Source organism: Nocardia sp. NPDC050413, assembly GCF_040655475.1.
Classification (GTDB): domain Bacteria; phylum Actinomycetota; class Actinomycetes; order Mycobacteriales; family Mycobacteriaceae; genus Nocardia; species Nocardia coubleae.
In genome coordinates this window covers 113,059-169,342 of record NZ_JBFAJZ010000010.1, presented here as the reverse complement: position 1 = coordinate 169,342, position 56,284 = coordinate 113,059, and the positions used below count along the sequence as shown (strand labels likewise).

The 56,284-nt window shown below is 67.6% G+C and carries 55 protein-coding genes, 1 tRNA gene and 1 other RNA gene (2 of these 57 running past the window's edge); 25 read left to right on the top strand and 32 right to left on the bottom strand.

Going from position 1 to position 56,284, the window contains the following annotated elements; all coding sequences use genetic code 11:
• Positions 1–82 carry the 5' portion of a YbaB/EbfC family nucleoid-associated protein gene (locus tag AB0I19_RS22790; protein ID WP_067640418.1) on the bottom strand. 260 nt of this gene lie to the left of the window's left edge, so 82 of the gene's 342 nt are visible here — the first part of the coding sequence; its start codon is at positions 80–82; its stop codon lies beyond the left edge, outside the window.
• A gap of 212 nt (positions 83–294) precedes the next feature.
• Between AB0I19_RS22790 and AB0I19_RS22785 the strand changes: the two genes are divergently transcribed.
• From AB0I19_RS22785 to AB0I19_RS22775, 3 genes are read left to right on the top strand one after another with little or no spacing between them, the layout of a single operon-like run.
• Positions 295–843 carry a hypothetical protein gene (locus AB0I19_RS22785; RefSeq protein WP_357150947.1) on the top strand — a complete coding sequence of 183 codons (549 nt, stop codon included), beginning with the start codon at positions 295–297 and terminating at the stop codon, positions 841–843.
• A gap of 41 nt (positions 844–884) precedes the next feature.
• Complete coding sequence (locus AB0I19_RS22780; RefSeq protein ID WP_357150945.1) at positions 885–1,715, top strand: MerR family transcriptional regulator; 831 nt, start codon at positions 885–887, stop codon at positions 1,713–1,715.
• On the top strand, positions 1,712–2,062 hold the full coding sequence (locus AB0I19_RS22775) for a VOC family protein (protein WP_357150943.1): 351 nt from the start codon (positions 1,712–1,714) through the stop codon (positions 2,060–2,062). Before AB0I19_RS22780 ends, AB0I19_RS22775 begins: the two co-directional genes overlap by 4 nt.
• Position 2,063: 1 nt before the next feature.
• Here AB0I19_RS22775 and AB0I19_RS22770 read toward each other — a convergent pair whose 3' ends face one another.
• Positions 2,064–2,498, bottom strand: coding sequence for an SRPBCC family protein (locus AB0I19_RS22770; RefSeq protein ID WP_357150941.1), 435 nt, complete (start codon positions 2,496–2,498; stop codon positions 2,064–2,066).
• A gap of 173 nt (positions 2,499–2,671) precedes the next feature.
• On the opposite strand from AB0I19_RS22770, the gene AB0I19_RS22765 reads away from it, so the two are divergent.
• Together AB0I19_RS22765 and AB0I19_RS22760 are read left to right on the top strand one after the other, a co-directional pair.
• Positions 2,672–4,105, top strand: coding sequence for an FAD-binding oxidoreductase (locus AB0I19_RS22765; protein WP_357151031.1), 1,434 nt, complete (start codon positions 2,672–2,674; stop codon positions 4,103–4,105).
• Positions 4,102–5,418, top strand: a complete 1,317-nt coding sequence (locus tag AB0I19_RS22760; RefSeq protein WP_357150939.1) for a class I SAM-dependent methyltransferase — start codon at positions 4,102–4,104, stop codon at positions 5,416–5,418. Before AB0I19_RS22765 ends, AB0I19_RS22760 begins: the two co-directional genes overlap by 4 nt.
• A 30-nt stretch (positions 5,419–5,448) precedes the next feature.
• Here the strand turns inward: AB0I19_RS22760 and AB0I19_RS22755 are convergent, their stop codons facing one another.
• Together AB0I19_RS22755 and AB0I19_RS22750 are read right to left on the bottom strand one after the other, a co-directional pair.
• Positions 5,449–8,997, bottom strand: a complete 3,549-nt coding sequence (locus AB0I19_RS22755; protein ID WP_357150937.1) for a protein kinase — start codon at positions 8,995–8,997, stop codon at positions 5,449–5,451.
• 114 nt (positions 8,998–9,111) lie between these two features.
• The gene (locus tag AB0I19_RS22750) at positions 9,112–10,191 is read right to left on the bottom strand and encodes an esterase-like activity of phytase family protein (RefSeq protein ID WP_357150935.1); all 1,080 of its coding nucleotides are present in this window, start codon (positions 10,189–10,191) and stop codon (positions 9,112–9,114) included.
• A gap of 139 nt (positions 10,192–10,330) precedes the next feature.
• On the opposite strand from AB0I19_RS22750, the gene AB0I19_RS22745 reads away from it, so the two are divergent.
• Positions 10,331–11,074 (top strand): hypothetical protein, encoded by a 744-nt coding sequence (locus tag AB0I19_RS22745; protein WP_357150933.1) that lies wholly within the window; start codon positions 10,331–10,333, stop codon positions 11,072–11,074.
• Between the two features lie 134 nt (positions 11,075–11,208).
• A complete protein-coding gene (locus tag AB0I19_RS22740; protein ID WP_357150931.1) occupies positions 11,209–11,574 on the top strand; it encodes a cupin domain-containing protein in 366 nt (121 codons plus the stop codon).
• Positions 11,575–11,651: 77 nt separating this feature from the next.
• Here the strand turns inward: AB0I19_RS22740 and AB0I19_RS22735 are convergent, their stop codons facing one another.
• From AB0I19_RS22735 to AB0I19_RS22725, 3 genes are all read right to left on the bottom strand, one after another.
• Positions 11,652–13,802 carry a 3-hydroxyacyl-CoA dehydrogenase NAD-binding domain-containing protein gene (locus tag AB0I19_RS22735; protein WP_067494616.1) on the bottom strand — a complete coding sequence of 717 codons (2,151 nt, stop codon included), beginning with the start codon at positions 13,800–13,802 and terminating at the stop codon, positions 11,652–11,654.
• A 40-nt stretch (positions 13,803–13,842) separates the two neighbouring features.
• Positions 13,843–15,057, bottom strand: coding sequence for an acetyl-CoA C-acetyltransferase (locus tag AB0I19_RS22730; RefSeq protein WP_067494619.1), 1,215 nt, complete (start codon positions 15,055–15,057; stop codon positions 13,843–13,845).
• Between the two features lie 189 nt (positions 15,058–15,246).
• Positions 15,247–17,904, bottom strand: coding sequence for a DNA polymerase III subunit gamma and tau (locus AB0I19_RS22725; protein WP_357150929.1), 2,658 nt, complete (start codon positions 17,902–17,904; stop codon positions 15,247–15,249).
• Positions 17,905–18,395: 491 nt separating this feature from the next.
• Between AB0I19_RS22725 and AB0I19_RS22720 the strand changes: the two genes are divergently transcribed.
• Positions 18,396–19,223: a hypothetical protein gene (locus AB0I19_RS22720; protein WP_357150927.1), complete on the top strand. Its 828-nt coding sequence runs from the start codon at positions 18,396–18,398 to the stop codon at positions 19,221–19,223.
• A gap of 1 nt (position 19,224) precedes the next feature.
• Here the strand turns inward: AB0I19_RS22720 and AB0I19_RS22715 are convergent, their stop codons facing one another.
• Entirely contained in the window at positions 19,225–20,325 is a 1,101-nt protein-coding gene (locus AB0I19_RS22715; protein WP_357150925.1) for a neutral zinc metallopeptidase, read from the bottom strand.
• A 77-nt stretch (positions 20,326–20,402) separates the two neighbouring features.
• Here AB0I19_RS22715 and AB0I19_RS22710 point away from each other — a divergent pair, with 77 nt between their 5' ends.
• On the top strand, positions 20,403–22,016 hold the full coding sequence (locus tag AB0I19_RS22710; RefSeq protein WP_357150923.1) for a DUF2207 domain-containing protein: 1,614 nt from the start codon (positions 20,403–20,405) through the stop codon (positions 22,014–22,016).
• On the opposite strand, the gene AB0I19_RS22705 is transcribed toward AB0I19_RS22710, so the two are convergent.
• From AB0I19_RS22705 to AB0I19_RS22695, 3 genes are all read right to left on the bottom strand, one after another.
• The gene (locus tag AB0I19_RS22705) at positions 22,017–23,285 is read right to left on the bottom strand and encodes an ROK family protein (protein WP_357150921.1); all 1,269 of its coding nucleotides are present in this window, start codon (positions 23,283–23,285) and stop codon (positions 22,017–22,019) included.
• A 358-nt stretch (positions 23,286–23,643) separates the two neighbouring features.
• A complete protein-coding gene (locus AB0I19_RS22700; protein ID WP_357150919.1) occupies positions 23,644–24,339 on the bottom strand; it encodes a hypothetical protein in 696 nt (231 codons plus the stop codon).
• Between the two features lie 69 nt (positions 24,340–24,408).
• Positions 24,409–24,987, bottom strand: a complete 579-nt coding sequence (locus AB0I19_RS22695; protein WP_357150917.1) for an HhH-GPD-type base excision DNA repair protein — start codon at positions 24,985–24,987, stop codon at positions 24,409–24,411.
• Between the two features lie 45 nt (positions 24,988–25,032).
• On the opposite strand from AB0I19_RS22695, the gene AB0I19_RS22690 reads away from it, so the two are divergent.
• Entirely contained in the window at positions 25,033–25,836 is an 804-nt protein-coding gene (locus tag AB0I19_RS22690; RefSeq protein ID WP_357150915.1) for a methyltransferase domain-containing protein, read from the top strand.
• Between the two features lie 50 nt (positions 25,837–25,886).
• On the opposite strand, the gene AB0I19_RS22685 is transcribed toward AB0I19_RS22690, so the two are convergent.
• The 3 genes from AB0I19_RS22685 to AB0I19_RS22675 all read right to left on the bottom strand — a co-directional run bounded on the left by AB0I19_RS22685 (position 25,887) and on the right by AB0I19_RS22675 (position 27,986).
• Positions 25,887–27,176, bottom strand: a complete 1,290-nt coding sequence (locus tag AB0I19_RS22685) for an aminotransferase class I/II-fold pyridoxal phosphate-dependent enzyme (RefSeq protein WP_181700432.1) — start codon at positions 27,174–27,176, stop codon at positions 25,887–25,889.
• A gap of 128 nt (positions 27,177–27,304) precedes the next feature.
• Positions 27,305–27,399, bottom strand: an RNA gene (gene ffs / locus AB0I19_RS22680) — signal recognition particle sRNA small type.
• A gap of 26 nt (positions 27,400–27,425) precedes the next feature.
• A complete protein-coding gene (locus tag AB0I19_RS22675) occupies positions 27,426–27,986 on the bottom strand; it encodes a TetR/AcrR family transcriptional regulator (RefSeq protein WP_067640344.1) in 561 nt (186 codons plus the stop codon).
• A 147-nt stretch (positions 27,987–28,133) separates the two neighbouring features.
• Here AB0I19_RS22675 and AB0I19_RS22670 point away from each other — a divergent pair, with 147 nt between their 5' ends.
• The 3 genes from AB0I19_RS22670 to AB0I19_RS22660 all read left to right on the top strand — a co-directional run bounded on the left by AB0I19_RS22670 (position 28,134) and on the right by AB0I19_RS22660 (position 29,957).
• The gene (locus AB0I19_RS22670; RefSeq protein ID WP_067494648.1) at positions 28,134–29,135 is read left to right on the top strand and encodes a hypothetical protein; all 1,002 of its coding nucleotides are present in this window, start codon (positions 28,134–28,136) and stop codon (positions 29,133–29,135) included.
• 67 nt (positions 29,136–29,202) lie between these two features.
• Positions 29,203–29,290, top strand: a tRNA-Ser gene (locus AB0I19_RS22665).
• Positions 29,291–29,543: 253 nt separating this feature from the next.
• Complete coding sequence (locus AB0I19_RS22660) at positions 29,544–29,957, top strand: DUF5994 family protein (protein WP_357150913.1); 414 nt, start codon at positions 29,544–29,546, stop codon at positions 29,955–29,957.
• A 1-nt stretch (position 29,958) separates the two neighbouring features.
• On the opposite strand, the gene AB0I19_RS22655 is transcribed toward AB0I19_RS22660, so the two are convergent.
• Both AB0I19_RS22655 and AB0I19_RS22650 read right to left on the bottom strand, forming a co-directional pair.
• Positions 29,959–31,404 (bottom strand): threonine/serine exporter family protein, encoded by a 1,446-nt coding sequence (locus tag AB0I19_RS22655; RefSeq protein ID WP_357150911.1) that lies wholly within the window; start codon positions 31,402–31,404, stop codon positions 29,959–29,961.
• Positions 31,405–31,489: 85 nt separating this feature from the next.
• The gene (locus AB0I19_RS22650) at positions 31,490–31,621 is read right to left on the bottom strand and encodes a hypothetical protein (protein ID WP_255284036.1); all 132 of its coding nucleotides are present in this window, start codon (positions 31,619–31,621) and stop codon (positions 31,490–31,492) included.
• A gap of 126 nt (positions 31,622–31,747) precedes the next feature.
• On the opposite strand from AB0I19_RS22650, the gene AB0I19_RS22645 reads away from it, so the two are divergent.
• Entirely contained in the window at positions 31,748–32,386 is a 639-nt protein-coding gene (locus AB0I19_RS22645) for a helix-turn-helix transcriptional regulator (RefSeq protein WP_357150909.1), read from the top strand.
• A 272-nt stretch (positions 32,387–32,658) separates the two neighbouring features.
• Entirely contained in the window at positions 32,659–33,105 is a 447-nt protein-coding gene (locus AB0I19_RS22640; protein ID WP_357150907.1) for a helix-turn-helix transcriptional regulator, read from the top strand.
• Here AB0I19_RS22640 and AB0I19_RS22635 read toward each other — a convergent pair.
• Together AB0I19_RS22635 and AB0I19_RS22630 are read right to left on the bottom strand one after the other, a co-directional pair.
• A complete protein-coding gene (locus tag AB0I19_RS22635; protein ID WP_357150905.1) occupies positions 33,102–34,493 on the bottom strand; it encodes a hypothetical protein in 1,392 nt (463 codons plus the stop codon). The two genes, AB0I19_RS22640 and AB0I19_RS22635, sit on opposite strands and share 4 nt — an antisense overlap.
• Before the next feature lie 85 nt (positions 34,494–34,578).
• Positions 34,579–34,788: a DUF397 domain-containing protein gene (locus AB0I19_RS22630; protein ID WP_067494664.1), complete on the bottom strand. Its 210-nt coding sequence runs from the start codon at positions 34,786–34,788 to the stop codon at positions 34,579–34,581.
• A gap of 420 nt (positions 34,789–35,208) precedes the next feature.
• Between AB0I19_RS22630 and AB0I19_RS22625 the strand changes: the two genes are divergently transcribed.
• From AB0I19_RS22625 to AB0I19_RS22615, 3 genes are read left to right on the top strand one after another with little or no spacing between them, the layout of a single operon-like run.
• Positions 35,209–35,694, top strand: a complete 486-nt coding sequence (locus AB0I19_RS22625; protein ID WP_357150903.1) for a DUF309 domain-containing protein — start codon at positions 35,209–35,211, stop codon at positions 35,692–35,694.
• A gap of 10 nt (positions 35,695–35,704) precedes the next feature.
• On the top strand, positions 35,705–36,625 hold the full coding sequence (gene gluQRS / locus AB0I19_RS22620) for a tRNA glutamyl-Q(34) synthetase GluQRS (protein WP_357150901.1): 921 nt from the start codon (positions 35,705–35,707) through the stop codon (positions 36,623–36,625).
• 43 nt (positions 36,626–36,668) lie between these two features.
• Entirely contained in the window at positions 36,669–37,361 is a 693-nt protein-coding gene (locus AB0I19_RS22615) for an RDD family protein (RefSeq protein ID WP_357150899.1), read from the top strand.
• A gap of 73 nt (positions 37,362–37,434) precedes the next feature.
• On the opposite strand, the gene AB0I19_RS22610 is transcribed toward AB0I19_RS22615, so the two are convergent.
• Positions 37,435–37,995, bottom strand: coding sequence for a DUF4190 domain-containing protein (locus tag AB0I19_RS22610; protein ID WP_067640330.1), 561 nt, complete (start codon positions 37,993–37,995; stop codon positions 37,435–37,437).
• Positions 37,996–38,079: 84 nt separating this feature from the next.
• On the opposite strand from AB0I19_RS22610, the gene AB0I19_RS22605 reads away from it, so the two are divergent.
• Positions 38,080–38,853 carry a queuosine precursor transporter gene (locus AB0I19_RS22605; protein WP_067640328.1) on the top strand — a complete coding sequence of 258 codons (774 nt, stop codon included), beginning with the start codon at positions 38,080–38,082 and terminating at the stop codon, positions 38,851–38,853.
• Between the two features lie 89 nt (positions 38,854–38,942).
• On the opposite strand, the gene tgt is transcribed toward AB0I19_RS22605, so the two are convergent.
• The 5 genes from tgt to AB0I19_RS22580 form a co-directional block, all read right to left on the bottom strand.
• Complete coding sequence (tgt, locus tag AB0I19_RS22600; RefSeq protein WP_357150897.1) at positions 38,943–40,196, bottom strand: tRNA guanosine(34) transglycosylase Tgt; 1,254 nt, start codon at positions 40,194–40,196, stop codon at positions 38,943–38,945.
• A 20-nt stretch (positions 40,197–40,216) separates the two neighbouring features.
• Positions 40,217–42,121, bottom strand: a complete 1,905-nt coding sequence (locus tag AB0I19_RS22595; protein WP_357150895.1) for an ABC transporter ATP-binding protein — start codon at positions 42,119–42,121, stop codon at positions 40,217–40,219.
• The gene (locus AB0I19_RS22590; RefSeq protein ID WP_357150893.1) at positions 42,118–43,851 is read right to left on the bottom strand and encodes an ABC transporter ATP-binding protein; all 1,734 of its coding nucleotides are present in this window, start codon (positions 43,849–43,851) and stop codon (positions 42,118–42,120) included. Before AB0I19_RS22590 ends, AB0I19_RS22595 begins: the two co-directional genes overlap by 4 nt.
• Before the next feature lie 94 nt (positions 43,852–43,945).
• The gene (locus AB0I19_RS22585) at positions 43,946–44,422 is read right to left on the bottom strand and encodes an Rrf2 family transcriptional regulator (protein WP_067494693.1); all 477 of its coding nucleotides are present in this window, start codon (positions 44,420–44,422) and stop codon (positions 43,946–43,948) included.
• A gap of 10 nt (positions 44,423–44,432) precedes the next feature.
• The gene (locus AB0I19_RS22580) at positions 44,433–45,026 is read right to left on the bottom strand and encodes a TetR/AcrR family transcriptional regulator (RefSeq protein ID WP_067494697.1); all 594 of its coding nucleotides are present in this window, start codon (positions 45,024–45,026) and stop codon (positions 44,433–44,435) included.
• A gap of 133 nt (positions 45,027–45,159) precedes the next feature.
• On the opposite strand from AB0I19_RS22580, the gene AB0I19_RS22575 reads away from it, so the two are divergent.
• A complete protein-coding gene (locus AB0I19_RS22575; RefSeq protein WP_357150891.1) occupies positions 45,160–47,454 on the top strand; it encodes an MMPL family transporter in 2,295 nt (764 codons plus the stop codon).
• 162 nt (positions 47,455–47,616) lie between these two features.
• Positions 47,617–49,905 carry an MMPL family transporter gene (locus AB0I19_RS22570; RefSeq protein WP_357150889.1) on the top strand — a complete coding sequence of 763 codons (2,289 nt, stop codon included), beginning with the start codon at positions 47,617–47,619 and terminating at the stop codon, positions 49,903–49,905.
• Positions 49,906–49,938: 33 nt separating this feature from the next.
• Here AB0I19_RS22570 and AB0I19_RS22565 read toward each other — a convergent pair whose 3' ends face one another.
• The gene (locus AB0I19_RS22565; RefSeq protein WP_067494949.1) at positions 49,939–50,187 is read right to left on the bottom strand and encodes a hypothetical protein; all 249 of its coding nucleotides are present in this window, start codon (positions 50,185–50,187) and stop codon (positions 49,939–49,941) included.
• A 285-nt stretch (positions 50,188–50,472) separates the two neighbouring features.
• On the opposite strand from AB0I19_RS22565, the gene AB0I19_RS22560 reads away from it, so the two are divergent.
• Positions 50,473–51,489: a helix-turn-helix domain-containing protein gene (locus tag AB0I19_RS22560; RefSeq protein ID WP_357150887.1), complete on the top strand. Its 1,017-nt coding sequence runs from the start codon at positions 50,473–50,475 to the stop codon at positions 51,487–51,489.
• Between the two features lie 220 nt (positions 51,490–51,709).
• Here the strand turns inward: AB0I19_RS22560 and AB0I19_RS22555 are convergent, their stop codons facing one another.
• Together AB0I19_RS22555 and AB0I19_RS22550 are read right to left on the bottom strand one after the other, a co-directional pair.
• Positions 51,710–51,877, bottom strand: a complete 168-nt coding sequence (locus tag AB0I19_RS22555) for a hypothetical protein (RefSeq protein WP_357150885.1) — start codon at positions 51,875–51,877, stop codon at positions 51,710–51,712.
• Positions 51,877–53,037: a helix-turn-helix transcriptional regulator gene (locus tag AB0I19_RS22550; protein WP_357150883.1), complete on the bottom strand. Its 1,161-nt coding sequence runs from the start codon at positions 53,035–53,037 to the stop codon at positions 51,877–51,879. The genes AB0I19_RS22555 and AB0I19_RS22550 overlap by 1 nt, the downstream gene beginning before the upstream one ends.
• Before the next feature lie 185 nt (positions 53,038–53,222).
• On the opposite strand from AB0I19_RS22550, the gene AB0I19_RS22545 reads away from it, so the two are divergent.
• The 3 genes from AB0I19_RS22545 (at position 53,223) to AB0I19_RS22535 (ending at position 54,033) form a co-directional block, all read left to right on the top strand.
• Entirely contained in the window at positions 53,223–53,471 is a 249-nt protein-coding gene (locus tag AB0I19_RS22545) for a hypothetical protein (protein ID WP_357150881.1), read from the top strand.
• Entirely contained in the window at positions 53,468–53,749 is a 282-nt protein-coding gene (locus AB0I19_RS22540; RefSeq protein WP_357150879.1) for a hypothetical protein, read from the top strand. The genes AB0I19_RS22545 and AB0I19_RS22540 overlap by 4 nt, the downstream gene beginning before the upstream one ends.
• A gap of 149 nt (positions 53,750–53,898) precedes the next feature.
• On the top strand, positions 53,899–54,033 hold the full coding sequence (locus tag AB0I19_RS22535; protein ID WP_357150877.1) for a hypothetical protein: 135 nt from the start codon (positions 53,899–53,901) through the stop codon (positions 54,031–54,033).
• 623 nt (positions 54,034–54,656) lie between these two features.
• Here AB0I19_RS22535 and AB0I19_RS22530 read toward each other — a convergent pair.
• The 5 genes in view from AB0I19_RS22530 to AB0I19_RS22510 are tightly spaced (each overlapping or abutting the next) and all read right to left on the bottom strand, a layout consistent with a single transcriptional unit that may run on beyond the window.
• A complete protein-coding gene (locus tag AB0I19_RS22530; RefSeq protein WP_357150875.1) occupies positions 54,657–55,217 on the bottom strand; it encodes an HK97 family phage prohead protease in 561 nt (186 codons plus the stop codon).
• Entirely contained in the window at positions 55,214–55,555 is a 342-nt protein-coding gene (locus AB0I19_RS22525) for a hypothetical protein (RefSeq protein ID WP_357150873.1), read from the bottom strand. Before AB0I19_RS22525 ends, AB0I19_RS22530 begins: the two co-directional genes overlap by 4 nt.
• Positions 55,552–55,842, bottom strand: a complete 291-nt coding sequence (locus AB0I19_RS22520) for a hypothetical protein (protein ID WP_357150871.1) — start codon at positions 55,840–55,842, stop codon at positions 55,552–55,554. The genes AB0I19_RS22525 and AB0I19_RS22520 overlap by 4 nt, the downstream gene beginning before the upstream one ends.
• The gene (locus tag AB0I19_RS22515) at positions 55,839–56,135 is read right to left on the bottom strand and encodes a WhiB family transcriptional regulator (RefSeq protein ID WP_357150869.1); all 297 of its coding nucleotides are present in this window, start codon (positions 56,133–56,135) and stop codon (positions 55,839–55,841) included. The genes AB0I19_RS22520 and AB0I19_RS22515 overlap by 4 nt, the downstream gene beginning before the upstream one ends.
• On the bottom strand, positions 56,132–56,284 hold the 3' portion of the coding sequence (locus AB0I19_RS22510; protein ID WP_357150867.1) for a hypothetical protein. The gene runs 102 nt beyond the window's last position; 153 of the gene's 255 nt are visible here — the last part of the coding sequence; the start codon falls outside the window, past its right edge; it ends in the stop codon at positions 56,132–56,134. Before AB0I19_RS22510 ends, AB0I19_RS22515 begins: the two co-directional genes overlap by 4 nt.

Here is a 56,284-nt window from a genome sequence, read left to right as displayed (position 1 = left end):
GGGCCTGCATCACGGCCTGCTGCATCTGCTGGGCCTGGGCAAGCAGCGCTTGCATGTCGAACTGACCGTCACCGGGTTGCACGAAGGCTCCTGTGTTGTCGGCGGCTGTCGCCGCGGGTTTTCGGTCCCGTGAGCCGCGGCCGACTACCGGATGGTGCATCGGGTGGGGGCTCGGGCCTTGTCCACGTACCAGCCTAGTCGGGGTGCTCGGAGGGCGGCGGCTGGCCTTCGGCGTTGCGCGCGGCCTAGGATCGGGACAGGTCGGGCTACGGGTCAGCAACCCTAGGAGATCGGATGAATGCCATGCGTGCTCGTCTGGTGACCACCTCGGCTCTGTGTGCGAGCCTGCTCGTTCTCACCCCGGTCGGCGCCGCCGCCGATCCACCGACACCCGTCGCCGATTACGGCGCCGGATGCGTGCTCGACCCCGGCAATCGTGCCGCGACCATCGACGCGCTGCGGTTCCGCTGCAGCGTCGGCCAACAGGACCAGATCTACCGCGACGCGGGCGCCGGTGCGGTGCCGATGGGCGTCACCAACGGCTGGGTACTCCGTCCGGAACGACTGGACGGCATCGCGCAGTCGGTGTGGATCGGCAAGGTGTTCCGCACAGGCCCCGACGGCGGCACGCTGACGAACCGGGTCACCGGTGCCGGGCTCGAGGCCTTCCCGGCCGATGTCTACCGGGCACCCTCCATCCTCGACGCCGCCCCGGCCTGGGCCTTGAACTACCCCACGCCGGTGTACGACGAGATCAGAGAGGTGACACCCGGCGTCTGGCTCGGCTATTCGTGGTGGCGTGGCGGCGGCCTGCTCGCGGCGTTCGTGCTCACCCCGGCCTGATCGTTGACCTTCCCGCTACTGGAGGGTGTTGGCTTGTCTCCATGACAGCCACCGTGACGATCGGCGAGTTCGCCCGCCTCACGCTTCTGAGCGTCAAGACGCTGCGCTACTACCACGAGATCGAGTTGCTCGAGCCGGTCGCGGTGGCGCCCGGTTCCGGGTACCGCCGCTACTCCGTCGACCAGGTCGAGCAGGCGCACCTCATCCGCAGGCTGCGCGATCTGGCCATGCCGCTGCCACGGATCCGTGAGGTACTCGCCGCACCCGACCCGACCACGCGCGACGCGACCCTGCGCGAACACCTGAGCGCGATGGAAGCCGAACTGCAGCGCACCAGGGACGTGGTCACCTCGTTGCGCGCGCTGCTCACCGTGCCCGCGCCGATGCTGCGGGTGGAATACCGGATCGAGCCGGCGTGCACCGCGCTCACCCGCACCGACCGGGTCGCCCGCGACGCCATCGGCGAATGGTGTGGCCTCGCCTTCGACCAGCTGTTCCAGACGGTGCTCACCGCGGGCGTGACACCGGGCGGAATCGCGGGCGCCACCTACTCGACCGAATTCTTCACCGACGAGTCGGGCGAGGTGAGCGCCTACCTGCCACTTCCCACGGGCACGGAACTCACCCCGCCACCCGGCCTCGAACTCACCGACATGCCCGCCCGCCGCTACGCCGTGGCCGTGCACACCGGCGCGTTCGACGACTTCGACCGCACCTACGGCGCCCTCGGCAGCTATGTCGCCGAACACGACGAAGCCCTGGCCGACGAACCGATCCGCGAGCGCTACCTCGTGGGACCGCAGCACACCGACAACCCGGCCGAATACCGCACCGAAGTGTGCTGGCCCATCACCGAAGGAGAAACCCGATGACCCTCGCCATCGCCAATGTCGTCGTCGACTGCCACAACGCGGCCGCCCTCGCCGAGTTCTACGCCCAACTGCTCGACACGCCCGTCGAACCGGGTGCCTCGCCGTTCTTCGCCGAGATCGGCCGGTCGACAGGCATGTCGCCGGTGCTGATGTTCATCCAGGTGCCCGACCGGACTCCGGGCAAGAACGCCGTGCACCTGGACTTCCACTCGACGCAGTGGGCCGATGCCCTCGAACGCGCGATCAGCCTGGGCGGCAAGCACATCGGCGACTTCGACCAGTACGGCGTGCAGTGGGTGACCGTTGCCGATCCCGAGGGCAACCTCTTCGACATCGGCAAATACTGACTCAGGCCAGTTCGCGCTTCAGGTTCTCCAGCAGCTCGGCCTGGATCTTCTTCAGGCCGAGCGGTGCGAAGATGCCCTCGAAGATGCCTGCGATACCGCCTGCACCCTTCCAGGTGGTGCGCACGGTGACGCGCGAACCGGCGCCCTCGGGCGTGACGGTCCAGGTGTTGACCATGGTGGAGTTGGCGTCGCGCTCGGTGAGGATCGAATCGGCGACCGTCACGCTCGCGCGCACGTTGCGCACCCGCTTCTCGGTGGCCTGCAGGGTCCACTCCACCACGGTGCCCGCGCCCTTACCGCCCTCGATCACCTTGTAGTCGCGGTAGTGCGAGGAGAGGATGCGCGGACGAACCGTCTCGTAGTCGCCGATCGCCTCGAGGGTGCGCTGCGGATCCGCCGCGACGACGATCGAACTGCTTGCACTGACCTGTCCCACTGTATGACTCCTTGTCGGGTGCGAAATCTCGACCGGGTTACATCCTGCCTTGCGCCACACCGCATCGCCCGACCAGGTCGTCGGGGAAGAAACAGCTGAGTGACATTTCTCCGTGGCGTGCATCTATCTGGTAGCCGGGCGGGCGGGCGCGTACTAGCGTCGACACAGTGGCAGTGAGTCTTTTGGGTAGGGCCGGCCACGAACCGGCCGCACGCGAGTCTGGATACGCCGCGCACCGCGCGGGTGTGGAGCGACTGCTGGCAAGCTATCGCGCCATCCCACCGGGTGCCGTCGTCCGGTTGGCGAAGAAGACATCGAACCTATTCCGTGCCAGGGCGGCGACGACCGCGCCCGGGCTCGACGTGTCGGGGCTGGGGCAGGTGATCGCCGTCGACCCGCAGGCCAGGACCGCCGACGTGGCAGGCATGACCACCTACGAGGACCTGGTGGCGGCCACCCTCCCCTACGGGCTCGCCCCGCTGGTGGTTCCGCAGCTCAAGACCATCACCCTCGGTGGCGCCGTCACCGGGCTCGGCATCGAGTCGACCTCGTTCCGCAACGGTCTTCCGCACGAATCCGTGCTGGAAATGGACATCCTGACCGGGTCGGGCGAGATCCTCACCGCGACACCGACCGGCGAGCACGCCGACCTCTTCCACGGTTTCCCCAACTCCTACGGCACCCTCGGCTACTCCGTTCGCCTGAAAATCGAGCTCGAAACTGTCAAGCCCTATGTCGCGCTGCGGCATGTCCGGTTCCACGACCTGCGCACGCTGGAAGCAGAGCTGGAACGCATCGTCACCGAGCGCTCCTACCAGGGCGAACAGGTCGACTACCTGGACGGCGTGGTCTTCAGTGCCACCGAGAGCTACCTGACCCTCGGCAGGCAGACCGACGAACCCGGCCCGGTCAGCGACTACACCGGCATGGACATCTACTACCGCTCCCTGCAGCACGACGACGGCGTGAAGACCGACCGGCTCACCATCGCCGACTACCTGTGGCGCTGGGACACCGACTGGTTCTGGTGCTCGCGCGCCTTCGGCACCCAGAACCCGAAGATCCGCCGGTTCTGGCCGAAGTCGTTGCGCCGCAGCAGCTTCTACTGGAAGCTCGTCGCGCTCGACCGCAAGTACCACTTCGACGACCGGCGCCGCGCCCGCAAGGGACTCGCGCCGCAGGAGCGGGTGGTGCAGGACATCGAGGTGCCGGTCCACCGCACCGCCGACTTCGCCGAGTGGTTCCTGCGCGAGATCCCGATCGAACCGATCTGGCTGTGCCCCTTGCGCTTGCGCGAGACCGGCGCCGCCGACGGCAGCCGACCGTGGCCGCTGTATCCCCTCGAACCGCGTCACACCTACGTCAACTTCGGATTCTGGTCGGCGGTGCCCACCGTGCCCGGTCAGCCGGAGGGGGCTGCCAACCGCGCCATCGAGAAGATCGTCTCCGAATTCGACGGACACAAGTCCCTGTACTCGGACTCCTATTACGACGAGGCAGAATTCGCGAAGCTCTACGGCGGCCAGACCTATACCGCATTGAAGAACCGTTACGACCCGGACCAACGACTGCTGAATCTGTATTCGAAGGCGGTGCAACGCAAGTGACGACATTCAAGGACAGATCCGAGATCCTCGCCGAGCTGGGAACCCGGCTCAGCATCGCGGAGGTGTTCGAGAGCCTCATCGACGGTGACATCCCTGTCCGGCTGACGGCCTACGACGGCAGCGCGACCGGGCCCGCCGATTCGCCCTACACCCTCGACATCAAGAACCCGCGCGGCATCAACTACCTGGCCACCGCGCCCGGCGACCTCGGCATGGCCCGCGCCTACATCGCGGGCGACATGGTGGCGCAGGGGGTGCACCCCGGTGACCCCTACGACATCTTGAAGGCCATGCAGGACATGAAGTTCCATCGTCCGTCGGCCCTGTCGCTGGTGACCATCGCCCGCTCGCTGGGCTGGGAGCGGCTCAAGCCGATCGCCCCGCCGCCGCAGGAAACCCTGCCGCGCTGGCGCCGCATCGCCCTGGAGGGCTTACGCCACTCCAAGACTCGTGACGCCGAGGCGATCCACCACCACTACGACGTCTCCAACAAGTTCTACGAATACGTGCTCGGCCCGTCGATGACCTACACCTGCGCGGTGTACGGCGACCGCGACTGGACGCTCGAGCAGGCACAGGAGAACAAGTACCGGCTGATCTTCGACAAGCTGCGCCTGAAGGAAGGCGACCGGCTGCTCGACATCGGCTGCGGCTGGGGCGGCATGGTCCGCTACGCCGCCAAGCGTGGCGTGCGCGTCATCGGTGCCACGCTCTCGGCCGAACAGGCGGCGTGGGCGCAGCAGAAGATCGTCGAGGAAGGCCTCGCCGACCTGGCCGAAGTCCGCCACAGCGACTACCGCGACATCGTCGAGGGCGAGTTCGACGCCGTCTCCTCGATCGGTCTCACCGAACACATCGGGGTGCACAACTACCCCTTCTACTTCGGTTTCATCAAGGACAAACTCCGCGACGGCGGTCTGTTCCTCAACCACTGCATCACCCGCCCCGACAACACCCGAACCACCAAGGCGGGCGATTTCATCGACCGCTACGTCTTCCCCGACGGCGAACTCATCGGCTCGGGCCGCATCATCTCCGAAATCCAGAACCTCGGCCTCGAGGTCCTGCACGAGGAGAACCTGCGCGAGCACTACGCCCTCACCCTGCACGAATGGTGCAAGAACCTGGTCGACAACTGGGACGCCTGCGTCGACGAAGTAGGCGAGGGCACAGCAAAGGTCTGGGGCCTCTACATGGCAGGCTGCCGCCTCGGCTTCCAGCGCAACGTCGTCCAACTCCACCACGTCCTCGGCGTGAAACTGAACAAGAACGGAACCTGGGACGTGCCGTTGCGGCCCTGGTGGCAGCCCTAGTGCAGTGACCGGCCCGGGTGACCGGGCCGGTCAGGTCAGCAGTTCGTCGAGGAAGTGGCCGGGCATTCCGTCGAGGATGGGGTGTTGGGCAGTTTCGTGGGACTGGGTGCGCAGGACGTGCAGGAGGCCGACTACGCCGGGGCCCGCGTCGAGCAAGGGGCGGGTCCAGCCGAGGTCGGCGCAGGTGCGCAGGACCGGGAGGACCAGGTTGGTCGCCTCGCCGATCCAGCCGGCCGCCGCCAGGCATTCGGCGAGTAGGAGGGTGGCGTCCAGTTCCGCGCGGGGGCGGGATTGTTCGAGGACACGCGAATACAACACGCGGGCGTGGCGGGCTGCGCGGTCGTCGGCGCGCAGGCGCTGTTCGGTGAGGAGGGTGCGGATTTCGGCCACCTGCCTCGCCTCGGTGATGAGCGCGGCGGCGCCCGTTTTGCGGCGTCCGCCGTTGCCCGACGGGTCGACGACGATGCCGTTGGCGCCGTTGCCCGGCGGCAGCCCGAGGCGCGAGCGTTCCGCACGCACATGGGCGTCGAGGCGGGCCAGGCTGTTGGCCGCGGCCACGCGCGCGCCTTCCTCGAGCCGGGCCGCGGCGGTGTACTGGTCGCCGAGGGCGGCTTTCACGCGTGCGCCGATGACGAAGGTCGCGACGAGAAAGTCGACGGGGCCCACGCGCGTGAGCAGCTGGTGGCTCTCGTCGAGCAGCCGGTCGGCCATGGCCAGGTCACCGCGCCGGTAGGTCACCTCGCCCAGCATGGCCGCCGCCACGCGCGCGGCGTCCGATCGCGGCCCGGCCCTGGTGCGTGCCGTTTCGTAGGCCTCCTCGAGACAGGCGGTGGCCGTGGCGATATCGAGTTGTTCATAGGCCGCGGCGGCGCGGGCGCAGAGACCGAAGACCGGGCCGAGCGGGTCCTTGGACCGAGCGTGATATTCGGCCGCCCAGTCCTGGGTGGCGGTGGCTTCGACGAAATCGAACTCGCACAGGCGCACGAACGACATCAGGTTGGCCGCCGTCGAGACGATCCAGTCCGGCAGGCCGTCCGGCGCTTCCAAGCAGGTGGCGAGCTGATCGGCCACGCCGTCGGTGTCGTCGTGGGCTACCCGGTCGGCCGCTTCGAGAACCGTTGCCGCGCAGCGTTCTTCCGCCTGCTCGGGACCGCCGGTGCTGCCCCGTGCCAGCAGGTTCGACAGCCTGCCGAGGGCGGTGCGGGCGGTGCCGGACTGTTGCAGGTTCATATTGGCCCGTGCCACCGCCATCAACAGCTTCGACCGCGAACTCACCTGCTGCATGGGCAGTTTCGACACACTGCCGAGCAACGTCGCGAGCCGTGACCCGTCGATGAGGTCCATGCCGCCGCTTTCCAGCAGGTCGGCGGCCAGCTTGAGATCGGTCGCGGCCAGCGCGTGATCCACCGACTTGCGCAGCAATTGATGCTCCGCGTACCAGCGGGCGGCCTTGCGGTGCAGCACCTTCGAGCGTCCGGGGTGATCGCGTTCGAGACGAGCGCGCAGGTGCTCGGCGAACAGCGGCTGCATGCGATACCACTCCGGATCGTGCGGGAGCCGATGCAGGAACAGCTCGCGCTGCTCGGCCTGCTCGAGCAGGGCGGCACCGTCGGGCACGTCGGCGAGCAGCGTGGCCAGCGAAGCGTTCACCCGCTCCACCACCGAGATCGCCATCAGGAACTCCAGCAGATCCGGTTCCAGCGTGTCGAGCACGTTCTCGGCCAGATACTCCCGCATCCCGTGCCCGCCTTCGGCGAGCTGCACCAGCAGCTGACCGGGATCGGCGGTGCCGCGCAGCGTCAGGCTCACCAGCTGGATGGCGGCGGGCCACCCGTCGGTCGCGGCGTGGATTTGCTCGACCTGTTCGTCGGTGAGCGCGAACCCGTTGCGCTCCACCAGGATCTGGCGGGTTTCCGACTCGGTGAGCCGCAACGCCGCCGCGTCGAGCTCGACCAGCTCGTCGCGCACCCGCAGCCTGCTGATCGGCAAACCGGCCTGGTCGCGGCTGGTCACGACGAAACGCACATGGTGACAACCATTGTCGAGCAGCGCCGCCATCGCCCGGTGCACGCCGGGGTCCTGCACCCGGTGCCAGTCGTCGACGATAACGACCACCGGCCGGTCACTGGCGTGGATCTCGTCGATCAGCGTGGCGATCACGAATGCCACCGCATCGGCCGGGCGTTCCTCCAGCACCTGCTCGAGCCCGGCGCCGACATCGGGACGCACCCGCCGGATCGCCTGGATCAGGTGCGCGAGGAACCAGATCTCACTGTCGTCGTCGGAATCGATACCGAGCCAGGCCACCGGAATATCACGGGCTGCGAGGTCGGCACGCCACTGGGTGGCGACGGTGCTCTTGCCGAATCCGGCGGGCGCGTGGATCAGCGCGAGCCTGCGCAGACCACCCGAACGCAAGGTGTCGAGCAGTCGTGGGCGGGGAAACGGATCACGTGCCGGGGTCGGCGGGCGGAACTTGGTCGCGGCAGTGGGCGGCAGGGTGCCGGTGGTCGGCTTGTGCACCGACACCGACGCGCCCGCCGGCTGCAGGGTGAGCGGCCAGCTGCGGCGCGCGGTGACCGCTTTGAGGGCTTCCGGCGGTGGCTCGGCGAGCTCGTCGCCGGTGACGAGCAGCGCCATCTCGTCGGGCATCTGACCGTGAGCGCGCTGCACGTCGCGCAGGAGTTCGCCGAATTCGTAGGCCGAGGCCGGGCGATCGGCCGGGTCCTGGGCCATGGCCTTTTCGATGGCGGCCGCCACATCGGCGGGGAAGTCCTTGGCGCGCAGGTCGGGCACGGCCTGCGTGGTGATGCGCAGGAACTGGGCGACGACCTTCTCCCCCGCCTGCCGCTCGAACGCGGCATGGCCGGTGAGCAGCGCGAACAGGGTGGCGCCGAGCCCATAGATATCGGACTGCACGGTCGGTTCATGCCCCCTGAGTACCTCTGGGGCCGTGAACGCGGGTGAACCGGTGATGAGGCTGCTCGAGGTCTGGAACCCGCCGGGGATGCGGGCGATGCCGAAATCGGTGAGCTGCGGTTCGCCGTAGCCGCTGATGAGGACGTTGGCCGGCTTCACATCGCGGTGCAGGATGCCCGCCCGGTGCGCCGACTCGATCGCCGCCGCCAGCTTCACGCCGGCACGCAGGGTGTCTTCCCAGGTGAGCGGGCCCCGGTCGTGAATGAGACGCTCCAGCGAACCGCGCGGGCAGTACGGCATCACGATCAGCGGCAGACCGGTGCCCGTGACGTCGACCTGCAGGATATCGACGATATTCGGGTGGCCCGACAGCCTGCCCATGGCCTGTTCCTCGCGCAGGAACCGCTCGCGGCTCTCCTGATCGATCTCCGAGGACAACACCTTCACCGCGACGACGCGATCCAGCGCGGGCTGCACCGCCCGATACACCACACCGAACCCGCCGCGCCCGATCTCGGTGGCGTCGGTCAACCCCATCGCGTCGAGTTCGGCGACCACGGCCTCGTCGGTCTCACCCGGCGCGGTGGTTCGTTGCGTATCGGTCCCGACCGGCGACGATCCGGGTCGCCCATCCTGGATGCGCGTCGGCTCCGGTTCCATGTGACCACCTCTCGATTCGAAATGGCGTCACCGGTCTTACATATCCAAGCTAGCGCGATCCGGCATCCAACGGGTGGAGATTCGATGCAGTGGCGGCAACGGATGGCCCGACGGTCAGCGAACGGCGAGAACGATCACCTGGCTGCGCTGACGTGCGCTGAAGTTGTTGTCCGCGACCAGCACCAAGGTCCGCTCGCCGGAGGAGAGCCGAGGTCCCCATGTCATCGCCTCGATGTTGTCGACGGCCGCGACGCCGAGGTCGGTGAGGTCGGCGACGAGACGTTTGGCCACCGGACGAGCGCCCGCAACGGGCGCGTCGAGGATATTCGTCGCGCCTGCCGTATCGATCTCGAAAATGCGGACCCGGTTGCCCGCACCCTCGGCGAACGCGCGCTCGAGCACCAGGAATCGGGTCGGGTCGACGGGATCCACGGCCAGGATCGCGGTGACGCCGTTGCTCGCCCGGCCGGGCTCCGGACGTGAATCGGCGAAGACCGGTTCGAGCGGATACGGGTACTGGGCGAGGAGTGGGCCGAACCTGGCCTGCACGGTGATCCGAGTGATCGCGCCGCTCGTCGGCGTGGCCTCGGGACCGTCGCCGAGCAGGGGTCCTTCCAGCGAGGTGACGAACAAGGCGCCGCCCGCCGCGAAGGTCGCCGCTTCGAGTGCCTGGTTCTGGCGTGGGCCCGAATCCGGCAGCATGCGTTCGTTTTCCGGGATCGGCAATTCGGAGACGAAGTTTCCGTCCTGTTTTGCGACACGCACGGAAGGGTCGGCGAGTACCGCGGCTCGTTCGCCCTCCTGCGTCCAGAAATAGTCACCGGTCAGCGGGTCGACTCGAATGTCCTCCGGGTCCACCGACTTCGGCGGGTACATCGAACCATCGGGGCGACGCAACGGCACGGTTCCGGTGAATTCCACCGCCCCGACACCGGTGTCCCCGAGCGGGATCCGCGCCGTGTACACCCGGGCCGGGCTCTTCTCGGAACGATCGTCGCTGATCAGGACGAAATCGCCGCTGCCGGGCCGGTAGTCGATTCCCGACAACCCACCGACCACCGTGCCTCGGAAGTCCAGGTCGTGCTCGATGACCTGCTCCCCGAGCACCCGCACCATCGGTTCGGCGTCACTGACCGGGGCCCACACCCCGGCCAGTACCGCACCGAACACCACCGCACCCAGTCGACGTCCCATGACCGGCACGCTAGCGACCCCGGAGTGCCGTCGGGTGAACGCCGTTCGAATACTTCCGCCGACCCGGTCGGACGGCGCCGATCGGTAAGCTCGGGGGCAGGCTCGGGCGCGATTGCCGCCCGTGGAAGGGGGAGCTGAGATGACTTATCCACCACAGGATCCCGCACCGTGGGGACAGCCGTCGAAGGAGACGGCGTATCCACAGTTCGCGCAGGAAGTTCCACCGCTCGCGCCGCCGCCGCGCAACTCCGGCGGGGCGTGGATCGTCATCGCGCTGGTGGTGGTCGCGGGGCTTGTCGGTGGCACGGGTTTGCTGGTGTGGGCGGGTAACAACGGGGTGGACGGTTCCGCGGTCGCGGCGTCGGCGACGGATGTGCCGTCGACCCGCAAGACCACGACCAGCACCACGGGTAAACCACCGTCGAAATCCGGTGAGCGCCTGAGTTATACCGATTACGAAGGCCCGTGGGATTTCAAGTTCGACAATGTCGAATTGCAGGCGGACTGGGTGGACGGCCGCGATCACACCAGTTGCGCCCCCATCGAGCACGCCGGGAAACTCACCGAACTCGGTTGTCAGTACGCCGCCGAACTGGTGTTGTCCGCCGAAGGCGGCAGCTTGAAATTCACCCAGTTCATCCTGGCGATGCCGGACAAAGCCACCGCCGAGGCCGCCGCCGACAAGATCGAGGACAAAGACTTCGAACTCCGCCCCGGCAGCTACATCAAGGATTTCGCCACCGGAAAATGGCGCGCGGGTTCACAGGCCGAGTTCGTGGTGATCACCCTGGCAACCGCCACCTCCGCCGTCGACGCGGCCACCGTCGAGAAATACCTCCGCTACCGCCACACCGACATCATCACCGCCATCCTTTTCCGATAGAGCCCTACTCTTGCGCACCTCGGTGCAGAGGCGAAAAATGAGATTTCTCGGTGGGCGCGGCCGTGGGCCGTGCCAGATTTCCACACGGTGGACCACGACATGACCGCTCATCACCCGAGCAGAAGTGAGATGTCATGTCCACGCTCATCCGCATGAACTTCGACGCGCCCGAGGAAACCCGGCCGTTCGAACAGAACAAGGGTCGACTCGACCTGGTCAACACCGAAGCCGGACCGGTCGGGCGGGCCGTCTTCGAACCCGGCTGGCGCTGGAGCGACCACGTGAAGCCGATCGCTGGCACCGACAGCTGCCAAGCACCCCACATCGGTTACTGCCTCTCGGGCCGCATCGTCGTAGCCATGGACGACGGCGAACAACAGGAATTCGGCCCCGGCGACGTCATGGTCGTCCCCCCGGGCCACGACGCCTGGGTCGTCGGCGACGAACCCTGCGTCATGCTCGACTGGCAGGGCTACGCCGACTACGCCAAACCCCACTGATACGCCGACAGCCCCGGCTCGCGGTGGCGAGACGGGGCTGTCGGGTCAGCAGCGCCGGGGTGGGGCGCTGGTGGTTACTACTTGCGCAGGGAGGCCGGGACCTCGAAGCGGGGGCCGAACTTCTTGGCCAGTTCGTCGGCGCGGGCCACGAAGGCCTCCTGGCCACCGGGGTAGCCGACGATGAACTGGTGCGAGCCGCCCGACCAGGCCGGGAAGCCGATGCCGAAGATCGAGCCGATGTTCGCGTCGGCGGTGCTGGTGAGCACGCCTTCGTCGAAGCACTTCTGGGTCTCGATCGCCTCGGCGAACATCATCCGGTCCTTGAGGTCCTGGAAGGTGACACCCTCCGGGAGCTCACGCTGCGAGTTGTACAGCGAACGCAGCTCGCTCCACAGGCCCACAGCCTTGCCGTCGACGTAGTCGTAGAAGCCGGCGCCGCCCGCCTTGCCCTTGCGGTCGAACTCGCCGACCAGCTTGTCGAGCACCGCGGCGGTGGTCTCCGCGGCAGCGTTCAGCTCGCCACCGGCGGCCTTGATGGCGTCGGCGGTCTCCTTGTAGATCTTCTGCATGGTGGTGAAGTTCAGCTCGTCGCTGAGCTTCAGCGGCGCGGCCGGGTAGCCCGCCTGCAGACCGGCCTGCTCAACCGTCGAGGGGTCGACGCCCTCGGCGACCATGGAGATGGCCTCGTTGATGAAGGTGCCGATCACGCGCGAGGTGAAGAAGCCACGGCTGTCGTTGACGACGATCGGGGTCTTCTTGATGGCGAGGGTGTAGTCGTACACCCGGGCCAGCGCCTCGTCGGAGGTGTTCTCGCCCTTGATGATCTCCACCAGCGGCATCTTGTCCACGGGGGAGAAGAAGTGGATACCGATGAAGTCCTCGGACCGCTTCACACCCTCCGAGAGCAGGGTGATGGGCAGGGTGGAGGTGTTGGAGCCGAGCAGCGCGTCGGGATCGACGATGTCCTCGATCTCCTGGAACACCTTGTTCTTGAGATCGGGGTTCTCGAACACGGCCTCGATCACGAAGTCGACGCCCTTGAAGTCGGCGGCGTCCGCGGTCGGGGTGATGCGGGCCAGCAGCGCGTCGGACTTCTCCTGGGTGGTCTTGCCACGGGAAAGGGCCTTCTTCTCGATGGCCTCCGAGTACGCCTTGCCCTTCTCGGCGTTGGCGAGCTCGACGTCCTTGAGGACGACCTCGTAGCCGGCCTTGGCCGAGACGTAGGCGATGCCCGCGCCCATCATGCCCGCGCCGATGACGCCGATCTTCTTGATCTCGCGCTTGGGCACATCCTTGGGACGCGAACCGCCACCGTTGATGTGGTTCAGGTCGAAGAAGAACGCCTGGATCATGTTCTTCGCGACCGGGCCGGTCAGCAGGCTGATGAAGTAGCGACCCTCGATGGCAAGCGCGTTATCGATGTCGACCTGCGCACCCTCGACCGCCGCGGCCATGATGGCACGCGGGGCGGGCATGTTGGTGCCCTTGATCTGCTTACGCAGGTTGGCCGGGAACGCGGGCAGGTTCGCCGCGAGCGCCGGGGTCGACGGGGTGCCGCCGGGGATCTTGTAGCCCTTCTTGTCCCACGGCTGGGCAGCCTCGGGGTTGGCCGCGATCCACGCCTTGGCGGCGGGCAGCAGCTCCTCGACGGAGGAGACGACCTCGTCGATCAGGCCGATTTCCTTGGCCTTGGTGACGCGGTGACGCTGGCCCTGCAGCAGCACCTGCATCAGCGCGTTCTGCAGGCCGAGCATGCGCACGGTGCGAGTCACACCGCCGCCGCCGGGCAGCAGGCCGAGGGACACCTCGGGCAGGCCGATGGCCGAACCCTTGACGTCGGCCGCGATGCGGTGGTGGGTGGCCAGCGCGATCTCGAGGCCACCACCGAGGGCGGCACCGTTGATGGCGGCGACGACCGGCTTGCCGAGCTGCTCGAGGCGACGCAGCGGGGCCTTGACACCGTCGAGCATCTTCGCGACGTCGGCGGCGTTGTCCGGGCCGACCTGCATCATGTTCTTCAGGTCGCCGCCGGCGAAGAAGGTCTTCTTGCCGGAGGTGATGACGACACCGGTGATGTCGTCCTTCTCGGCCTCGAGGCGGTCAACGGTCGCGGCCATCGAGGTGATGTACGCGTCGTTCATGGTGTTGGCACCCTGGCTCGGGTCGTCGATGGTCAGGACGACCACGCCGTCGGCGTCCTTCTCCCAACCGATGATGTTGTCAGTCATAGTTTTTCGTTCTCTCCTATGAGAAGTTCCGGTTGGAAGGTCAGACCCGCTCGATGATGGTGGCAACGCCCATGCCGCCACCGATGCACAGCGTGATCAGGCCGTAGCGAGCGTTGCGGCGCTCCAGCTCGTCGAGCACGGTGCCGGTGATCATCGCGCCGGTGGCACCGAGGGGGTGACCCATCGCGATCGCGCCACCGTTGACGTTCAGCTTCTCGTCCGGGACGTTCAGGTCCTTCTGGAACTTCAGCACGACGGAGGCGAAGGCCTCGTTGATCTCGACGAGGTCCATGTCCTCGATCGTCAGACCGGCCAGGGCCAGCGCCTTCTTGGCGGCCGGGGTGGGGCCGGTCAGCATGATGGTGGAGTCGGCACCGGAGGTGGCGGTGGCGACGACGCGGGCGCGCGGGGTCATCCCCGAGTTCTTGCCCGCATCCTCGGAACCGATCAGCAGCAGGGCAGCGCCGTCGACGATGCCCGAGCTGTTGCCGCCGTGGTGGACGTGGTTGATCTTCTCCACGTAGGTGAACTTCTGCAACGCGACCGCGTCGAAGCCACCCATCTCGCCGATGCCGGCGAAGGCCGGGTTCAGCTTGGCCAGGTCCTCGGCGGTGGTGCCGGGGCGCATGTGCTCGTCGTTGTCGAGCACGACCAGGCCGTTGATGTCCTTGACCGGGACGATCGACTTGGCGAAGTAGCCGCCGGTGGTGGCCTTGGCCGCCAGGTCCTGCGAGCGCACGGCGTAGGCGTCGACGTCATCGCGGGTGAAGCCCTCGATGGTGGCGATCAGGTCGGCCGAGATGCCCTGGGGCACGAAGTAGCCGTCGTAGTTGGTGGCCGGGTCGAGCGCCCAGGCGCCGCCGTCGGAGCCCATCGGCACGCGCGACATCGACTCGACGCCACCGGCGATCACGAGCTCGTCGAAGCCCGAGCGCACCTTCTGCGCGGCCAGGTTCACGGCCTCGAGGCCGGAGGCACAGAAACGGTTCAGCTGGAAGCCACCGACGGTGTCGGGCAGGCCGGCGATGGTTACCGCGGTGCGGGCGATGTCCATGCCCTGGTCACCGACGGGGGTGACCACGCCGAGGATGATGTCGGAGATCCGATCCTCGTCGAGGTTCGGGAAGCGGCCACGCAGCTCCTGGATCAGACCAACAGTCAGATCGATCGGCTTGACCGAGTGCAGCGAGCCGTTCTTCTTGCCGCGGCCGCGCGGAGTGCGGATGGCCTCGTAGATGTAGGCCTCTGTGGTCATATCGGAGTGTTTCCTTCCTTGGGGTGCGGTGGCCGCACGAACGCCACGACCAATCGTCTTCGACGCCGTACAAATCCGGCAAGCACCAGCGGAGCATAGAACCATGCCCATCCGGAGTTCCCGGCCACCCGTTCATACTACCGTGGTGTGCGAACTCCGGTTAACTTAACGCGGTATGGACGGTGGCTGTCAACCGTCCAGAGACTTTGCGCCGAGCTCGCTGCGCAGCAACGCCAGGGCGACCTCGTCCGGGTCCTGCCGGTCGCCAGGAGCCACCGGAACCGCGGCGGCGGCCAGCATCTCCTGCTCCTCCTCCGGGGTCGGCGGGGCGGGAATGCCGGGCGCGGGGCGTGGGGCGCCCGCCGACTCGCCGCCGGAACGCGCCGGATCGACGGCATAACTGTCCTGCGGACCCGGGTCGTCGGGTAAGTCGGGGAAGTCGGGCGGTGGAATGTCGTCGTCGGGCTTGCCGGAGCGCGCCCGCCCACCCTTGGCCTGACTCGGGCGCGAGAACTGCGGCCGGGCGGCGGGCTTGCTCTCCGCCGGACCCGCCGTGTTCTTGGCCTGCGGCGCCGGGCGTGCCGCAGGGGCACCGGTCTCCCAGCGCACATCCAGTTCCCGCCCGAGCACCGCCCGCACGGCCGCCCGCACGGACTCGATATTGCGCGGATCGGACAACCGCTGCGCCAACGGAGCACTCTGATGCGCGAAAACGATCGTCTGCCCCTCCACCCGCGACACCGCGGCCCCCGACATCAACGCATGCAACGTGAGCCCGAACTCCCGCACCTTCGTCTTGATGTCGGCCCACGCCGTGTCGACGAGGGCGAGCAGATCCTCCGCGGGTGCCTCCCCCTGCGGCACCTCGGGATTACCGGTCGCAGCCGAGGACGCACCGGCCTGTGCGGGCGTCGTGGTCGCGTCATCTCGCCGAGACCCGGCCATAGGCTCATCTGCCGTACCGGCGTGCGAATCACCCTGCGGCGAGGCAACTTCCGGGCCCTCACCACGGGCGTCCGACGCGGCCGGTGCCGATCCGGAGGCGGCGGAAGCCGAGTCGACCGAGGACGGCGGAGTCGGATCGACGCCCTGCGTGTCGACGATCGGTCGGGGGACACCGGACGACCGAGCAGCACGATCTTGTTCGCCGCGCGATGACGGTGCTGCCGTTTCGGTGGCACTCGGCGGCGGCACGGCGGGCGCCTGGTGCGCGACGGACGGATGCTGCGGCGCAGGCGAGACCTGCTCAGGGCCGGCAGGCTCTTGCGCCGCCGAAGCCTGCGGTCGGGAAACCGCAGCGCGCTCGGCACCTCGCATACCGGTGGCGCTCTCGCCGGCCCGCGGATCCTGCGAAGCCGGATCCTGTCCCGCGAGCGCGTTCGGCGCCGTCGCGGCCGAGTCGGCGGCCGGTGGCGATGCGGCCGAATGGGCGACCGGCGATTGCGTGGTGGCCGAGTCGTCGGTCGTGGCCCCGTGAGCGGCGGCGACGTGCGGATGTGGCGCGCGATCATCGGCGGCGGGAGCATCGGGCTGGTGCGCGGCGGCTTCCTCAGCGCCGGAAGCTCCCGACTTGCGCGCGGCGGCTTCCTTTTCCGCCATGGCGGCGGCGAGGATTTCCGCACCTCGACGGCGGCCCTCGGCGCTCGAACCTTGCGCACTCGACGGGGCGGGCGCGGGTGCGTCGACCACGGGCCGGGTGGGGGCGTCGCCGGAGGGGCGGGCGGAAGGGATTGCGCCGGTGGCGAATCCGCGTTCCAGACGCTCGAGGCGTTGGAGGGTGGCGGATTCGGTGTCGGAGACCGACGGGAGGAGCATGCGGGCGCAGATCACCTCGAGCAGGAGGCGGGGGGCGGTGGCGCCGCGCATTTCACCGAGGCCCTCGTGGAGGAGTTCGGCGTAGCGGGTGAGGGTGGCGGGGCCGATGCGGGCGGCCTGGTCGCGCATGCGCTCGAGCACGTCGCCGGGACCCGCGACGAGGCCGCGCTCGGCGGCATCGGGGACCGCGCGCAGCAGGATCAGATCGCGCAGGCGTTCGAGCAGGTCGACGGCGAATCGGCGCGGGTCGTGCCCCGCCTCCATCACCTGGTCGATCGTGCCGAACAGGGCGGCGCCGTCGTCGGTGGCGAGTGCGTCGACGGCGTGGTCGATCAGCGCCACATCGGTGACGCCGAGCAGCGAAACCGCCCGGGGATAGGTGACACCCTCCGGCCCGGCACCGGCGAGCAGCTGGTCGAGCACGCTCAGGCTGTCGCGCGGTGAACCCCCACCGGCCCGGATGACCAGCGGATACACCGCTTCCTCCACCGGGACGTGCTCCTGCTCGCAGATCTTGCCGAGCAGTCCGCGCATGGTGGCCGGCGGCAGCAACCGGAACGGGTAGTGGTGGGTGCGCGACCGGATGGTCGGCAGCACCTTGTCGGGTTCGGTGGTGGCGAAGATGAAGATCAGGTGGGCGGGCGGTTCCTCGACGATCTTGAGCAGCGCGTTGAAACCGGCCGTGGTGACCATGTGCGCCTCGTCGACGATGAACACGCGATAGCGCGACTCGGCGGGCGCGTAGAAGGCACGATCGCGCAGCTCACGGGTGTCGTCGACGCCGCCGTGACTGGCCGCGTCGAGCTCGATGACGTCGAGGTTCCCCGACCCGCCCGGGCCGAGCGCCACACACGACCCGCAGGTGCCACACGGCCGCGAGGTCGGCCCTTCCACACAGTTGAGCGAGCGGGCGAGGATGCGCGCCGAGGACGTCTTGCCGCAGCCACGCGGCCCGGAGAACAGGTACGCATGGCTGATGCGGCCGGTGTCCAGCGCTGTACTCAGCGGGTCGGTGACGTGCTCCTGACCCACTACCTCAGCGAATGTCGCCGGTCGATATTTCCGGTACAGAGCCACGGCTCAAAGGCTACCGGTGCGGTGTGACATCCCGGCTGGCGCCGCAGAGGTGGAGCCGAAAGGCATAGCGGTACAGCGAGTTACATGTGTTGTAAATCACATGGTAGTTAAAGGTTCAACTCACGGCCGCATAGCGGGCCCACTGGGTGCAACTGCCCGGTTATCGAGGGTTGCCGATTGGGCTAATCGTGACAGGACGAGTTCGTCGATCCTGGTTGTCGCGTAATTCCGTACCTGCTCCCCGAATATCGACCCGTTTCCAGATGTAACGAAACCGTGAACCGTCGTGACAGTGGCGCAAGCGGCTGGCTACCGTAGTTATCGGCAACTTCGGTGGCCAAACCTTCATCAGGTTGGTGACCCCGGCCGGTCCCTCATCCCGACCGGGGCACAACCTTCGCGCACCGATCGCTCCCCCACCGCATCGACCGGAGGAACGTTTCATCGTGCTGTCGTGTGATGACATCGCAGCCGCCTGGCTGGCCCACACCGAGTTCGCGGGCGACCACGCCGCGGTCGGACTGCTGAGCCGGGCGATCAGCCCGCAGGACTTCGACATCAAACGCGACTCCTTACCCGTCGCGGCGGCCGCTGACCCGGCCACCGCCGCCGCCATCCTGCAGCTGCTCGAGCGCGGGCAGGTGCCGACGATGGCCGCGATCCGCACCCTCACCGCGCAGAACGAGATGCGCCGCGAGGCCGAACGGATCGAACGACTCGGCAGGCGGGCACAACGCAGCATCGACGAGTTCGGCCGCATCCTGGCCAGGCTCGCGGCCGCGCACTGGACCGAGCACGGCATCGGCCCCACCCGCCGCGACATCCTCGCCGACCCGCAGATCACCGAACTCATCGCCGACCGGGTGGGTGAGATCGCGCCGACCGCCGTGAAACACCTGTGGCTCATCGAACGCGCCCAGCGCGCGGGTTGGATCGCCTCCAACGCGAGCCCGGGTTCGCTGTGCCCCGCCCGCCGTTGGCACACAACGAAATACGGCAACCGGGTGTCGCAGAAGCCGGTGAACATGATCGGGAAGATGGTCGCCGGTTTCGTCGCCGAGCACACCGTGGACAAGGGCCGCGCCCCGAGCTGGGCGGCACTGTCGCGCGACCTGCGTGACGATCGTGGCCGCCGCGTGTTCTTCGACGTGGCCGACGCGCACGCTCAGCGCCGCTGGCTGGTCACCGCCGAATGGCTCGCCGACACCGGCGACGACCTGCCCGCCCCGGGCAAACGTGGCCTGCGCGCGCTGGCCAAGGACGCTCGCGGCTGACTCAGCTCACGTCGCCGACCGCCGCGATGAAGGTATTGCACTGCGGCGTCAGGTTTTCCAGCCCGGCTTCGAACCACTTGCCGCCGTTGTCGGCGGTGCCGTGGTCGCGCATGTCGCCCGGGCGGTCGCCGCGCCCGTAGGAATCGCGGGTGGCGAGGGTGACCTGGTCCGACGACAGCGAACCGCCGCCCTTGGACGCGGCGATGAACATGGCGTCGAAACAGTTGGCCTGCAACTCGACTCGGCGCGACAGCTCGAGTCCCTTGGTCGAGCGCGCTCCCGCGTCGACCCGTTCGCTGTTGGCCTTGCGCAGGATCCCGGACTGCGCCTGGATGTGGTGCCCGTATTCGTGCGCGAACACCGACAGGTACACCACCCAGTTGTCACGGAACTGATCGGTCTGCAACTGGCTGATCGGCATGTAGATGGTCTTGTTCGCCGCGCAGTAGAAGGCGGCGAAGTTGCTGGTGGAGCCGGTGCACGGGGTGGTGATGCCGTCGGTGGTCGCGGTGATGCTCAGCGTCGGCGACTCGAAGGGCAGCCCGTTGGCGGCCATCAGCGGCTTCCACGCCGCTTCCAGGCAGCCCGCGGCGGACTCGAAGAACTTGCGGGCTTTGTCGACCTGGGCACCCCACGGCGCGTAGTCGCAGGAGGCGGGAACCAGCGAGCCGTCGGCATCGGTGACCAGCGGGTTGTCACCGGTCTTGGCGGGCGCGCTCCCGGGTTGCGGCGTGTAGGTGGTGGTCGGTCTCGGGCCGAACGCGTCGATGCCGATATCGACGCCCTTGTTCACGGCGAACTTCACCAGACCACCGACGACGAGGAAAATCACCACCAACATCAGCGAGGTGAAACCGCCGCGTCGCTTGCGTGGCGGCGGGGTGGGCCTGCCCGGCGGCCCGTAGGGCATCGGCGGCGGACGGTAGCCCGGCGGCGGACCGTAGGCCGGACGCTGCTGCGGATACCCTTGCGGCGGTGGGTATCCGGGCGGACCGTAGCCCTGTTGCGGGCGATAACCCGGAGCACGACCATAGCCGGGGGGTGGCGGAACCGGTCGTCCACCGGGCCCGTATGGGCCGTAGCCGTACGGTGGTTGGTTCACGTCCCCCGTACCCCCTCGTCTAGTTCGTCGCCGACAGCCGCTGACGCAGGATAGCAAGCTGTCTAGAGTAGGCAGCCATGCTGACTTTTCGGGGGGGCGCCGCGGGCGCGCTGCTGCTCGCTTCGGCGGGCCTGCTCGCGGCCGCTCCGGTAGCCCACACGCAGCCCGCGGGGGTGTCGATCACCGCCGATCTCACCTTGACCGAGACAGGCGTGCTGCAGGTCGTCGAAACCGTCGCGGTGCCCGCCGACGGGAACTTCACGATGTCGCTGCCGTTGCGACTCGGCCTGGGCGACGGTGTGGAGCGGGTGTTCAAGGTCACCGATGTGTCCGCGACCGGGGCGGGCACCGCGACCACCGTCGACGATCAGTTCGTCGTCGAGGCCAAGCCCGGTGAATCCAAGTTCACGTATACGGTGCACAACACCGTCGCCGACGCGCCGGGCACGCAGATGTTCCACTGGCTCGGCGTGCTCAACGCCGACATCGCCTCCCTCGATGTGTCGGTGATCAGCCCGAGCTTCCAAATGGGCATCGTCGACTGCAAATTGGGCCCCGCGGGCAGTGCGCGCCCGTGCGCCGAGGTGCACGTCGAACCCGACGGTGTGCTGTACCTGAGCCAGACCGACCTGCGCAAGGGCGACGCGATCGACCTCACCCTGCAGATGCCGCCCGGCACGGTGCCCGCCAATGCCGATGTGCGCGACGGCGATTCGAACAATTTCTTCGCCTTCACCACCCCGGTCCTCGCCGCCTTCGGCGCACTGCTGCTGGCACTGGCCGGGATGATTGCCTACGTGCTCACCGCCCGCAAGCGCGGTGCGACGGCCCGCGCCACCAGCGACACGTTCGACCCGCTCGTCACCACCGGTGACCGGATGGAATTCACCTCCCCCGACGGTGTCCTGCCCGGCGAGGCCGGTCTGCTGCTCGACGAACACGTCGACCCGGTCGACATCGCCGCCACCGTCGTCGATCTGGCGGTGCGCCGCTACCTGTGGATCGCCCCGGTGAACGCGCGCGGCGAGGACGACTGGCGGATCAGCCGCGTCAACGCCCCCGACGACCAGCTGCGCGAGTACGAGCGGGTCGTCTACGACATGTTGCTGCCCGAGGGCACCGACACCGTCGCCGTGCGTGAGCTGCGCGCGCCCGGCCGCCTGCAACTGGACCCGATCCGCGAGGCCATGCGCCGCGACGCGGTGTCGACCGGCGCGCTGGCCGATCCGAAGCAGCGGATGTTGCCCCGCTGGATCGGCGCCGCGCTGATCGCCGTCGGCGCCGCAACCACCGTCGCCCTGGCGTTGACCGCCGGGCACGCCCTGGTCGGCGTGGCGATCCTGCTGGCCGGGGTGGCCGCGGTCGTGCTGCCGAACTACCTGCCGACCCGAACCACGCTGGGTGACACCGTGGTCGGCCGGATCAAGGCGATGGGACGCGGACTCGACTCGGTGTCACGCGACCGCATCCCACCGATCGATCAGGAGACGATCTTCTCCCGAGCCCTGCCCTACACGGTGATCAGCGGTCGCGCCGACAACTGGATCCGCACCTTCCGCGATATGGACCCGTCCGCCGATTCCCAGCCCGGCCTGTACTGGTTCGCCGGCTACGACCGCGACCGTAACCTGCACCGCTTCGCCTCCCAGTTCCCGTTCTTCATCACGGCACTGGAAGGCGCGTGTAAGTAGCTACACCCGGCGCAGGGCGGCCAGCGGGTCGGCGTACAACGCGCTGAGCGAGGTGACGACGGCGGCGAATTCCTGGACCTTGCCGCCGAATCCGCTGACCCGGATGTCGGTCGGGGGCAACTGGGTGCTCTGGGTGAACGCGCGGGCCACGTGGCCGAGGGCCGGGCGGTAGCCGGTGAAGGCCTGCCCGCCGAGGACCACCCGGTCCGGGTTGAGCATGTCGCGGACCAGGGCCACGGTCTGGCCGAGCATGGTCGCGCGTTCGGCGAGCAGCTCGCGGGCGCCCTCGGAACCGGACTCGGCGGCCCGGTACAGGTCGGCGATGGTGGTGCCTGCGGTTCCGTTGTGCGCCGGGATGATTCCGCGCCCGACCGCACGCGCCTGCAGCGCCCGATCGCCGACGGTCACTTCCAAGCAGCCACGCCTGCCGCAGGTGCACTGCACGTCCGAACCGGTTGGCAGGTGCGCGATGGAACCCGGGCCGTTGCTCGGGGTGTGCACCCGCCCGTCGAGGGTGACGGCGATGCCCGCCGTCTCGCGGACGTAGAAGTACAGGCTGCTGCCGGGCTGGTCGGCGGGCTGTTCCGGGCCGCGCGCGTCGAACGTCGGCAGCAGCAGTTCCGAGGCGGCCATCGCTTCCACGTGCGGCGCGACGGAAACCGGCAGCTCGAGCACGTCGCCGAGGACCTGGCCGAGCGGTGCACCCTGCCACGCCAGTTTCGGATGGTCGACCACACCGGTGTGCGTGTCGACCCGGCCGCCGATGGCGACGCCTGCCCACAGCGGGGTGCGCCGGTGCCAGCGCTGCAGGAACGCCTTGGCGCTGCGGGCGACCGTGGTGACGGCGAAGTCCTGCCCGGTCTGCGGTGTCGCGATGGCGAGCCCACCGAGGATGCGGCCGCGCAGGTCGGCGGCCACGATCTTCGTCGCCGCGGCGCCGATGTGGATGCCGATGGTGAGGTACGCGTCGTGGTCGATCTCGAAGGGCACTCGTGGCCGCCCGACCGCACCGGCGGCGGTGAGATCGGCGCGTTCACGCAGCAGACCGGCCGAAAGCAGCGCGGCCACTTGGCGGTTCACCGTCGCGATGCTCAAACCCGTTGCCCGGGCGGCATTGTCGCGGGAGATGGGGCCGCCGACGGCGGCGCGCAGCACGGCGGCGGCGGGGTTGTCGCTGCGCCGCAACTCGGGGGCGACGACGGGACGCGAAACTCGGGGACGACCGGTGACCACCCGCGAAATCGGGCGGTCGAGAATGGGGGCAGACATATGCAGTTCCTTGCCGAAAATCCCGTCTAACCAAACGGGTTTGCCTACACGAGGGGTGTGGCAGCTCGCGAGCCCGACAGGCTCAGCTGCAGCGGCAGGAACAACACAGTTCGCGCGTCAACGGCAACCGCAGACCCAGCGCGGCGGTCACGTAGGTGACCCGCGGGGCGAAGTGATGGTTGCCGGACATAACAATCAAATTAACACCGAATCGCCACCCATCCAAGACCGACCGGCGAATTGTGCGGTGACACACAGCAAATCGCCAGGTCAGCGCGGTGCGGCGGAAGGCGTAATGATGCTGTGACACAGCACGAACCCCTCCCGAGACGCCGGGAGGGGTTCGCGCGCGGACGGCCTACTTGGCCGGTGGTGTGAATGGCTGGTTGATGGTGGTGAAGTACTGGATCGCGGCGGCGACGGCTACCGGGCCGGTGACGAACAGCTGCCCGGCGATCACGCCGAGGAAGCCGACGGCGGCCGCACCCGCGACGCACCCGCCCAGCGGGCCGAGGCCGAACAGGGTGAGCAGCGCACCGGTGGCGACGAGGCCGAGCGCCGCGCCCGCGATGCAACCGGCGGCGGCCCCGCCGAGCCCGCCGACCAGGGTGCCGATGGTCGCGCCCATCGAGATCGTCGAGGTCAGGCGCGACCAGGCCGCCTGCTCCCGCTCGTACTCCGACTTCCAGGGCGCCTTGTCCTCGTACGGCAGGGCGACCGGCTTGTACACGGCCTTGGCCGGGTCGAGCTGCGGGGTGAGGGTGGCGGTGTTACCCGAGATCTCGGCGGCGATCGGCAACTCGAACTCGTCGAGCCGGAACGTCAGCGGGGTGGCCGCGACGGTGGTCCCATCGGCGGCTTTGATCTTGAACGCACCGTCCTCGGTGACCAGCGATCCGGCATCGGTGGTGACGACGGCCCTCGACTCGTCGACGACCTCGGCGGTGTAGTTGATCGGTGCTGCTTGCTCGGGCGCCGCGTTGACGGTGCCCGCGGTGACCCCGGTCGCCACGGTCAACAGTGCCGCAACCACGGCGAACTTCCTCATCTTCATGCCGGAAAGCTTCCGGTAAACGCGTTTGCCTGACGAGGAATAAACGCACCGAGATCGCAATCGCCGAATTCACTCGGCCGCTTTGGCCGCGGCTTTCGCCTGTTTCTTGAATTCCCTTACTTCGGCGAGTGTTTCGGCATCCACGACGTCGGCGACCGAACGCCGCGAACCCTCGTCGCCGTAGGCACCCGCCGCTTTTCGCCAGCCCTCCGGTTGTACACCGCGTTGTTTGCCGAGCAGGGCGAGGAAGATCTTCGCCTTCTGCGCGCCGAAGCCCGGCAGGTCCTGCAACCGGCGCAGCACTTCCTTGCCGTCGGGGTCGCCCTCGGTCCAGATCTTCGCTGGTACGCCGTCGTAGTGCTCGATGATGTAGTTGGCGAGCGCCTGCGCGCGCCGGGCCATCGAGCGGCCGTACCGGTGGATGGCGGGCGGGGTGGCGGCGAGTTCCTCGAATTCGGCCGGGTCGGCCTCGGCGATACGGCGCAGATCGAATCCGCCCATTCGCCCGGCCAGTTTCTGCGGCCCCCGAAAGGCGTGTTCCATCGGGTACTGCTGATCCAGGAGCATGCCGAGCAGCAAGGCGAAATCGTCGGTGCTGAGTAGTTGATCGGCCTCGGCGTCCTGGGCAAGGCACAGCGTTCGGGTCATATATTCATCGTGACACATTTCACTGCACCCACATCGGCGGTACGAATGACGGATTACACCCCACGCCCGGACCGTTTCGATCGGGCGGGACAACCCCAGCTGATCGATGCCCATGACCTGGAGGTGACACAGCCCGGCGTGCGCGCCCTCGGCGCCTGGACCCATGAACGACTCGGTTTGCGGCCCGGCGACAGCGCGCTCGACATCGGTTCCGGCACCGGCTCGGAAGTGTTCACCTTCGCCGACGCGGTCGGCCCCCGTGGCACCGCCGTCGGCGTGGAACCCGACCCGGATCTGCTCGCCTCCGCCACCCGGCGCGCGACCGAACGCGGCTCCACCGCCACCTTCGTCTCCGGCGACGCCTACGGACTACCCTTCGGCGACAACACCTTCGACGCCGTCCTGTGCGAACGCGTCTTCCAGCACCTGACCGCCCCCGCCCGCGCCGCGACCGAAATCGCGCGCGTCCTGCGCCCCGGCGGCCGCGCGGTGGTCGTCGACGCCGACTGGGCGACCGCCATCATCCACCCCGGCGCCCCCGAGGTGGCCCGCGCGGTGATCGACACCCTGATCTCCTCCACCACCAACCCCTTCTCCGGCCGCAGACTGGCCGGCCTCCTCACCGACGCGGGCCTGACCGTCGACGAGATCGGCTCCCACGCCCTGGTCCAGGACCGAACCATCGGCGCGGGCGCCCTGGTCAACCGCATAGCCGACCTCGCGGTCCTGCGCGGAACCGTCACCCCCGAAGCCCGGGACCAACTCCGCACCGACCTCCAAGAGGCCGCGGCCCGAGGCCACACCCACATCTCGGTCACCGTCTTCGCGACCCTGGCCCACAAGAAATGACGAAACCCCGCGTATCCCGGCAAGCGGGGTACGCGGGGCCTCGTTCGTGATCAGGCTTCGAGCAGCTTCTCCGTCGCGGCCAGCAACACACAGGTCGCCAACCCGTCCATCGCCTTCTCCAGCTCCGGCAGCTGCGGGAAACTCGGCGCGATCCGGATGTTCTTGTCCTCGGGATCGTTGCGGTACGGGAACGCCGACCCAGCGGCCGTCAGCGCGATCCCCGCGTCCTTGGCCAACGCGATCACCCGCGCCGCCGTCCCCTCGAGCACATCGAGACTGATGAAATACCCACCCTTGGGCTCGGTCCACGACGCGACCTTCGACGCCCCGAGTCGATCCTCGAGGATCCGGCGCACCAGCGCGAACTTCGGCTCGAGCAAACGCCGATGCTTCTGCATGTGCTCACGCACGCCTTCGGCGTCGGTGAAGAACCGCAGGTGGCGCAGCTGGTTGAGCTTGTCGGGGCCGATGCTCTTCTTGCCGGCGTGGTCGAGGTACCAGTCGATATTGGCCTTGGACGCACCGAAGAAGCTCACGCCCGCACCCGCGAAGGTGATCTTGGAGGTCGAGGCGAAGACCAGCGGCCGGTTCGGGTGACCGGCTGCCGCCGCCATGCCGAGCACGTCGAGCACGGGTGCGGCGGTGTCGGTGAGCGGGTGCACCGCGTAGGCGTTGTCCCAGAACAGGCGGAAGTCCGGTGCGGCGGCGGGCATCGAAACCAGTTCGCGCACAATCTCTTCGGAGAAGACCACGCCGGTGGGGTTGGAGTAGTTCGGTACCGCCCACAGACCCTTGATCTGCGGGTCGTTTGCCAGCAACCGCGCGATGGCGTGGGTGTCGGGGCCGTCGTGGCGCATCGGGATGGTGATCATCTCGATGCCGAGCGCCTCGGTGATGGCGAAGTGCCGGTCGTAGCCGGGGGCGGGACACAGCCACTTGATCGGCTCGTCGGAGGCCCAGCGGCGCGGGGAGTCGGGGGTGCCGTAGAGCATCGAGAAGACGATGATGTCGTGCATCATCTCGAGGCTGGCGTTGTTGCCCGCCACCAATTGGTCGACGGGGATGCCGAGCAGTTCGCCGAAGATGGCGCGCAGTTCGGGCAGGCCGGTGAGGCCGCCGTAGTTGCGGCAGTCGGTGCCGGTGCCGTCGCGGAAGTCGCCGTCGCCGGGTAGGGCCAACAGGGGCGAGGAGAGGTCGAGCTGTTCCGGTGACGGCTTACCTCGGGTGAGATCCAGCGTGAGCTTCTCGGTCTTGAGCGTCGCGTAATTCGCGGTCTGGGACTCGTGCTCGGACACGAGTTCCGCGTGGCTCATCAAACCGATCTGCGTTTGCCGGGGCATCCTGGGCAGCCTTTCGAAGCAGCAAGGTGGGTGTACCCGCAACGTTACCCGGCGGTTGCCGGGAATCGGCAGGGATCCGGGGAGGATGGGCTCGCACGCTGCGAAGGTGTGCAGCGGAGTCCCGAAATTTAAGGGGACCCCGCGCACCCGGCAGAGCCCGTTGACCCTTGCTGCCTTCCGGCCCTGGGGGAGTTCACAGGATGCGCGCCGCGCGGGATCCGTCGGCCAGTGTAGCCGCAATCGCGCGCACTAGCGATTTCGGGGTTCGAACAGCAGGTCGGCGGCTCGGATGAGCACTTCGACGCGGGTGCGGCCCTCGTGATCGGCGGCGAGGAAGTGCCCGCCGATCACGGCGCAGAAGGCGAGCAGGGCGCGGGCTTCCACTTCGTCGGGATCATCGCAGAATTCGCCGATCGTCTCGCGCAGCAACGCCATTCGCGCGTTGTCGACGCGGCGCAGGCGGGTGGCGACGTCGTCGTCGCGGCGGGCCCAGTCGCGAACGGCCAGATCGATGGGCAGCAGCCGGTGATCCGAGAGGGTGAGGACACCGGCCATGCGCGCCCGGTTCTTGGGATCGAGGCCCGCATTGTCGACCTTGGCGAGCACCTCGTCGACGGCCTCGCGCTCCCAGGCTTCCAGCATCGCCGTCAGCAGGGCCTCGCGGTCGGCGAAGTAGCCGTAGAAACCGCCCTTGGTGACGCCGATGCGTTTGGCGAGCGCTTCCACCCGCACCGCGTCGACACCCGAGGTGGCGAGCACGTGCAGCCCCTCTTCGATCCACCGTTCGCGTGGTGTTCGCGCGACGCCCACGTGTGCTCCGTTTCTGCTCGCCGGACGACGGAAGAACCAGTGTACGTAGGCGTATAGATACGTCATCCCCCGAGGAAGCTGGCTACGATCAGTGCGACATCGGCAAGGGGGGTCCCGGTTCCCCATGACTACGAGGGGGTTCCGCGCGTGACCGGCCCGAACCAGCAACCGCCCGGCGGCGACGTACCGCCGTCCGACCCGACTGTGCAGTGGTGGGAACGCCCAGGCCCCGACTCGGGTCAGCCACCGCAGCAGGCCGATCCGACCATCCTGCGCGGCGACATCGGCACACCCGGCCCCTACACCGCACCGCCCGCACCGCAGCACAGCGGTGCCAACCCCTACACCGCTCCCCCGGCGGCGACGCCGTACCAGAGCGGTGCCAACCCGCAGCCCTACACCGGAATGCCGTACCAGGCAGGCGCCACCGCACAGCCGTTCGCGGCGCCGCCGCAGTACCCGGCCCAGCAGTGGGGCACGCCGCCGCGTCCGCCGTCGTCGGGCAACAAGGCCGTGTGGTGGATCGTCGGCGGCGCGGTGCTGCTGGTCGGCGTGCTGGTGATCGGGCTCATCGCGTTCGCCGCGAACAAGGCCGACGAGACCAACCCGTTCGGTCCCAACCCGTCCGAATGGGAAGGCGACTACGCCTTCCAGAAGGGCAAGAACGCCTGCGACCTGATCGACCTCACGGTGCTCAACCAGTGGTCCTCGACCAGGGAGACGACCACGCACACCGAGCGTGAGCCCTCGGAGTACGGCGGTGGCGGCTCCTACAACTGCGATGCCAAGAACCAGGACTCCGGCCGCAGCGGCACCGGCGCGAAGATCTCGCTCGAGGTGGCGTTCAAGTCCAGCTACGAGACCGAATCGGACTACTCGCGCTGGAAGGGCTACGACACCAAGACCACCGGTAAGGACTACGACCACGGTCCGCTCAGCGGCCTCGGCACCGAGGCGTACTACGCCTACGAGCAGCGCATCTACGGTTCCATCCCGAACGACTACATCTACGTGGTCGCCGCGCACGACAGCAATATCTCGGTGAAGGTGGAGATCGAGGTGGACAAGATGGGCAGTGTCGACAAGTCGACCCTGCGCTCGGCCGCCGAAACCCAGGTCCGCAAGGTCCTGACCGCACTGAAGAAATAGCAGGTCAGCGGGGTAGGGCGGGGGCCGGTTTGGCATCGGCCCCCGTCGACCCGCTATGCTGCTCCACGGAGGATTCGCCTAGTGGCCTATGGCGCTCGCCTGGAACGCGGGTTGGGTTAACGCCCTCAGGGGTTCAAATCCCCTATCCTCCGCCACAGCAGGGCCCTGATCGGTTCGCCGGTCAGGGCCCTGTTCGTTTAATCCGGTGGATCTGTCGGTGGGTGTCCGTAGAGTGACCCCCGATGGTGCGGGAGACCCCCACCGCACCCGACCGCCGTCGTCGCCGCGATAAATCGCGCGTGCAGACACAGCGGAACTGGGTATTAAAGGCTTCGTGCCCGTCGAAACCGACGGCGCACACCGGCCGGCGCCGAGAGCGCCTGCCGAACACACCAAGAGGAAACTTTCGTGAGTACACCTGACACGACTATCGGTCGCGACACCGCGGGCCCGATCCGGCTGATGCTGCGCGACCGCAAGACGGCACCCGGCCCGATCGACGGCGCCTGGTGGCCGCGCACCGACACGCCGATGACCGAGATGCACCAGCTGGTCACCGCGGTCGGACCGCAGATCGGCAAGCTGGCCCAGCTCGGATTCGACTGGACCGCCGACGAATCCGGCGCCGACGAGGCCGCGCGCATCATGCACCTGGTCGGCAGCAACGGCGCGAGCCTCGCGCTGCTCGTCATCCCCGCCTCCACCGAGGCGGCCGCCGCGCGCAGCCAGATGCGCTGGGCCGCGGGCAAGCCCCGTATCCAGGATCCGGCACCGGCCGACACCGCCGCCGACGGACCGCGCACGCTGATGGGCGCGGTCTGAGTCAGCGGTCGCTGGTGTAGGTCGGGTCGAAGTCGCGCGGTGTGCCGCGGCGGCTGAGCAACCGGTCGAACCATTCACCTAGAATGACGCCCGCCGCCAGCGCGCACCCGACGCCGAAGGCGCCGAGAATCTGCCCGAACCCGAGCAGCGTTTCGTCCTCGAGCAGGGCGTACAGCCCTCGGTACACCTTCAGACCGGGCAGCAGCGGCGTGATGCCCGCGGCCGCGACGACCAGCGGCGGAGTGAGCGCGCGCCGCGCCATCAGACCACCGGCCATGCCGATCAGCGTGGCCGCCGCACCCGAGGCGACGACCGGCCCGAACCCGATGTCCTGGACGACGAGGTAGGCCGCGGTGCCGCCCGCACCGCTGAGACCCGCCGCGAACAAGGCCCGCCGCTCGGCGTAACAGGCCATCGCGAACGCGACCGCCGCCACCGCACCGGCACTGAGCTTGAGCGCGAGGAACTCGGTATCGCGACCCGCGTTCGCCGCGATCTCGGGCACCTCGATCCCGAGAATCGTCGAAACCCGCAGGGCCAGACCGATGCCCGCGACGATGCCGCCGGTCATCATCACCACTTCGAGCATGCGGGCCGCGGCGGTGACCGGTGCACCGGTGATGGCGTCCTGTACCGAACCGACCAGTTGCAATCCGGAGAGCAGCACGGTGATCCCCGCCGCGACGATCAGCGCCGCATCGGCTCGCCATTGGTCACTGAACGCGGCCAGCGCTATCGCCGGGGTCGAGGCGATGACGCCGCCGATCATGTTCTGGAAGAATAACGGCAGACCGAGCTGATGCAAGGCCCGGTTCACCAGGTCGATGACGGCGGTCGTGGCGAAACTGATCACCGCGAGCATCACACCGCCGCCGAGCAGCACCGCGATGGCCGCGGCGAGCAGCGACCAGCCCGCCGTCGAGACCCAGCGTGGATACGGGTGCCGGGCGGAGACGATCTCGTCGAGCGCGGCGTGCGCGTTCTCGACCGGAACCACCTGGGTACGGATGCGCCGGGTCAACCGGTCGACGGCGGCGAGGCGGGTGAAGTCGAGCGAGCGGTACTTCACCACCCGCATATCGCTGGCCGGCGGCAGATACGGGCCGCGGTCGGCCCAGATGCGGATGGCGTCGAAGGTGACGTCGATATCGCATTTGTCCAGACCGTAGGTGGAGGCGATGAAGCGCACCTGCGCTGAGGTGTCGCCGACACCGGTACCGGCGGCGAGCACCACCTCACCCACCCGTACCGCCAGATCGAGCACCTGCGACACCTCGGCGTCGTCGGTGAGGTCGATCGGCCGCAGCGGGGTGGGTGCGGCGACGATGTTGTCGGCGGTCGCGCGTTCGAGCGGACGCCAGAACGGGCGGCGCAGGCGCAGACGCGGACGCGATCCGAGGCGTCCGAAGGACGAATCGTCGTCGTCCGCCGTGTGCTCCGCTGTCATACTTCGACCGTAACGGCGTTTCGTGCCGGTTCGCCGTCTCGTCACGAGTTCGTCAACGTGTCGTTCGTAACTCCCCCCGACCTGCTCAGATGTCGTCGATCAGACCCGTGCTGTAGGCGGTGGCGGCCAGGTGCTGCAGGCAGCGTGGTCCGCACCCGTCGTGCTCGGTCAGCACGAAACGGGCCTGCTGGAGCGAAGAGATGGGAGAATCGGCCACGCAGTCGGCATGTGCGGTGCGCCAGTGATGTTCGATATCGCCGGTGACGACCCGTGGCGGCGGGTCCGGCGCGGATGTGTCGGGCAGGGTGTGACGGTAGGGGCCGGCAATGGAGGCGATGACTGTATGAACACCGGGACGGGGAAGGTGATTCAGGAGCGGCGGCGCTTGCTCGGGCTGTCGCAGCCCGCGCTCGCCACCGCCATCGGGGTGAGTTCGCGGCAGATCACCCGGTATGAATCCGAGGAGCAGTCGCCGACCCTTCCGGTCGCGATCCGGTTGGCCGACGCGTTGCGCATCTCGCTGGCGGAACTGGCCGGGATCGTCGACAACCGGGTCGACCTGGCGGGCCGCTGGTGGGCAGCCTGGCAGAAGGCGGCGAAACACGGCGACGAGGTCGAGGTAGCGGAGGTGACGATCCGGCACGAAGGCGACCACCTGCTGCTCGACACCGCCGAAACCGCTGCGGCCGAGGACGATCCGGGGCCGGGTGTGCGCGGTGAGATGCGGGTATGGGACGGCGACGCGATCACCGACTGGGTGCGTGGCATGGATGTCGCCTTCCCGGTCGGCACCATCTACTACTCGCTGCACCCCCAGGGCGCTCATGCGGTGGGCTCGTGGACGACGAAATCGGGCCCCGACGGTGTGGTGCGCGGCTGGAGCGCGCTGGCCAGGGAGAAGTCCGACGCCGAGAAGCTCCTGCTGGAGATGTTGCGCGGCGACGGTGTCGTCGAATCGTGGCCGGGCGCCCGCTCGGACTGAATCCTGCGGCGGATGTCGGCGACGGTCGGACGACCGGTGACGGTCTCGGCGGGCGGTAGTAACAGCAGGTACCGGGTGAGCGCCCCGAATCCCAAGAGGCCGACGGCAATCCACAGGTAGACATCCATGCTTTCCCCTCCGAACGTGTCAGTGCTGCACGGGTGGCGCGGTATGGTTCTGGTGAAGCCGCCAGGGAAAAGTATGGTCACTGTCAAGACCTTTTGGACAGCAAAAAGCGTCTACAAACGTCTACAGTTCTCTACGATGGCTGCATGTCCAGTCGGGGCGAGCAGGGGAGACTCGTAGGCGCGCGGTTGCGGCGGCTGCGGGAAGAAGCCGGATTGTCCTTGGCGGGGTTGGCCACCCGCGTTCCGTACAGCCGGGCCGCGCTCGGTCACTACGAAACCGGCACGCGCGCCGCGCCTTCCGAGGTGATCGACTGGTACGAGCGGGTGCACGCCCAGGCGGTGCCCGCCCTCCCACGCGTGCGGCGCGATCCACGCGCGGCCGACGCGGCCCTCGCCGCCGCTATCGCGCATCGGACCGGCCGTCCCCTCATCGAGATCGGCCGCCCACACCAGGGTGATTCGGGGTACTTCTGTCCGTTCCGGATCGACGGGTTGCTCGAGGGTGAGGCGGCGGGCACCGACGCGGCCACCGCGCTGCGCTCGGCGCTGCGGGCGATCGGCGACGAGCTGGGGCGGGCGGGTAAGCGCTAGCCGCGCACGGCGTCCACCGCTTCGGCGAGCAGGGCCAGGTACCGATCCGGATCCGGCATGGCCGCTCTGTCGGAATGCACGGAGAGCGTGATGGTTTCGCCGAGTCCGTGGATGCCGTGGGTCAGGTGCATGACGGTGCCGAGCGCCGGAAATCCGCCGGTGAACAGGACCGGTGCGCCCGCGAAGGCGAGGTCGGCGGCGCCACGATTCACGCTGGAGACGACGGTGTTGCCGTCGATCGCCTGCGGTGGGGTGTCGAGGTCGGCGCGGGCGACGTCCCGCACCGCGAACAGCGCGGGAACGGTGTCACCGACTCGATCCTGCACGGCGAGAAGCGGATTCAGCGCGCGTTCGCGACGGGTTCGCAGTTCGTCGGCGATCAGTTCGGCACGGACGCGCAGGTCTGGTTCCTCGATGTGCAGGTCGATGGACAGGCTCCGGTAGTTGTTGTGCGCGTCGCTCGGTGCGGGCACTGCCATCGGCAGTGCGGCGCCGAGGCGTTGCGGGGCTCGTCCGTGCTCGGTGAGGTAGGTGGTGAGTGCGCGCGAAATCGCGGTCAGCGCAAGCACTGTCACTGTGACGTGCGGTCGTCGGAGCGCGTCCGCGGGGACGACGAGCATGCGTACCTGATGGTCGAGCGCCGCGACGGGCCGCATCGTGTTGAGCGCACCGGGAGTGAAGCCGGTTGTTGGGGCGGGCACTTCACCGGCGGAGGTGCGCTCGGCGAGTTCCCGATGGGCTCGGCCCGCCGCCAGACCGCGGCGGAACGTCGCGACCAGTTGCTGGGGAAAACGCAGTACCCCAAGCACACTCGGATCCATCCATCCACAGAGTTGTCCCCAGTAATCCACAGGCCGCACCGGTGTTTTCACAGGATCTACTCGGTGTTTCACCGAGTTATCCACAGGCGCACCGGGAAGCCTGTGGACAAACAGGGATCGGGTGAGTGCGGCCGCACGGGTGCCGTCGGCGAGCGCATGGGAGATCTGAACCACCGCGACCAGCGACGGCCCGGTCGACATCGGCGCATCGCGAACGCCACGGAAAACGTGCAGCCGCCAGGGTCGTTCGGTGGCGTCGACGCCGGTGCCCAGAAGTTCGCCGAGCCGGTCGAGCAGAGTGGGCCACGCCAGGCCGTCGGGCCGGTGGGCAATGAATTGCTGGGGAATGAATTCGGCCGGAATCCAGTGCGGATAGTCGAGGTCGCGCGCGGTCTCGCGCAGCCGGCAGCGTAGGCCGGGAATGAGCGCTACGCGTTCGGCAACGGTGGCGCGCAGTTCGTCAGTAGGAGTAGGGGTTTCGGCGAAACAGTAGAGCAGGAACACATCATTGGCGGTGCGGCGCGACAGCCAGAACATCGTCGCGTCGCGCGGGGCCATTCTGGTCACCCGGCCACGATAGGCCACGCCGAGAGAAGGCCCCGAGTCCTATCGACCCGGGGCCCGGACTGCCCGGTTCAGGCGCATTCGCGGTTCAGCCGCGCGCGAACTGTCCCGCGGTGACGTCGGCGAGAAACGCTCGCCACGCTCCTGGTCCGAAGGCCAGCACGGGGCCACGCCCGTGATCCTTGGTGTCGCGGACCGCGATTTCGCCGCCGGTGAGAAAGGCGACTTCCACGCAGTTTCCATCGGGACCGCTGTAGGTGCTCTTGCGCCACACAGCGCCCGTCACATCAACCTCCACAGCACTTGCTCCTTTGCATCAGTGAGAACGGGATAACACCGCCGAATCGGTTCAGCATTTCCGATTTACGGCGCGACCGACGAGTTACTTCGTGGCACCCACAGCACTGCCACCCGGAACGCGCAACCGATCGGCACGAACCAGCGCATGAGGCGTTTCCGCCTCCGGGGGCTGCCCCCGCGGAAGAAACACTAGCAGGTCTTCCGCAAGTTTGCGGATGAGAATTTGCTTTCTCATATCCGTTTGCCAAGCTTGCGAAGGTTCGGGTTTGCGGCGGCATTGCCGGAGCCTCTTACCCATTCCCCACGGGCTTGACACATGCGGATTTACTTCCATGTGATTGGTTCGTGATACGTCACTTTCCTGCCCACCTCACAGGCCACATCAGCACCATCCGACATCGACGTGGATCATGGGGGAATGATCTCCCGTGACCGCGACGCCGCAGGTCGTGCCCGTAACGACCGCCCACGCGACCGACTCGGCCGACCACTGCCGCCCGGCAGTGCCGGAGTCGCCCGAATTCCCGACGATCTCGAGTTGACCCCCCAGCAAACTCTGACCTTCGCCCAGCAACTGCTGGACGACGGATTGGCATTCAACGCACACGAGGTTTTGGAGGCGGCCTGGAAGAACGGGCCGGTTGCCGAGCGGATGCTCTGGCAGGGTCTTGCCCAATATGCCGTCGGCCTGACCCACATCCAGCGCGGCAACACCAAGGGCGCGACTACCCTGCTGCGGCGCGCCTGCGAGCGGCTCGACGCCTACCCGGCGAATGCCCAGCAGCACGATGTCGACCGTGCGGGCCTGATCTCCTACGCCGAACAGCTGCTCGAGGCCATCGAAGGCGGCGCCAAGCTCACCGACGAACAGCTGCGGCCGAGGCTGCGCCGCACGACCGACTAGGATCGGACAGGTGTCCAGTTCACCAGGTGCAGGCCGCTACGCCCCGAGTCCCTCGGGCGAGCTCCACCTGGGCAATCTGCGCACCGCCATCCTGGCCTGGCTCTATGCCCGCACCACCGGGCGCGCGTTCCGGATGCGCATCGACGACCTCGACCGCGTCCGTCCGGGAGCGGCACAACGCCAGCTCGACGACCTCGCCGCCATCGGGCTCGACTGGGACGGGCCGGTCCTGCGTCAATCCGAGCGGCTCGCGGTCTACGAGTCCACGATCGAGGAACTCACCGCGGCCGGGCGCACCTACGAATGTTTCTGCACCAGACGCGAAATCCAGCAGGCCGCCGCCGCACCGCACGGGCCGATGGGCGCCTACCCCGGCACCTGCCGCACCCTCACCGACGCGCAGCGTGCCGCTCGCCGGGCCGAAGGACGTTCACCCGCAGTGCGATTGCGCGCCGACGTGACCGACTACGAGATCACCGACCTGCGCCACGGCCGCTACCGAGGCGCCGTCGACGATCTGGTGCTGCGCCGGGGTGACGGCATCCCCGCCTACAACCTCACCGTCGTGGTCGACGACGCCGCCCAGGGTGTGGATCAAGTGGTGCGCGGCGACGATCTGTTGCCGTCCACCCCGCGCCAGGCCTATCTCGCCGACCTGCTCGGCCTGCCACGGCCTGTCTACGCCCATGTTCCGTTGGTACTCAATACCGAAGGCAAGAGGCTCGCCAAACGCGATGGGGCGGTAAGCCTTTCCGACCAGATCGCGCTCGGCAACACGCCCGGCGACGTGGTGGCGGCGATCGCCGATTCACTCGGATATGCGGCTCGCACAACGGCAGAGCTCCGGCAGGTTTTCGACCCGGCGCGCATCCCGGAGAAACCATGGATACTCGAGCCTATCGGGTTGTTCCAACCAGACCGATGTCCGTAACGTACGCAACGACCGATCTACTGATCACGACGAGGACGAATTTATGACCAGCGGTGGTTACGACCCCAATCAGTACCCGCAGGGCGGTCAGCCCGGCGGCTACGGCCAGGACCCCTACGGCCAGCAGCAGCCGGGTTACGGACAGCAGCAGCCTTACGGTCAGCCGAACCCGGGATACGGCCAGCCGGTGCCCGGTTACGGGCAGGCCGACCCCTACGGCCAGCAGCAGCCCGCCTACGGCCAGCAGCCGTACGGGCAGCCGCAGCCGGGTTACGGCGCCGATCCGTACAACCAGCAGGGGTTCGGTGGCTCGCAGGCCGGTGACCTCGGCACGCGCTTCGGCGCTCGGTTCATCGACGGCCTGATCGTCGGTATTCCGATGGCGATCGTCAACTTCATCCTGCCCGCCAGCATGTTGGTCACCTTCGTGGTCATCCCGATCCTGAGCACCCTGGCGCTCGTCGGCTACAACGTCGCCATGGAGGTGACCCAGGGCGCGACTGTCGGCAAGAAGCTGCTCGGCCTGCGCGTGGTCGCCCCCGGCGGTGCGCCGAAGCTGACCCCTGAGGTTTCCATCAAGCGCAACATCTACCTGGTGCCCTCGGTCATCTACTGCCTCGGCAACCTGGCCACCGCGGGCCTGGGGATCTACATCGCGGTCACCATCAACAACGACCCGAACAAGCAGGGCTGGCACGACAAGTTCGCAGGCGGAACCCAGGTCGTCAAGGGCTGATTCAGCTCCGACCCGCGAAAACACCAAGGGGCGCTTCCGGATCCGGAAGCGCCCCTTGTGTTGTCCGCGAAAGTCAGTAGGTGGACGAAGAATCCATCCCGCCGACCACACCAAGGACCACCACGAAAACGATGTAGAGCAGCCAGAGCACCAGGGAGATGGCACCGATCCAGATGCCGGCCTGCGCCATCCCCTTGCCTTCACCGCCGCGTTCCTTGATCTGGTTGATCGCCATCACACCGAGGATGATGCCGACGATCGAACCGACGCCGCAGCTGCACAGGCCGATCAGCGAGGACACCAGCGCGCCGATGGCGAGGCCGTTCGTGCCCTGCGGCTGCGGGTACCCGCCGTACGGGTTGTAGGCCCCGGCCGCCGGGTATCCGCCGTATTGCGGCTGCTGCGGATACTGCGGCGCGGCAGGCTGCTGATAGTTCGGGTACTGCGGCTGCGACGGCGGCTGCTGCTGCGGGTATTGCGGCGCGGACTGCTGCGGGTTGGACGGGTAGCTCGAAGGCTGCGACGGCGGGGCGGTCGGGTACTGCGGCACCGAACCCGGCGCGCCGGATTCCGGGGACACGCCGGAACCGCCGTACTGCTTCCACCACTCGTCGGAATCGCCGGGATTCGTCATTGCTACAGACTATGGCATGCATCCTCGGAGCGCTGGCGCGCTCGAGGCGGGGGCCCGCATGCCCCTGCTGGGAAGATGTAACCCGTGACTGATGCAAATTCGCTCGACAAACCCGCCGAATCTGGACACCCCGCGCCGGAGCATGCGGCATTCGCCCAGGTAGCGCGGGGGTTCTATCCGGTAATCGTCGCCGTGTTCACCGCGACGCTGATCATCTCCAATATCTGCGCCACCAAGGGCGTGGAGTTCTTCTCCGGCAGTTCGGTCGTGCTCGGCCCGCTGCAGATCCTGCCGATCGCCACCGACGGCGCCTTCTTCCTGTTCCCCCTGGCCTACATCCTGGGCGACGTGCTCAGCGAGGTCTACGGCTTCCGCGCCACTCGCCACGCCATCTACACCGGTTTCGCGGCGCTGCTGCTCACCGTCGGCTGCTTCTTCGTCGCTGTCCGGCTTCCTGCCGCCGGCTTCTACGAGAACCAGGAAGCGTTCCGCACCGTCCTCGGCACCACCCCGCAGCTGGTGCTCGCCGGGCTCGCCGGGTACTTCGTCGGCCAGTTGCTGAACTCGGCGACGCTGGTGTTCATCAAGGAACGCACCAAGGAAAAGCACCTGTGGGCCCGGCTGATCGGGTCGACCGTGGTCGGCGAGTTCGCCGACACCCTGATCTTCTGCTCGATCGCCGCCCCGGCGATCGGCATCGACACCTGGCAGTCGTTCGTCAACTTCGTGATCGTCGGCTTCGTCTGGAAGACCGTGTGCGAGGTGCTCGTCCTCCCGATCACCTACCGCGTCATAGCCATCCTGAAGAAAAAGGAGCCGACCTACGCTCCCGCGAAGGTCGACGCCCTACACGACTGAGCCTGGATAGTTGATCACCACGCTCTGGTGGCGGCATCGGCCGAGAGCCCCACACCACCAGAGCGTGGTGATCGAACGTCCGGCGCCGCCTACTCCCCCGGCGCTTTGATACGGCCCTGCCACTGGCCGAGGAATTCCTTCTTGAACTCGTCGAAGTAGCCGCCTTCGATGCTCGCCCGGATCCGGTCGACCAGGCGGACGGTGAACCGCTCGTTGTGGATGGTGCACAGCGTGGCCGAGAGCATCTCCTTGGCCTTGAACAGGTGATGCAGGTAGGCGCGGGTGTAATGCGCGCAGGTGTAGCAGTCGCAGTTCTCGTCGATGGGGGTGAAATCGCGGCGGAAGCGGCTGGTGTTGATGTTGAACCGGCCCTCGTCGACGTAGATCGCCGCATTGCGCGCCACCCGCGAGGGGTTCACGCAGTCGAAGGTGTCGGCCCCGTTCTCGATGGCGACGAACATGTCCTCGGGCTCGCTGATGCCGAGCATGTGCCTCGGTTTCGCCTCGGGCAGTTCGTCGCAGCACCAGCCGACGATGGTGCCGAGATTGTGCTTCTCCAGCGCACCGCCGATGCCGTACCCGTCGAACTCCGTTCCGCCACTGCCCCGGATGGACTCGAGTTCACGACAGGCCTTGCGACGCAGGTCTTCGTACTGCGCGCCCTGGATCACCGCGAACAGCGCCTGGTAGGGCCGGTGTGTGCGGGCGGCGGTGAGCCGTTCGTGCTCGTCGATGCAGCGTTGCGCCCACTCGTGCGTGCGCTGTAGCGACTTCTCCTGGTAGCCACGGGTATTCATCAGGGTGGTCAGTTCGTCGAAGGCGAACATGATGTCGGCGCCGAGCTGGTGCTGGATGCCCATCGACACCTCGGGGGTGAACCGGTGCTTCGAGCCGTCGAGGTGGGAACGGAAGGTGACACCGTCGTCGTCGACGGTGGCGAGCCGCTCCTTACCCGCCGCGATCACCTGATCGGAGCGCACCCCGACCGCCTCCATCGCGAGCACCTTCTTGAAGCCCACACCCAGCGACATCACCTGGAAACCACCGCTGTCGGTGAAGGTCGGCCCGTTCCAGTTCATGAACTTCCCGAGCCCACCCGCCTCGTCGACGATGTCGGACCCCGGCTGCAGATACAGGTGGTAGGCATTGGCGAGCAGCGCCTGCGCCCCCAACTCCTTCATCGTCTCCGGCAGCACCGCCTTCACCGACGCCTTGGTCCCCACCGGAATGAACGCGGGCGTCGCGATCTCCCCGTGCGGCGTACTGATGACGCCGGTACGCCCGTGCCGGTCCCCGTCGAGACGGGTACCTACCGTGAAGGAGAATTCGCTGCTGTCGGCCACCCGCCCATGGTGCCAGGGCGCTACTGAGCGGCCGCGAACTGGGCGTTGTAGAGGCGGTAGTAGGCGCCTCGCTCCTCTAGCAGGCGTTCGTGGTTGCCGTGCTCGACGATGCGGCCCTTCTCCATCACCACGATCAGGTCCGCGTCGCGGATCGTCGAAAGCCGGTGGGCGATGACGAAACTCGTGCGGTCGCGACGCAGCGCGGCCGTGGCGTGCTGCACCAGCAGTTCGGTGCGGGTGTCGACCGAGCTGGTCGCCTCGTCGAGGATCAGGATCGACGGCTTGGCCAGGAACGCGCGGGCGATGGTGATGAGCTGCTTCTCACCGGCGCTCACCCCGCCGCCTTCCTCGTCGATCACCGTGTCGTAGCCGTCGGGCAGCGAGTGCACGAACCGGTCGACGTAGGCGGCGCGGGCGGCGGCGATGATGTCGTGCTCCGAGGCATTGGGATTGCCGTAGGCGATGTTCTCGCGGATGGTGCCCTGGAACAGCCAGGTGTCCTGCAACACCATGCCGATACGCGAGCGCAGGTGGTCGCGGGTGATGGTGGTGATGTCGACGTCGTCGATGGAGATGGTGCCCGCGTCGATCTCGTAGAAGCGCATCAGCAGGTTCACCAGCGTGGTCTTGCCCGCACCGGTCGGGCCGACGATGGCGATCACATGACCCGGGTCGGCCACCAGCGAAAGCCGTTCGATGACAGGGGTTTCCGGGTCGTAGCCGAAGGACACCGCGTCGAACTCCACCCGGCCGCGGTCGACCGGGCGCGAGTTCTCCACCAGCGGGTCGGGGCTCTGTTCCTCGGCGTCGAGGATCTCGAAGATCCGCTCGGCCGAGGCCACTCCGGACTGCAGCAGGTTGGCCATGGCGCCGATCTGGGTGAGCGGCTGGCTGAACTGGCGCGAGTACTGGATGAAGGCCTGCACCTCACCGAGCGAGAGATTGCCGGTGGCCACCCGCAGGCCGCCGACCAGCGCGATGAACACGAAGTTCACGTTTCCGAGGAACATGATCGCGGGCATGATGAGGCCGGAGATGAACTGCGCCTTGAAGCTGGCGTTGTAGAGCTTGTCGTTGCGCTCGTCGAACTCCCGGCCGACCTCGCGACTGCGGCCGAACGCGGTGATGATCTCGTGGCCGGTGTAGGCCTCCTCCACCGAGGAGTTCACCTCACCGGTGAATTTCCACTGGTTCACGAAGTGCGGCTTGGACCGTTTGGCGATCTGCGCGGTGACAACGATGGCCGCGGGCACCGTGAGCAGGGCGATCAGCGCCAGCAGCGGCGAGATCCAGAACATCATGATCAGGATGCCGACCACGGTGAACAGCGAGACGAGCAGCTGGCTCATGGTCTGCTGCAGGCTCTGGGAGACATTGTCGACGTCGTTGGTGACGCGGCTGAGCACGTCGCCGCGCGGTGCGGTGTCGAAGTAGCGCAGCGGCAGGCGGTGCAGCTTGTTCTCCACGTCGTCGCGCAGGCGTTTGACCGTGCGGTTGATGACGACGTTGAGCAGATAACCCTGCAGCCAGCCGAACACCGCGGCGACCACGTAGAGCACGAGCACCAGCGTGAGCACCCGGCCGACCGCACCGAAATCGATACCGGTGCCAGGGATCACGTTCATGGCCGAGAGCATGTCGGCGCGGGTGTTCTCCCCGCGCTGACGCAGCATCTCGACGGTCTCGTCCTTGCTCAGCCCCGCCGGGAGCTGCTTACCGACGAACCCGTCGAACACCAGGTTGGTCGCCTTGCCGAGCAACCACGGGCCGAGCGTGTTGAGCACCACCGAGGTGACGACGAGCGCGATGATGACCGCGACGGAGAACTTCTCCGGCGCGAGCCTGCGCAGCAGCCGCTTCAGCGACGGAACGAACGATTTCGGTTTCGTACCCGGGGCGCCGGGGACGGGCGCACCCGGCCTCATCGAGCCTCCTCCACACTGAGCTGGGACTCGACGATCTCGCGGTACTCCGGGCACCGCTGCATCAGTTCGTCATGGGTGCCGAGACCTGCCATCGCGCCGTCCTCGAGGACGACGATCTGGTCGGCGTCGCGAATGGTCTGGATCCGCTGGGCCACGATGATCACCGACGCGTCGGCGGTCTCGGGTTTCAGCGCCGCGCGCAACCGGGCGTCGGTCGCCACGTCGAGCGCGGAGAACGAATCGTCGAACAGGTAGATGCGCGGCTTGCGCACCAGCGCGCGGGCGATGCACAGGCGCTGCCGCTGCCCGCCCGACACCGTCGTCCCGCCCTGGGCGACCGGAGTGTCGAGGCCCTGCGGCATCTCGCGCACGAAGTCGGCCGCCTGGGCCACCTCGAGCGCGTGCCAGAGCTCGTCGTCGGTGGCGTCGGGTTTGCCGTAACGCAGGTTGCTCGCGACGGTTCCGGAGAACAGGTACGCCTTCTGCGGAACCAATCCGATTCCGCCGCGCAGGGTTTCGAGGTCCAGGTGCCGCACGTCGGTGCCGCCCACGTACACCGCGCCGTCGGTGACATCGATCAGGCGCGGGATCAGATTGACCAGCGTTGTCTTGCCCGCACCGGTGGAACCGACCACGGCCGTTGTCGTTCCGGGTGCGACCTGGAAGCGGATGGCTCGCAGCACCGGCTTCTCCGCACCGGGGAAGGCGAATTCGGCGAACTGCACGTCCACGGTCGCCGAATCGCCCGCGAAGGGCTGCGGCAGGCGCGGCGGCCGCACCGAGGACTCGGTCTCGAGCACCGCGCCGATCCGGTCGGCCGAGACCGCCGCGCGCGGGGCCATCATCGCCAGGAACGAGGCCATCATCACGGCCATCAGGATCTGCATGATGTAGGACAGCATCGCGGTGAGCGAGCCGATCTGCATGGTGCCGTCGTCGACGTGATGCCCGCCGAACCAGATCACCCCGACGGCGGTGACATTGGAGATGAGCATGACGATCGGGAACATCAGCGCCATCAGCTTGCCCACGCGCAGCGAGGCGTCGGTGAGCGAGGTGTTGGCCATCCCGAAGCGCCAGATCTCCTGACGTTCGCGCACGAACGCGCGGATCACCCGGATACCGGTGATCTGCTCGCGCAGCACCCGGTTCACTCCGTCGATACGTTCCTGCATCTGCCGGAAGCCGGGCACCATCTTCGCGACGACCAGCCCCATGCTCAGCGCCAGCGCGGGCACCGCGATGAGCAGCAGCCACGAGAGCCCGGCGTCTTCGCGCACCGCCATGATGATGCCGCCGACGCACATGATCGGTGCCATCACCAGAATCGTCACCGACATCACGATGAGCAGCTGCACCTGCTGGATGTCGTTGGTGGAGCGGGTGATGAGCGAGGGCGCGCCGAACAGGCCGACCTCGCGCGCGGAGAACGTCTCGACCCGGTGCAGCACCGCGCCGCGCATGTCCCGGCCCGCGCCCATCGCCGCCTGCGCACCGAAGTACACCGAGGCCGACGAGGCGATGATCTGCACGCAGCTCACCGCGAGCATCCACAGGCCGGTGGTCCAGATGTAGCCGATGTCGCCCCTGGTGATGCCGTTGTCGATGAGGTCGGCGTTGAGGCTCGGCAGGTAGAGCATCGCGATGACCGAGACCAGCTGGAGCACGAGGACCCCGGCCAGCTGGGCGCGGTACGGGGCCAGGTAGGTCCGCAGCAGGGTGATCAACATGATGGACGCAGGCTACCGCGTGCGGCGAGGCCGCGCCCCCGGGTTATCCAGGCGTTTCACCAGGCCTGTGGATAAACCCGAGCCTGTGGATAAATCACGCGTCGGCGGGAGTGCGCGGCTCACGCCGCGCCCAGGCGCCGGGATCCGCGATCAACTCATCGATGAAACCGGGCAGTCGGTCGGCGGCGATATCGGCGATCGACACGTTCTCGAGCACGGCCCGGATATTCACCCGCAGCGCGATCCACACCCGCTGCAGCGGCTCGGCCGCACCGGGGTAACGCACGTCCTCGGGACGCTGCCCGCGCACCGAGGCCAGTGGCGACTCCACGCCACGGATCACATCGGCCACCGAGATCTCCTCGGCGGGCCTGCCGAGGCGGTACCCGCCGTCCGGTCCGCGCCTGCTGCGCACCAGTTCGGCGCGACGCAGCTCGGCGAGCACGGTCTCGAGGACCTTCGGCGGGATCTGCGCCGCGGCGGCGATGGCCTCGGCCTTCACGACCCCGTCGGCCGCGGCGAGCTCGAGCAACGTTCGCACCGCGTAATCGACCCTTGCGGTGATATGCACGGCCTCGAACCTACGCGGTCGCGCCGCCGGCCAGCACGGCGGTCGCCGCGTCGAGCAGCGTCTGCTCGACGAGCGCGTCGGTGGCTCCCGGCGCCAGCTCGATCGACAGCAGCGCCACCCCGAGCACCTCGATGGCACCGGCCGCGCGCAGCATCGACTCCGGCGTGGGATTCGGTCCGGACAGCCAGGTCCGCAGCTCGCGAGTGGGTTCCATGAGATCCGGGTAGCGGTCGGCGATGGCGTTGACGATGGCGGCGGTGTCGCGCACACACAGCGCGCCCGCGTCGCGGTGGCGGATCATGCCGCGCAGATAGGTGCGCAGGACGGCGCGGATGCCCTCGCTGTCGTAGGGGACGGCGTCGATATCGGTGACGATGTCGCGCATGTGATCGATGATCGGGTCGATGATCGCCAGCAGCAGATCGAGTTTCGACGCGTAGTGGTAGTACAGCGACGCCTTTGTGATTCCCACCATATCGGCGACTTCGCGCAGACTCGTCTGCTCGAAGCCTTTCGCGGCGAACAGCCGGAGCGCGGCATCACGAATCGCCTGTTTAGTGCCTCCACCTGCGGTAACGGTGTCGGCGGTGTCCCGGGCAGCCATGTCGCAATCCTCCCATGAATCGTTGGTGATCTATCCGGCGCCCATAAAATTGAGGTTGCCCCTCCGCTTACGCCGTCGGTAGTCTACCTACCGCACGGTAGACAAATCATTCGCGATGTGGAGGCGGGGACACGTGTCCGTATACCTGTACCGATGGGGAAAGTTCGCTTTCCGCCGTAAATGGATAGTGTTGCCGGTCTGGCTACTGCTGTTCGTGCTGCTCGGCGGGCTCGGCGCCACCCTCAGCAAGCCGATGAGCAACGACTTCAGCATGCCCGAGCTGCCCTCGGCTCGCGCCAACGAAATCCTCGACAAGCACTTCCCCGGCATGTCCGAACAGTTCAAGTTCGACGCCGTGGCAGGCACGTACGTGATCGCCGCGCCGGAGGGCCGGCAGCTCACCGACCCGGCCAACCGTGCCGCGATCGAAGCGTTCATCGGCAAGCTCGGTGAACTGCCGATCGTCGACAAGACCAAGCCGCTGGCCAACCCGATCGAGATGACCGACAAGATGGGCTGCCTGAGCAACCCTGACCCGTCGACCTGCTCGGGCGCCCCACTCAACGTGCTCAACGAAACCGCGCCGAAGACCGTCGCCACCCTCAACGTGCCGTTCACCATCGAGAACGTCACCGACGTGACCGACGCCGAGCGCGACGCCGCCTTCGAGGTCGGCGCCGATGCCCGCAACGCCGGCCTGACCGTCGAACTCAGCGGTTCCATCGCGATGAAGCAGGAACAGCCGAGCGGCAAGTCCGAGCTCATCGGTATGGGCGTCGCCCTGATCGTCATGGTGATCGCCTTCGGTGCCATCGTCGCCGCGGTCGTCCCGATCGTCACCGCCATCGTCGGCCTCGGCGCCGCGACCTCGACGATCATGCTCGGCACCTCCTTCATGGAAGTGCCCGGCTTCACCACCTTCCTAGCCTCGATGATCGGTATCGCGCTGTCGATCGACTACGCGCTGTTCATCGTCTCGCGCTACAAACACGAACTGTCCGTGCGTGATTCGGCCGAGGAAGCCGCCGGTACCGCGCTGGGCACCGCCGGTTCGGCCGTGGTGTTCGCCGGTCTCACCGTCATCATCGCGCTCGGCGCGCTGAGCATCGTCGGCGTGGAGTTCCTGACCTTCATGGGTCTCGGTGGCGCCATCGCCGCCGCGTTCGCGGTGCTCACCGCCGTCACCCTGATGCCCGCCCTGATGGGCGCCTTCGGTAAGGCCCTGTTCAAGCCGAAGCTGCCGCTGGTGGCCCAGCACGATCCCGAGGACGACAGCTCGGTCACCAACGGCCAGCGTTTCGCCCGCCTGATCGGCAAGGCGCCGTGGGTCGCCCTGATCCTGTCGGTGGTCGTGCTCGGTGCGCTCGCCGCACCCGCCGCGGGCCTGAACCTCGGCCTGCCCGGCGAGGACAGCCTGCCCAAGACCTCGACCGTGCGTAAGGCCTACGACCTGCGCACCGAGGGCTTCGGTGAGGGCAGCAACGGTGTGCTCATGGTCGTCGCCGACCTGAGCGCCACGCCCGAGGGTCAGCGTGAGGCGGCGCTCGGCGCGCTGCGCGACAAGCTCGCCTCCTACGAGGGCATGGACTACGTCACCGAGCCGCAGTGGAGCGAGGACAAGCAGGGCGCCATGCTCAACGGCGTCCCGGTGTCCGGTCCGAACAACCAGGAGACCAAGGATCTGGTGCAGTCGGCGCGCGGCGCCGAGGCCGAGCTGCAGGCCCAGTACGGCATGCAGTACGGCATCACCGGTACCACCGCGATCTACGCCGATGTCGACCACGCGCTGCTCAGCAAGATCGTGCCGTACCTGGCGATCGTCGCCGGTGCCGCGTTCATCCTGCTGATCCTGGTGTTCCGCTCGATCCTGGTCCCGCTCACCGCGGCGCTCGGGTTCCTGCTGTCGATGGCTGCCACCTTCGGTGCCACCGTGCTGATCTTCCAGGAGGGCACCTTCGGGCTGATCGAGGATCCACAGCCGCTGGTCAGCTTCCTGCCGATCATGTTGATCGGCTTGGTGTTCGGTCTCGCGATGGACTACCAGGTGTTCCTGGTGACCCGCATGCGTGAGGAATTCGTGCACGGCCGTTCGCCGAAGGAAGCCATGGTCGCCGGTTACCACCACGGCGCCCGCGTGGTCACCTCGGCCGCGATCATCATGATCTCGGTGTTCGGCTCCTTCATCATGGAAACCGACGTCACCGCGAAGTCGTTCGGTTTCGCACTGGCCGCCGGTGTCGCCATCGACGCCTTCGTGGTCCGCATGGTGATCGTGCCCGCGCTGCTGGTGATCATGGGCAAGTGGGCCTGGTGGATGCCGAAGTGGCTCGACCGCATCGTTCCCGATATCGACGTCGAGGGCGCCAAGCTCGAGCAGCTGCGCAACTCGGGTACCGAGACGGTGAAGCACCCGGTCGCCGTCGGCTGACCGTAATCCCTGACACGACCCCGCGATCCGCCCCATGGATCGCGGGGTCGTCGCATGTGCGGGCCCGGTTGCTTGATATCGCGGTATCGCGGCAGCAGACTCAGGACTAGTTCGACCCGGCTCTACCTCCACGTTCTGCACCGAATCACCGAGGAGAAACCCGTGTCCGTCTATCTGTACCGGTGGGGAAAGCTGGCCTTTCGCCGCAAATGGATCGTGCTCCCCGTCTGGTTACTCTGCTTCATGGTGCTCGGCGGACTCGGTGCCCAGCTGCAGAAGCCGATGACCGACGACTTCAGCATGCCGAACCTGCCGTCGGAGCGAGCCACCGAAATCCTCGACAAACACTTCCCGGGTATGTCGGAGGCGTTCGCGTTCGACGCGGTCACCGGCACCTACGTCGTGGGCGCGCCCGCAGGCCAGAAGCTCACCGACCCGGCCAATCGCGAGGCCGTCGCGGCGATGATCGAGCGGCTCGAGCAGTTGCCGATCGTCGATCACACCGAACCGATCGTCGACCCGATCACGGCCACCGAGGAAATGGATTGCCTTACCGCGCAACCTGATCCGTCGACCTGCAGTGGTGCGCCGCTCAATGTGCTGAACGAATCGGCACCCGACACCGTCGCCTACTTCAGCGTCCCGTTCACCATCAAAGAGTTCGCCGATGTGAAACCCGAGGACCGCGAGGCCGCCTACGCCGTGGGCGACGACGCCCGCGCCGCCGGGCTCACGGTGGAGATGAGCGGCAGCCTGCCCATGGAGCAGGAGATGCCGAGCGGCAAGTCCGAGATGATCGGTATGGCCGTTGCCCTGGTGGTGATGATCGTGGCGTTCGGCGCGATCGTCGCGGCCTTCGTGCCGATCATCACCGCCATCGTCGGGCTCGGCGCCGCGACCTCGCTGATCTTCCTGTCCACCACGGTGCTCGAGATCCCGAGCTTCACGACATTCCTCGCCTCGATGATCGGTATCGCGCTGTCGATCGACTACGCGCTGTTCATCGTCTCCCGCTACAAACACGAACTGACCGTGCAGGATTCGGCCGAGGAAGCCGCCGGTACCGCGCTCGGTACGGCGGGCTCGGCGGTGGTGTTCGCCGGTCTCACCGTGATCATCGCGCTCGCCGGGCTGGCCATCGTCGGTGTCCGGTTCCTGACGTTCATGGGTCTCGGTGGTGCGGTGGCGGCCGCGTTCGCCGTGCTCACCGCGATCACCCTCATGCCCGCGCTGCTCGGTGCGTTCGGCAAGGCCCTGTTCAAGCCGAAGCTGCCGCTGATCGCCCAGCACGATCCCGAGGACGACAGCGTCGTCACCAACGGCACCCGCGTCGCCCGGGTGATCGCCAAGTTCCCCGCGGTGACGATGATCCTGGCCATCGTGGTGCTCGGCCTGCTCGCCGCGCCCGCGCTGAACCTGAATCTCGGCCTGCCCGGGGAGGACAGCCTGCCCAAGTCGACCACCGTGCGTAAGGCCTACGACCTGCGCACCGAGGGTTTCGGTGAGGGCAGCAACGGTGTGTTGCAGGTGGCCGTCGACCTGGCCGACACCCCTGCCGATCAGCGACCGGCCGCGCTGAACGCCTTGCGCGACAAGCTCATGTCCTACCCCGACATGGAACTGGTCACCGAACCGCAGTTGAGCTCCGACGGCGCGGGCGCCCTCATCAACGGCATTCCCAAGGCCGGACCCAACGATCAGTCGACCAAGGATCTGGTGCAGTCGGCACGCGATGCCGAGGCCGCGCTGCACGAGCAGTACCAGATGTCGTACGGCATCACGGGAACCACCGCGATCTACGCCGATATCGATCACGTGTTGTTGAGCAAGATCGTGCCGTACATGGCGATCGTCGCGGGCGCCGCGTTCATCCTGCTGATCTTGGTGTTCCGCTCGATCCTGGTGCCGCTCACGGCCGCGCTCGGGTTCCTGTTGTCGATGGCGGCGACGTTCGGCGCGACCGTGCTGGTCTTCCAGGAGGGCAAGCTCGGGCTGATCTCGGACCCGCATCCGCTGGTGAGCTTCCTGCCGATCATGTTGATCGGCTTGGTGTTCGGGCTCGCGATGGACTACCAGGTGTTCCTGGTGACCCGCATGCGCGAGGAGTACGTGCACGGCTCCGAACCGACCGAGGCGGTGGTGAAGGGTTACCACCACGGCGCGCGCGTGGTCACCTCGGCGGCGATCATCATGATCTCGGTGTTCGGTTCGTTCCTGCTCGAATCCGATGTCACCGCGAAGTCGATGGGCTTCGCGCTGGCGGCGGGCGTCGCGCTCGACGCGTTCGTCGTGCGCATGGTGCTCATCCCCGCTCTGCTTGTGCTGCTGGGCAAATGGGCGTGGTGGATGCCCGCCTGGCTGGACAGGATCGTCCCCGATATCGATGTGGAGGGTTCCAAGCTGCGCGAGATCCACCGCAACGACCGCGAGATGGCGGCCGCGGAATTGTGAGACCCGGGCCGGGCACTCGTTCGGGTGCCCGGCCTACTTGCTCGGCTGCGGAACCTCGCATTCGGTGACCCTCGGGTTCAGCCCGATGTAGTTCCCCGGTCCCGCCGCCGCCGTGACGGCGATCGTCGCCCAATCCGAGCACTCCCTCGGAAGCTTCGAGAAATAGTGCCGCTGACCTGCGGCGAGAAGCCCCACGGCCACCCACCCGAGCACGATCAGAACCAAGAGCTTCCCCCCGAGCCCGATCCCGGACTTCGCGGGTGGCGGCACACGCCCGCGCATAATCATCGTTCCTTCCCGGATTTCGGTGTAACTCAGTCTATTACGCGAGTACTACACCGCAGGTCGGACGCAGGTGAATAGCCGTCGACAGCTCTCGATCAGCGCGTTGTGGGTTTCGCGGGTTCGCGACGGGCGGCGGCGGGCGGGCACACACCGTGCCTGATGGCGTTCGCGGCGTGGATGCCGAGTGCGAATTCCTTCAATTTCTTCCACATGAATCCATGGTCGCGGGCTGCGAAGGTCACGAGAAGTGGCGTAGATGACGACTATCGCTAAGATTCAGACATGGGTTCGACAGTGTCGGTGCTGGCCTACGACGGGATGACGGCGTTCGAGGCCGGCATCGTCATCGAGGTGTTCGGCCTCGTGTGGCCCGACATCGATCAGCCCTGGTACGAGCTGAAGGTCTGCACCGAAACCCCCGACCCCATCCGGGTGATCGGCGGTGCGACCATGAGCAGCCCCTACGGTCTCGCCGACTTCGCCGCCGCCGACACGGTGGTGGTGCCGAGCGTCGCCGACCCGCGCGCCGCCACGTCACCGGAGTTGATCGCGGCTCTACGGCAGGCGCATCGCAACGGGGCACGCATCGTGTCGATCTGCTCGGGTGCTTTCGCGCTCGCGGCGGCCGGGCTGTTGGACGGTCGCCGGGCCACCACGCACTGGCGATACGCCGACCTGCTGCGTGAGCGGTATCCCGCTGTGGTCGTCGACGCCGAGCCGCTCTACACCGACGACGGCGACATCCTCACCAGCGCGGGCTGCGCGGCGGGCCTCGACCTGGCGCTGCACCTGGTGCGCACCGACATGGGCGCGTCCGTGGCGAACGCGGTCGCCCGCAGGCTGGTGATCCAGCCGCACCGCACCGGCGGGCAGGCACAGTACATCGAGTCCCCGATGCCGCCCGAACCCCTCGACGACCCGGTCGGGCGCAGCCTGGCCTGGGCCGCCGAACACCTCCACGAGCCGATCGGTGTCGCCGACCTCGCCCGGGTGGCGGGCCTGTCCCAGCGCACCTACCTGCGGCATTTCGTTCGGTCCGCCGGCACCACCCCGAGCAAATGGCTCACCGCCCAACGCATTCAGGCCGCCCTCGCGATGCTCGAAACCAGCGATGCCCCGGTGGAGGAGATCGCCACGGCTGTCGGCTTCGCCACCGCAGTCACCTTCCGCCACCACTTCGCCAAGGCCCTGCACACCTCCCCCTCGGCGTACCGCAGCACCTTCCGAACCGCACAAAGCAAAAGCCCCTCACCTGTCGGAACAGGTAAGGGGCTTGCTGGCGGTGGCGGAGGGATTTGAACTCTTTCCGCCCTCCTGGTCAGGGGGTCGATAACCGCTCTACCTGCGGAATTGCCTCACTGTGATTCACTCCGGATCAACCCGATTCAGCGCAGGTTGTGGGCAAAATGTGGGCACTCGGGTCGATCGACACCTACCGGCGAACCGCAGTGATTACCAGCCAGGCCGACGGCTGCCAGCATCCCGAGCACGCCGACAGCGACGACGGTATCCAGCATCGCTACTCCGTCGGCGGCTCGAGGCCGACCTCGAGATAGGCGTCGATCTCGCCCTGCCCGATCGGCAGGGTCCGACCGAGGATTCTCCCGGCGTCGCGACGGCCGCGCGTGATCTCCTCGGGGGCCACCTTCACTCGCACGAACTTCGGGCTGTCCTCGAGTGCGCCCACTACAGGCTCGCCCCGAGCCAGTGCGCGAACCCGAGCAGGCTCTCGGACTGGCGCCGCTGCGCCGCGGCGATCCCGTACACGGTCTCGCGCACTGCGGGATGGAGGCGGGTCTGCTGCGGTGCGGCAGCGCGTGCCTTGTTCAGAGCGGCCAGGGAGCGGTCCGGCTTGCCGCTCATCAACCAGGCGCGGGCGTTGTCCTGCCAGTGGTGCGCGACCCTGGTTCGTGGTGCGTCGGGACCGTAGGCAAGTCCGGCACCGTCGATCGCTGCGCGGTTCGGGTCACCGGCCTCGAGCTCGACGGCGTGCGCGTGGATGTCGACGTTGAGCGGCCCGAACGCGGTCATGTACAGATCGGTTTCGCCGGTGTGCGCGGCCAGCTCCCGCGCGGCGTCGATGTGGGAGGTGGCGCCGGGGTAGTCGAGCTGGCGCGCATCGTTGATCGCGCCGGCCAAATGCGAGTACCCGGCAAGGACCATGCCGGGACGGGTGTCGTCGGCCGCGGTGATCGCCTGGCCGATGAGCTGGGCAGCCACCTCGGATTCCCCGTAGTGGGTGAGGATGCGAGCCCGCGCCAGTGCCGAGAAGGCTTGGTAGTTCGGGTCGTCGCCGAGGGGCGCGTAGCTGTCGGCGAGATCGAGCGCGGGCAACGCCAACATCAGATGCCCGGTACGCCGCGCCGACCACTCGGCCAGGATGTAGGCCGACGCGAGCAGCGAATAGGCGTGCGCCTGCTCGTCGCCGCCGAGTACGCGCACCGCGCCGTGCAGGCGGCGGATCACACTGGGCAGTACCTCGATGGTCTGTCGAGTGCGGTCGCGTCGGTAGAAGTCCTGTGCGGCAGCGAGGTCGGCCTCGAGCTGTACCAGTCCACCCGGCTCTTCGGCGCGCGCGTAGCGGCCCTCGGCCAGCAGTATCGACAGCCCGTTGACAGCGTCGGCCAGCGGCTTGCCGTCGCTGTACGGTGCGCCGGTCATCTGCTCAGGAGTGACGTGCAGCGCGCGAGCGATCGTCGAAACGAAGCCAGGAGAGGCGAGCTCGCGCCCCTGCTCGACAGCCTTGATCATGCTCAAGCTGTACCCCGAGCGGGTCGCTAGTTGACGTTGGCTCAGACCAGCGATCTTCCGTTCCGATGCGATGGCCTGGCCTACATGCGTGCCCATGTACCCGAGCGTACGTGCAGGCGTTCGCTGTGTCTCGGGTTGTTTCTGTCCCTTTACTGTCCCTCCGCGCTCTTGCCTGCGGCGACTCTCATTGCAGGCCGCGGCGCCAGTTGACCATCGAGTCGCTGGCGCCGGGGCACCTCAACACGACAGCAGGGGCGACCATGTGGCAACAGACATCAGCCGTGCCGAAACAGCCGACCGTGTGGGACATCATGGCGCGATTGGCGCAGGAGGCCGAGCAGACCGGACAACCGTCGCCGGTGCTCGATCACTCCTTGCCGAGTGACCCGCTCACGCGCGAGATGGCACACCGCGTGTTGCAGCTGCACCGCACGTGCGACCGGGCGCGGTGCGCACGCAAGGCCGCGGGCTGGACTCTGCTCGTCGAGCTCGGCGACGTCGTTCCGAGCCCCGCGAATGGGTCACTGTGACCGAAAACGAGCAGCTTCGGCAGGAAGAGGAAGTCGTCATGACCGAGGGGGAATCGCGCACCCTGGGCGCACTTGTTGACGGCGCGCTCACCGCTGATGGCATCGCTAAGCGCACCCAGATGTCGAGCTCCCAGATTCGCGAGCACCTGCGGCATCTGGCCGCGATCGGGTTCGTCACCGGAACCACCGCAACCCCGCGCGTGTGGGGGATGACCGGCCGGGCGAAGGAATGGTCACGCCAGAGCGTCGGCCGATGCGCGCTCGGCATCCAGGCATGAAACCACCCGGGAGATCTGCATGGTGAAAGTGATCGTGATCGTCGGCGTCTGCCTGCTGCTGGTGTTCGTGACCTGGCTGATCTACCGCTCGATCTTCCCCCGCTGACCTGATCCATCCGGCTCTACCCGAGATCGCGAGAGGAGGTGACATGGACAAGATCGTGCCCCCGGGCCCCGACGGCAACGCCGGTAAGACCGAGATCGACGACGCGCCCCGGAAGACCCGGATCGACGGCGCCGACAGCTGGATCAAGCCGACCCAGCTGGACGCACGGAACAGCTGAGAGTTCGGATAGACGACGAAAAGCGCCCCGCCAGAATTGATCTGGCGGGGCGCTGTTGTATCAATACACGTTTGACACACAGCAACCACGGTGACGAGCACCGCAGTCGCGGTGATGGGCACCTCAACCGTGTCGATGAGCAACGTGGTTGCCCGGAAACTTTGCGGGATCCCGCACGGGCGCCGTTGAGAGTGAGTTCGGCTCACTCTCAAATCCCGAGGGGTCGGCTTGCCGTTTTTTGAGCGACCACAGGTCGACTCAGCGCTCGGCAGTCGCGATTTTCTGTGTACGGGTCTAGGCAACCGCGACGGTCCGAGAACGACCAGGATCGCGGCATATCGGCCGGGATCGGGCCAACCCCAGGGGGAGGGGGGAGGGGGAAAAACCCGGAGAGAGAGATCGACTGCCCAGCACGTGAGTCGCCCGTGGTGGATGAAAAAAAACGAACCGCACCCCCGATCGGTTCATCGGTGGTGCGGTTCGTGCGCGCTGGCAGGTCTTCGGCATGGCCCGCGGGCCAGGAAAGGAATCGCCTCGCTGCCATGGATTCCCTGTTGCCGCCGCGTGCTCATGCCGTTGGCGACCGCGGCGACGGGTGACTTTGACGCGCAGTCCGTGACGGCTCAGCTGTTGCTGACCGCTTCGCCTCGGGTGGTACCGCACCGTTGGGCGGCCCAACGCAGGACGGGGTCATTGAGCCAGGCGTCGAGGCTTGGGGTGGTGATGACTTTCGCCCCGGCATAGGAGGGGGACTCGACAAAGCTCAGGTGGTCGAGCCAGGCCTTGCGGACCCGGCGGGTCATGGTGCGCCGGTCGATTTCCACGCCGCCCGGATGAATCCCGAAACCGACACTCATCGACAACATATCTTCGGCAGCTAAAGCGAGCGTTTCATCTCCGAGCGAAGTTCGCGCGACTTTGATTCGTGCGATCAGTCCATGCTCGGCTTCGGTAAGACGAACCACTTTGCCCACGGTCCGGGTGCGGTCGTGGCCGCGATTGACTCGACACCGGCCGGGAGTGCGGTCCATTCCCGAGAATGCGCCACGGTCGAATATCTCCGTCCACATCTCGCCCTGATACTGCACGGCAGCGGGTTCGCCGTAGGGCACCGCGATCACATCGACGAGGCGGCTACCCGGAGTCTCGATTGCCCCAGCAGTGTCGCGCACCAGAATGCTCATCGCACATCCTCGGGTGCACGGACCAAACCACCGCCCTGCTCCCGTTGCTGGGCAGCGAGGGAGGCGAGACGGGCGCGTTGGGCCGAGGTCTCGGCCCTACGGTGCTCGTGGTCGGCGGCGGCGGACTCCGCGCGCCGCTGGCGCTGGCGTTCCTGTTGCTGGGCGCGCTCGGCGAACATGTGGCGGGCGTGGTCACGGGTGACGCACCGCTGTCCGATGTCGTTGTAGACGATGTGCTCGCCCAGTTCGCGGGCAAGGGAGTCGACGCTCGACCAGGGACCACGGACGCCGAACCCTTCGGCGAACAGGATGGCGACCGGGACAGGAGTATCTGTCACGGGGGGAACCACCAGTGGTTGCCGATCTTCATCGCCCCGAGACGTGCCGCCCGGCGTCGAACTGTCCGCGTACTGCATTGCTCCTCCTCGGCGATGTCGCTGCATGTCCTCCAGCCTTGCTGCTCCAGTGGCCCGGGGACAGCGCGGTGTCCGAGCGCGGCCATGTCCTGGCGTAGTCGCCGTTCGTGCTCGGCAAGCCAGCGCGGTATGCGTTGGCCGTCATTGTGGAGGCGCTGCAACTCCTTCACCGCGACGTAGTGCGCGACGCGGATGGTTTCGGCGTTCATGCCACACCCGTTTTCGGCCGGCCGGAGGTGCGGGGCACGCCTCGAGAGCGGCCCGCCCACACTCCGACCGCTCGGCCGCCCAGCTCGCGCGAGATGGTGTCGCAGGCGAGCTGCACCGGGCAGCCGCGGCAGATCCGTGCGGCGGATGCGAGACGGTAGGCGCGGTCGTCGTCGTGTTCGTCCGGAGCGGCGTCGACATCGAACAGCGGTGCTCGGCCGGTGCAGGCCGCGCCGTCGAGACGGTCGTCGGCGAGTTCGGCGGCGAGTTCGCTGATTGTGGGCCAGGCGCTCATACCGCATCCGGAGGTGGGACCAGCAACCGCTCCGGGTCGATGCGAGCGAGCAGGTACCGCAGATCCCGGGCGAAGGACCCGGCAACCTCCTCCGCGTCCGCCTGGTTGAAGTACGTTCCGTCGAGCTTGAGCACGATGTCGTAGGCGCC

What these genes read in the sequence shown, in the direction of transcription:
- AB0I19_RS22735 (WP_067494616.1), bottom strand. Translation starts at nt 13,802, where the DNA reads ATGACTGACAACATCATCGGTTGGGAGAAGGACGCCGACGGCGTGGTC.
- AB0I19_RS22775 (WP_357150943.1), top strand. Translation starts at nt 1,712, where the DNA reads ATGACCCTCGCCATCGCCAATGTCGTCGTCGACTGCCACAACGCGGCC.
- AB0I19_RS22535 (WP_357150877.1), top strand. Translation starts at nt 53,899, where the DNA reads ATGGACAAGATCGTGCCCCCGGGCCCCGACGGCAACGCCGGTAAGACC.
- AB0I19_RS22695 (WP_357150917.1), bottom strand. Translation starts at nt 24,987, where the DNA reads ATGACCCGAACGCTGTGCCTTGCCCAGGACGCCGAGGCCGATCAACTA.
- AB0I19_RS22615 (WP_357150899.1), top strand. Translation starts at nt 36,669, where the DNA reads ATGACCAGCGGTGGTTACGACCCCAATCAGTACCCGCAGGGCGGTCAG.
- AB0I19_RS22515 (WP_357150869.1), bottom strand. Translation starts at nt 56,135, where the DNA reads ATGAGCGCCTGGCCCACAATCAGCGAACTCGCCGCCGAACTCGCCGAC.
- AB0I19_RS22740 (WP_357150931.1), top strand. Translation starts at nt 11,209, where the DNA reads ATGTCCACGCTCATCCGCATGAACTTCGACGCGCCCGAGGAAACCCGG.
- AB0I19_RS22640 (WP_357150907.1), top strand. Translation starts at nt 32,659, where the DNA reads ATGTCCAGTCGGGGCGAGCAGGGGAGACTCGTAGGCGCGCGGTTGCGG.
- AB0I19_RS22565 (WP_067494949.1), bottom strand. Translation starts at nt 50,187, where the DNA reads ATGCGCGGGCGTGTGCCGCCACCCGCGAAGTCCGGGATCGGGCTCGGG.
- AB0I19_RS22685 (WP_181700432.1), bottom strand. Translation starts at nt 27,176, where the DNA reads ATGCCCCGGCAAACGCAGATCGGTTTGATGAGCCACGCGGAACTCGTG.
- AB0I19_RS22700 (WP_357150919.1), bottom strand. Translation starts at nt 24,339, where the DNA reads ATGAAGATGAGGAAGTTCGCCGTGGTTGCGGCACTGTTGACCGTGGCG.
- AB0I19_RS22520 (WP_357150871.1), bottom strand. Translation starts at nt 55,842, where the DNA reads ATGAACGCCGAAACCATCCGCGTCGCGCACTACGTCGCGGTGAAGGAG.
- AB0I19_RS22710 (WP_357150923.1), top strand. Translation starts at nt 20,403, where the DNA reads ATGCTGACTTTTCGGGGGGGCGCCGCGGGCGCGCTGCTGCTCGCTTCG.
- AB0I19_RS22755 (WP_357150937.1), bottom strand. Translation starts at nt 8,997, where the DNA reads ATGGAACCGGAGCCGACGCGCATCCAGGATGGGCGACCCGGATCGTCG.
- AB0I19_RS22550 (WP_357150883.1), bottom strand. Translation starts at nt 53,037, where the DNA reads ATGGGCACGCATGTAGGCCAGGCCATCGCATCGGAACGGAAGATCGCT.
- AB0I19_RS22580 (WP_067494697.1), bottom strand. Translation starts at nt 45,026, where the DNA reads ATGGCTGCCCGGGACACCGCCGACACCGTTACCGCAGGTGGAGGCACT.
- AB0I19_RS22530 (WP_357150875.1), bottom strand. Translation starts at nt 55,217, where the DNA reads ATGAGCATTCTGGTGCGCGACACTGCTGGGGCAATCGAGACTCCGGGT.
- AB0I19_RS22730 (WP_067494619.1), bottom strand. Translation starts at nt 15,057, where the DNA reads ATGACCACAGAGGCCTACATCTACGAGGCCATCCGCACTCCGCGCGGC.
- AB0I19_RS22590 (WP_357150893.1), bottom strand. Translation starts at nt 43,851, where the DNA reads ATGTTGATCACCCTGCTGCGGACCTACCTGGCCCCGTACCGCGCCCAG.
- AB0I19_RS22780 (WP_357150945.1), top strand. Translation starts at nt 885, where the DNA reads ATGACAGCCACCGTGACGATCGGCGAGTTCGCCCGCCTCACGCTTCTG.
- AB0I19_RS22655 (WP_357150911.1), bottom strand. Translation starts at nt 31,404, where the DNA reads ATGACAGCGGAGCACACGGCGGACGACGACGATTCGTCCTTCGGACGC.
- AB0I19_RS22560 (WP_357150887.1), top strand. Translation starts at nt 50,473, where the DNA reads ATGGGTTCGACAGTGTCGGTGCTGGCCTACGACGGGATGACGGCGTTC.
- AB0I19_RS22745 (WP_357150933.1), top strand. Translation starts at nt 10,331, where the DNA reads ATGACTTATCCACCACAGGATCCCGCACCGTGGGGACAGCCGTCGAAG.
- AB0I19_RS22785 (WP_357150947.1), top strand. Translation starts at nt 295, where the DNA reads ATGAATGCCATGCGTGCTCGTCTGGTGACCACCTCGGCTCTGTGTGCG.
- AB0I19_RS22750 (WP_357150935.1), bottom strand. Translation starts at nt 10,191, where the DNA reads ATGGGACGTCGACTGGGTGCGGTGGTGTTCGGTGCGGTACTGGCCGGG.
- AB0I19_RS22610 (WP_067640330.1), bottom strand. Translation starts at nt 37,995, where the DNA reads ATGACGAATCCCGGCGATTCCGACGAGTGGTGGAAGCAGTACGGCGGT.
- AB0I19_RS22690 (WP_357150915.1), top strand. Translation starts at nt 25,033, where the DNA reads ATGACGGATTACACCCCACGCCCGGACCGTTTCGATCGGGCGGGACAA.
- AB0I19_RS22645 (WP_357150909.1), top strand. Translation starts at nt 31,748, where the DNA reads ATGAACACCGGGACGGGGAAGGTGATTCAGGAGCGGCGGCGCTTGCTC.
- AB0I19_RS22625 (WP_357150903.1), top strand. Translation starts at nt 35,209, where the DNA reads ATGATCTCCCGTGACCGCGACGCCGCAGGTCGTGCCCGTAACGACCGC.
- AB0I19_RS22705 (WP_357150921.1), bottom strand. Translation starts at nt 23,285, where the DNA reads ATGTCTGCCCCCATTCTCGACCGCCCGATTTCGCGGGTGGTCACCGGT.
- AB0I19_RS22595 (WP_357150895.1), bottom strand. Translation starts at nt 42,121, where the DNA reads ATGAGGCCGGGTGCGCCCGTCCCCGGCGCCCCGGGTACGAAACCGAAA.